Annotated in this window: 51 protein-coding genes and 1 riboswitch (2 of these 52 cut by a window edge); of the genes, 19 read left to right on the plus strand and 32 right to left on the minus strand. The window is 69.2% G+C overall.

Annotated features, from left to right (window positions below):
• From V5F84_RS03425 to V5F84_RS03485, 13 genes are all read right to left on the minus strand, one after another.
• Positions 1-1,750, minus strand: the 5' portion of a protein-coding gene (locus tag V5F84_RS03425) for a TIGR02302 family protein (protein WP_394043950.1). 944 nt of this gene lie to the left of the window's left edge; only the first 1,750 of its 2,694 coding nucleotides appear in the window; it begins with the start codon at positions 1,748-1,750; its stop codon lies beyond the left edge, outside the window.
• Positions 1,751-1,865: 115 nt separating this feature from the next.
• Entirely contained in the window at positions 1,866-2,081 is a 216-nt protein-coding gene (locus V5F84_RS03430) for a hypothetical protein (protein ID WP_394043951.1), read from the minus strand.
• A gap of 3 nt (positions 2,082-2,084) precedes the next feature.
• On the minus strand, positions 2,085-2,450 hold the full coding sequence (locus V5F84_RS03435; RefSeq protein WP_394043952.1) for a PRC-barrel domain-containing protein: 366 nt from the start codon (positions 2,448-2,450) through the stop codon (positions 2,085-2,087).
• Between the two features lie 148 nt (positions 2,451-2,598).
• Positions 2,599-2,976: a PRC-barrel domain-containing protein gene (locus V5F84_RS03440; RefSeq protein ID WP_394043953.1), complete on the minus strand. Its 378-nt coding sequence runs from the start codon at positions 2,974-2,976 to the stop codon at positions 2,599-2,601.
• A 65-nt stretch (positions 2,977-3,041) separates the two neighbouring features.
• On the minus strand, positions 3,042-4,142 hold the full coding sequence (locus V5F84_RS03445) for a DUF1513 domain-containing protein (protein ID WP_394043954.1): 1,101 nt from the start codon (positions 4,140-4,142) through the stop codon (positions 3,042-3,044).
• A gap of 3 nt (positions 4,143-4,145) precedes the next feature.
• Complete coding sequence (locus V5F84_RS03450; protein WP_394044055.1) at positions 4,146-5,198, minus strand: imelysin family protein; 1,053 nt, start codon at positions 5,196-5,198, stop codon at positions 4,146-4,148.
• A 136-nt stretch (positions 5,199-5,334) separates the two neighbouring features.
• Positions 5,335-6,558, minus strand: coding sequence for a di-heme oxidoredictase family protein (locus V5F84_RS03455; RefSeq protein ID WP_394043955.1), 1,224 nt, complete (start codon positions 6,556-6,558; stop codon positions 5,335-5,337).
• Entirely contained in the window at positions 6,558-7,997 is a 1,440-nt protein-coding gene (locus tag V5F84_RS03460) for a multicopper oxidase family protein (protein WP_394043956.1), read from the minus strand. Before V5F84_RS03460 ends, V5F84_RS03455 begins: the two co-directional genes overlap by 1 nt.
• A 5-nt stretch (positions 7,998-8,002) precedes the next feature.
• Positions 8,003-9,154 (minus strand): imelysin family protein, encoded by a 1,152-nt coding sequence (locus V5F84_RS03465; RefSeq protein ID WP_394043957.1) that lies wholly within the window; start codon positions 9,152-9,154, stop codon positions 8,003-8,005.
• Between the two features lie 287 nt (positions 9,155-9,441).
• On the minus strand, positions 9,442-9,807 hold the full coding sequence (locus V5F84_RS03470; protein ID WP_394043958.1) for a helix-turn-helix domain-containing protein: 366 nt from the start codon (positions 9,805-9,807) through the stop codon (positions 9,442-9,444).
• Between the two features lie 10 nt (positions 9,808-9,817).
• Positions 9,818-10,459 (minus strand): Smr/MutS family protein, encoded by a 642-nt coding sequence (locus tag V5F84_RS03475; RefSeq protein WP_394043959.1) that lies wholly within the window; start codon positions 10,457-10,459, stop codon positions 9,818-9,820.
• On the minus strand, positions 10,456-11,697 hold the full coding sequence (mltA, locus tag V5F84_RS03480; protein ID WP_394043960.1) for a murein transglycosylase A: 1,242 nt from the start codon (positions 11,695-11,697) through the stop codon (positions 10,456-10,458). Before mltA ends, V5F84_RS03475 begins: the two co-directional genes overlap by 4 nt.
• Before the next feature lie 174 nt (positions 11,698-11,871).
• Positions 11,872-12,588, minus strand: coding sequence for a Tim44/TimA family putative adaptor protein (locus V5F84_RS03485; protein WP_394043961.1), 717 nt, complete (start codon positions 12,586-12,588; stop codon positions 11,872-11,874).
• A gap of 472 nt (positions 12,589-13,060) precedes the next feature.
• Between V5F84_RS03485 and V5F84_RS03490 the strand changes: the two genes are divergently transcribed.
• The 4 genes from V5F84_RS03490 (at position 13,061) to V5F84_RS03505 (ending at position 17,334) form a co-directional block, all read left to right on the plus strand.
• Positions 13,061-14,029, plus strand: coding sequence for a Bug family tripartite tricarboxylate transporter substrate binding protein (locus tag V5F84_RS03490; protein ID WP_394043962.1), 969 nt, complete (start codon positions 13,061-13,063; stop codon positions 14,027-14,029).
• 272 nt (positions 14,030-14,301) lie between these two features.
• On the plus strand, positions 14,302-14,766 hold the full coding sequence (locus V5F84_RS03495; RefSeq protein ID WP_394043963.1) for a tripartite tricarboxylate transporter TctB family protein: 465 nt from the start codon (positions 14,302-14,304) through the stop codon (positions 14,764-14,766).
• On the plus strand, positions 14,766-16,262 hold the full coding sequence (locus V5F84_RS03500; protein ID WP_394043964.1) for a tripartite tricarboxylate transporter permease: 1,497 nt from the start codon (positions 14,766-14,768) through the stop codon (positions 16,260-16,262). Before V5F84_RS03495 ends, V5F84_RS03500 begins: the two co-directional genes overlap by 1 nt.
• A 121-nt stretch (positions 16,263-16,383) precedes the next feature.
• A complete protein-coding gene (locus V5F84_RS03505; protein ID WP_394043965.1) occupies positions 16,384-17,334 on the plus strand; it encodes a glucokinase in 951 nt (316 codons plus the stop codon).
• A gap of 28 nt (positions 17,335-17,362) precedes the next feature.
• On the opposite strand, the gene V5F84_RS03510 is transcribed toward V5F84_RS03505, so the two are convergent.
• The gene (locus tag V5F84_RS03510) at positions 17,363-18,241 is read right to left on the minus strand and encodes a LysR substrate-binding domain-containing protein (RefSeq protein ID WP_394043966.1); all 879 of its coding nucleotides are present in this window, start codon (positions 18,239-18,241) and stop codon (positions 17,363-17,365) included.
• 152 nt (positions 18,242-18,393) lie between these two features.
• Between V5F84_RS03510 and V5F84_RS03515 the strand changes: the two genes are divergently transcribed.
• From V5F84_RS03515 to V5F84_RS03540, 6 genes are read left to right on the plus strand one after another with little or no spacing between them, the layout of a single operon-like run.
• Positions 18,394-19,185, plus strand: a complete 792-nt coding sequence (locus tag V5F84_RS03515; protein WP_394044056.1) for a transporter substrate-binding domain-containing protein — start codon at positions 18,394-18,396, stop codon at positions 19,183-19,185.
• 40 nt (positions 19,186-19,225) lie between these two features.
• Entirely contained in the window at positions 19,226-19,888 is a 663-nt protein-coding gene (locus V5F84_RS03520) for an amino acid ABC transporter permease (protein ID WP_394043967.1), read from the plus strand.
• A 3-nt stretch (positions 19,889-19,891) separates the two neighbouring features.
• Positions 19,892-20,542 carry an amino acid ABC transporter permease gene (locus V5F84_RS03525; RefSeq protein WP_394043968.1) on the plus strand — a complete coding sequence of 217 codons (651 nt, stop codon included), beginning with the start codon at positions 19,892-19,894 and terminating at the stop codon, positions 20,540-20,542.
• A complete protein-coding gene (locus tag V5F84_RS03530) occupies positions 20,529-21,251 on the plus strand; it encodes an amino acid ABC transporter ATP-binding protein (protein ID WP_394043969.1) in 723 nt (240 codons plus the stop codon). The genes V5F84_RS03525 and V5F84_RS03530 overlap by 14 nt, the downstream gene beginning before the upstream one ends.
• Positions 21,252-21,295: 44 nt before the next feature.
• Entirely contained in the window at positions 21,296-22,567 is a 1,272-nt protein-coding gene (locus V5F84_RS03535; protein WP_394043970.1) for an allantoate amidohydrolase, read from the plus strand.
• Positions 22,564-23,808 (plus strand): M20/M25/M40 family metallo-hydrolase, encoded by a 1,245-nt coding sequence (locus tag V5F84_RS03540; protein ID WP_394043971.1) that lies wholly within the window; start codon positions 22,564-22,566, stop codon positions 23,806-23,808. The genes V5F84_RS03535 and V5F84_RS03540 overlap by 4 nt, the downstream gene beginning before the upstream one ends.
• Positions 23,809-23,843: 35 nt before the next feature.
• Here V5F84_RS03540 and V5F84_RS03545 read toward each other — a convergent pair whose 3' ends face one another.
• From V5F84_RS03545 to htpG, 4 genes are all read right to left on the minus strand, one after another.
• On the minus strand, positions 23,844-27,197 hold the full coding sequence (locus V5F84_RS03545; protein ID WP_394043972.1) for an EAL domain-containing protein: 3,354 nt from the start codon (positions 27,195-27,197) through the stop codon (positions 23,844-23,846).
• 1 nt (position 27,198) lies between these two features.
• Complete coding sequence (locus tag V5F84_RS03550) at positions 27,199-27,579, minus strand: response regulator (protein ID WP_394043973.1); 381 nt, start codon at positions 27,577-27,579, stop codon at positions 27,199-27,201.
• Positions 27,576-29,075, minus strand: coding sequence for a sensor histidine kinase (locus tag V5F84_RS03555; RefSeq protein ID WP_394043974.1), 1,500 nt, complete (start codon positions 29,073-29,075; stop codon positions 27,576-27,578). The genes V5F84_RS03550 and V5F84_RS03555 overlap by 4 nt, the downstream gene beginning before the upstream one ends.
• A 465-nt stretch (positions 29,076-29,540) precedes the next feature.
• Entirely contained in the window at positions 29,541-31,457 is a 1,917-nt protein-coding gene (gene htpG, locus V5F84_RS03560; RefSeq protein WP_394043975.1) for a molecular chaperone HtpG, read from the minus strand.
• A 324-nt stretch (positions 31,458-31,781) separates the two neighbouring features.
• On the opposite strand from htpG, the gene V5F84_RS03565 reads away from it, so the two are divergent.
• On the plus strand, positions 31,782-32,852 hold the full coding sequence (locus V5F84_RS03565) for a hypothetical protein (protein WP_394043976.1): 1,071 nt from the start codon (positions 31,782-31,784) through the stop codon (positions 32,850-32,852).
• 18 nt (positions 32,853-32,870) lie between these two features.
• Here V5F84_RS03565 and V5F84_RS03570 read toward each other — a convergent pair whose 3' ends face one another.
• Positions 32,871-33,884: an NAD-dependent epimerase/dehydratase family protein gene (locus V5F84_RS03570; protein ID WP_394043977.1), complete on the minus strand. Its 1,014-nt coding sequence runs from the start codon at positions 33,882-33,884 to the stop codon at positions 32,871-32,873.
• 78 nt (positions 33,885-33,962) lie between these two features.
• Here V5F84_RS03570 and V5F84_RS03575 point away from each other — a divergent pair, with 78 nt between their 5' ends.
• From V5F84_RS03575 to V5F84_RS03585, 3 genes are all read left to right on the plus strand, one after another.
• A complete protein-coding gene (locus V5F84_RS03575; protein WP_394043978.1) occupies positions 33,963-34,868 on the plus strand; it encodes a LysR family transcriptional regulator in 906 nt (301 codons plus the stop codon).
• A gap of 84 nt (positions 34,869-34,952) precedes the next feature.
• Positions 34,953-37,310 carry an Orn/Lys/Arg family decarboxylase gene (locus V5F84_RS03580; RefSeq protein WP_394043979.1) on the plus strand — a complete coding sequence of 786 codons (2,358 nt, stop codon included), beginning with the start codon at positions 34,953-34,955 and terminating at the stop codon, positions 37,308-37,310.
• Positions 37,311-37,333: 23 nt separating this feature from the next.
• The gene (locus V5F84_RS03585; RefSeq protein ID WP_394044057.1) at positions 37,334-37,894 is read left to right on the plus strand and encodes a GNAT family N-acetyltransferase; all 561 of its coding nucleotides are present in this window, start codon (positions 37,334-37,336) and stop codon (positions 37,892-37,894) included.
• A gap of 59 nt (positions 37,895-37,953) precedes the next feature.
• Here V5F84_RS03585 and V5F84_RS03590 read toward each other — a convergent pair whose 3' ends face one another.
• From V5F84_RS03590 to V5F84_RS03620, 7 genes are all read right to left on the minus strand, one after another.
• Positions 37,954-39,138: a TDT family transporter gene (locus V5F84_RS03590; protein WP_394043980.1), complete on the minus strand. Its 1,185-nt coding sequence runs from the start codon at positions 39,136-39,138 to the stop codon at positions 37,954-37,956.
• 223 nt (positions 39,139-39,361) lie between these two features.
• On the minus strand, positions 39,362-40,153 hold the full coding sequence (locus tag V5F84_RS03595; protein ID WP_394043981.1) for an ABC transporter ATP-binding protein: 792 nt from the start codon (positions 40,151-40,153) through the stop codon (positions 39,362-39,364).
• On the minus strand, positions 40,150-41,157 hold the full coding sequence (locus V5F84_RS03600; RefSeq protein WP_394043982.1) for a FecCD family ABC transporter permease: 1,008 nt from the start codon (positions 41,155-41,157) through the stop codon (positions 40,150-40,152). The genes V5F84_RS03595 and V5F84_RS03600 overlap by 4 nt, the downstream gene beginning before the upstream one ends.
• Positions 41,154-42,002 carry an ABC transporter substrate-binding protein gene (locus tag V5F84_RS03605; protein ID WP_394043983.1) on the minus strand — a complete coding sequence of 283 codons (849 nt, stop codon included), beginning with the start codon at positions 42,000-42,002 and terminating at the stop codon, positions 41,154-41,156. Before V5F84_RS03605 ends, V5F84_RS03600 begins: the two co-directional genes overlap by 4 nt.
• A gap of 10 nt (positions 42,003-42,012) precedes the next feature.
• On the minus strand, positions 42,013-44,013 hold the full coding sequence (locus tag V5F84_RS03610) for a TonB-dependent receptor plug domain-containing protein (protein ID WP_394043984.1): 2,001 nt from the start codon (positions 44,011-44,013) through the stop codon (positions 42,013-42,015).
• A gap of 107 nt (positions 44,014-44,120) precedes the next feature.
• Positions 44,121-44,330: riboswitch (cobalamin riboswitch) on the minus strand.
• A gap of 46 nt (positions 44,331-44,376) precedes the next feature.
• The gene (gene panE / locus V5F84_RS03615; RefSeq protein WP_394043985.1) at positions 44,377-45,297 is read right to left on the minus strand and encodes a 2-dehydropantoate 2-reductase; all 921 of its coding nucleotides are present in this window, start codon (positions 45,295-45,297) and stop codon (positions 44,377-44,379) included.
• A 63-nt stretch (positions 45,298-45,360) separates the two neighbouring features.
• Positions 45,361-46,770, minus strand: a complete 1,410-nt coding sequence (locus V5F84_RS03620; RefSeq protein WP_394043986.1) for an MATE family efflux transporter — start codon at positions 46,768-46,770, stop codon at positions 45,361-45,363.
• A 126-nt stretch (positions 46,771-46,896) separates the two neighbouring features.
• On the opposite strand from V5F84_RS03620, the gene V5F84_RS03625 reads away from it, so the two are divergent.
• Together V5F84_RS03625 and V5F84_RS03630 are read left to right on the plus strand one after the other, a co-directional pair.
• Positions 46,897-47,418 carry a MarR family winged helix-turn-helix transcriptional regulator gene (locus V5F84_RS03625; protein ID WP_394043987.1) on the plus strand — a complete coding sequence of 174 codons (522 nt, stop codon included), beginning with the start codon at positions 46,897-46,899 and terminating at the stop codon, positions 47,416-47,418.
• A 116-nt stretch (positions 47,419-47,534) separates the two neighbouring features.
• Positions 47,535-48,380 (plus strand): oxidoreductase, encoded by an 846-nt coding sequence (locus V5F84_RS03630; RefSeq protein ID WP_394043988.1) that lies wholly within the window; start codon positions 47,535-47,537, stop codon positions 48,378-48,380.
• A gap of 77 nt (positions 48,381-48,457) precedes the next feature.
• On the opposite strand, the gene V5F84_RS03635 is transcribed toward V5F84_RS03630, so the two are convergent.
• Both V5F84_RS03635 and ribA read right to left on the minus strand, forming a co-directional pair.
• Positions 48,458-49,207, minus strand: coding sequence for an SDR family oxidoreductase (locus V5F84_RS03635; RefSeq protein WP_394043989.1), 750 nt, complete (start codon positions 49,205-49,207; stop codon positions 48,458-48,460).
• Between the two features lie 176 nt (positions 49,208-49,383).
• Entirely contained in the window at positions 49,384-50,493 is a 1,110-nt protein-coding gene (ribA, locus tag V5F84_RS03640; protein ID WP_394043990.1) for a GTP cyclohydrolase II RibA, read from the minus strand.
• Positions 50,494-50,729: 236 nt separating this feature from the next.
• Here ribA and V5F84_RS03645 point away from each other — a divergent pair, with 236 nt between their 5' ends.
• Together V5F84_RS03645 and V5F84_RS03650 are read left to right on the plus strand one after the other, a co-directional pair.
• Positions 50,730-51,536, plus strand: coding sequence for a RibD family protein (locus tag V5F84_RS03645; protein WP_394043991.1), 807 nt, complete (start codon positions 50,730-50,732; stop codon positions 51,534-51,536).
• Positions 51,496-52,047, plus strand: a complete 552-nt coding sequence (locus tag V5F84_RS03650; protein ID WP_394043992.1) for a cytochrome b — start codon at positions 51,496-51,498, stop codon at positions 52,045-52,047. The genes V5F84_RS03645 and V5F84_RS03650 overlap by 41 nt, the downstream gene beginning before the upstream one ends.
• Here V5F84_RS03650 and V5F84_RS03655 read toward each other — a convergent pair.
• Genes V5F84_RS03655 through V5F84_RS03670 form a run of 4 tightly spaced genes read right to left on the minus strand, consistent with a single transcriptional unit; the run spans position 52,034 to position 55,430 of the window.
• A complete protein-coding gene (locus tag V5F84_RS03655) occupies positions 52,034-52,933 on the minus strand; it encodes an SAM-dependent methyltransferase (protein ID WP_394043993.1) in 900 nt (299 codons plus the stop codon). The genes V5F84_RS03650 and V5F84_RS03655 overlap by 14 nt on opposite strands.
• Entirely contained in the window at positions 52,930-53,991 is a 1,062-nt protein-coding gene (locus V5F84_RS03660; protein WP_394043994.1) for a glycosyltransferase family 4 protein, read from the minus strand. The genes V5F84_RS03655 and V5F84_RS03660 overlap by 4 nt, the downstream gene beginning before the upstream one ends.
• Positions 53,988-54,392 (minus strand): 6-pyruvoyl trahydropterin synthase family protein, encoded by a 405-nt coding sequence (locus V5F84_RS03665; protein WP_394043995.1) that lies wholly within the window; start codon positions 54,390-54,392, stop codon positions 53,988-53,990. The genes V5F84_RS03660 and V5F84_RS03665 overlap by 4 nt, the downstream gene beginning before the upstream one ends.
• 18 nt (positions 54,393-54,410) lie before the next feature.
• Positions 54,411-55,430 carry a zinc-dependent alcohol dehydrogenase gene (locus tag V5F84_RS03670; protein WP_394043996.1) on the minus strand — a complete coding sequence of 340 codons (1,020 nt, stop codon included), beginning with the start codon at positions 55,428-55,430 and terminating at the stop codon, positions 54,411-54,413.
• Between the two features lie 114 nt (positions 55,431-55,544).
• Between V5F84_RS03670 and mdoH the strand changes: the two genes are divergently transcribed.
• On the plus strand, positions 55,545-56,090 hold the beginning of the coding sequence (mdoH, locus tag V5F84_RS03675; RefSeq protein WP_394043997.1) for a glucans biosynthesis glucosyltransferase MdoH. It continues 1,245 nt past the right edge of the window; 546 of the gene's 1,791 nt are visible here — the first part of the coding sequence; it begins with the start codon at positions 55,545-55,547; its stop codon lies off the right edge, out of view.

A 56,090-nucleotide genomic window follows, 5' to 3' on the forward strand; every position in this document is an offset into this window, starting at 1 on the left:
CATTGCCGTTGCGCTGCGCTTCCTCGGCGAGCTGGCGCATCATCTTTTCCATCGCGGCGCGCAGATCCTGCGTGAGGCGCTTGATTTCCTCATCGCTGGCGCCGCGCTCCAGGGCATCGCGCAGGGCCTGCTGGGCGTCGCGCAATTCCTTCTGGGCGGCGCTGAGATCGCCGTCCTCGATGGCGAGCGCCATGTCCCACAGATAATCCACGACGCCGCGCAGATCGTCGTCCGAGCGGGCATTGTGGAGCCGCCAATAGGCGCTGCGCAGGCCGAGATAGGGCCCCGGCTCGATGCCGAACTGGTCCGGCGCCAGGGCCAGGGCCGACAGGACGTCCTGGACCCGCCGGCTCGCCCCGGCGTCGAGCGCGAGATGCTGGCGCTCCTCGATCAGCGCGCGGGCGAGCGGCTTGGTGAAGGCGCGGGCGGGCAGGCGGAAGGTCTTGGTCTCGCTCTCGCCGGTGTTGCCGGCCTCGTCTTCCACCTTCAGCGTCAGGCGCACCAGGGCGCCGGCCCAGGGATGGGCGACCAGATCCTTCTGGGTCTGCGCCGCGCCGGTCTTGCTGCCGGCGCCGGGCAAGGCGAGGCTGAAATCGGGCGCTTCCACCAGGGGCTTCGGCGCCACCGGGGCGGGTGCGCCGGGACGCGGGAAGAAGGGCGGGGGCGGCGGGGCGGCCTCGAACACCGCGCGTGCGGACTTGGCGCCGTAATCATCCTCGATGCGATAGGCGAGCACGAGCTGGTTGCGCTGGCCGCCCTGGGGATCCTTGGCGAAGGCGATGGTCGGCTTGGCGTCCGGCAAGGCCGTGAACTTCCAGGTCACGCTGCGCCGGTCCGGTCCGGCGAGGGAGACGGTGCCCGCCTGGCTGATCTCGAACCGCCGTTCCGGCGCCGGGGCGGCGGGCGCCGGCGGGTTCTGGGCGGTCTCCTCCTGCGGTTTCAGTTCGGCGATGCCGCCCTCGGTCTTGAGCGCGGAGGCATCCAGCCCCACGGCGCGCACCACCAGAACACTGCCGGCGGGCACCGACAGGGCCATGGCCTGCAAGGTGGTGGGATCGTCCGAGCGCAGGCCCGGCAGCACCACGGGCGGGCGGCCGGTATAGGCGGGCGGGTCCACCCAGGCGTCCAGGCGATAGGGGGTGCGGATGACCGCGCCGGACCAGTCGAACGCGCTCTCGATGCGGCTCCAGCGCTCGCCGCCGGCCAGGAAGAAGGTGGCGAACAGGGCCAGCACGGCGAGGGCACGGAAGGCGCGGGGGTCGCGGGCGGCGAGCCCCGGCGCCGGCAGGCCGGCCTTGAGATTGCGCGCTGCCGCCAGCGTCTTCGCCACATGGGCGCGCCACAGGGCGGCGCTGATGGGATCGTCGGCGCGGGTCGCCAGGGCGTCGGAGATGGCGGTCGCCGGGCGATGGGCGAGATGGCTTTCGCGGTCGAGGCGGGCGAGCGCCTCCTCCCGGCGCGGCCAGCGCATGCGGATCAGAGGATAAAGGCTGGCCAGGAAGGCAAGGGCGAACAGGCCGAAGCCCGCCAAGCGGCCGAGCGGCGGCAGCGCCATCCACAGGCCGGCCCAGGAGACGGCGAGAAAGGCGGCGACGACCACCAGGGCGGTGGCGAGCACGGGCCATGCCCGCTCCCACGCCAGCACCCTGCGGGCGCGCATCACCGCGCGATCAAGAAACGCCGTCGCGTTGCCGTCCGCCTCGGGTCGCGCGGGTCCGCGCGGCTTCTTCACTTCCGGTGTCCCGCTCACGCGACCTCCGAACACCAGCCCCAAAGAAGGGAGCTTAGCACGGCTGTCGGTCCTGGCCAGCGTGAGCGCCGCGCTCCGCGCTCACGTCTCGTTCAGATGGCGCGGCACGGACCGCTCAGAGCCCCCAGCCCTCGGGCCGGGACCGGCAGGCCGCGCGCTCGGCGGCGGCGATGTGGCGCACCGCCTGCGCCCGGTTCAGGAACGGGCCTTCCAGCGGCGCGCCCTCGGCGGAGACCACCCACCAGCCGGCATGCGCCGGGGGCGCGTGACGAAAGCGGGGATGGGAGAAGGCGAGGCGGCCGGCGGGCGGCTGCACGGGGCGGGGGCGCATGGTTCACATCCCCCAATAATAGGGCGCGCGATAATAATCGTGCACGCGGGTTTCATAATCGCGGTCCCAGGTCGGCTGGTCCTCGACGCCATAGGCGGGCGCACCCTCCAGCTGTGTGCGGCTGAGATTCACCACATAGCCGCCCTGCGCCGGGTCGTAATCCAGCGTGGACCAGGGCAGCGGGTGGTATTTCTCGCCGATGCCTAGGAATCCGCCGAACGACATCACCGCATAGGCCACCTTGCCGGAGCGCTTGTCGAGCATGAGATCGTGAATCGTGCCCAGATGTTCACCCGCCGGATTGTAGACCGCCGTGCCGGACACCTTGTCGCCGGCGATCAGGGAGGTGGTTTCATCGCGAATGTCCATGACATTCTCCTTGAAGACATTTCTCCTTTATGAAACGTCCTGCGCCCGCCAATGTTCCGCTGCGGCTTGCGCGCCTGCTGCAAGTCACAACAAGAAAAACCCGGCGTCGAGACGCCGGGTTCTGTATTGCGTGCGCAAAGAACGTGGATCAGCCGATCCAATAGCCTTGCAGGCCGTAATGCCCATGCAGCCGCTGTTCGGCGGCGCGGCGGTCGTCGAACTCCTGCGCGTCGGGCCAGGGCGGGGCGTCGCGCAACTGGTCGATGGTCACGCCGGTCACATAGCCGCGTTGCCGGGTGTCGTATTTCAACGCGGCCCAGGGCAGGGGCTGATGGTCGCCGCCCAGGCCCAGCACGGCACCGAAGGTGAGCACCGCATAGGCCACCCGGCCCGAGCGCTTGTCGAGCATCACATCGCTGATGAAGCCGATGTGCTCGCCTTCGGTATTATAGACGTCGGTGCCGCTGACCTTGCTGGTGGAGATCAGCGACGTGGTTTCTTCGACGGGCATCTGGCGCGTGTCCATGGGTGTCTCCTCGCGGATATCTTCTTAAGGAAACCCCCCAGCCGGCGGCGCGGTTCCGCGCGTCCTCACGCGATGCGCGAGACGTGATTGTCGAAGCGCGGGCCGCCGGTGTGGCGAGCGAGGATGCGCGGTTCGCGATCCTCCACCGCGACCAGGATCACCTCGCCATAGCCGCTGGTGGCCAGAAACCGCCCGGCTTCGGCCGTGGGAGCAAGGCCGCAGCCGTCCGCAAACGGCACGAAGCCGAGATAGCGCCCCGTGCGCTCGAAGAACGCCACCCGCCCGCCGCGCGGGCATGCCGCCGCCACGATCCGCCCCGAGGCGTCGAGCGCCACCGAGCCGATATAGCCGCGCAGGCCCATCCAGGCCTCGTCCGGCGCCTCATAGGCGGTGAGGCCGCGCGCTTCATCGATGGCGAAGAGGAGCGGCTTGCTGGAGGGCACGAGGGAGATTTCCTGCGCCGCCACCACCGCGCCCGCCCCGTCCCGCGCGAGGTGGCGCAGCGAGAGCGAGGCGAGATCGCCGCCGGGGGCGAATACCGCCCGCGTGCTGCCGTCCTTGCCGAGGACGGCGAGATTGGCGCCGGTCTCCTCGCAGCCGACGGCGGCCGGCGTGCCCGGCTCGACGCCGCCATTGGCGATGATCAGGCTGTCGCCCATGTGCAGCATGTCGTGCGGGCCGGGGCCGCGGGTGGGCCATTCGGCGACGATCTCGAACTGCCCCGCGATGCTGCGCAGGGCGAGCGTGCCCTGGTCGCTCGCGGGGTCGATTTCCACCGTGAGGAAGCCGGTCGCGTCGGGTGTGAAGCGGCCGTGGCCGGAGAACACGCGGTCCCCGCCGGGGGCGAAGCGCGCCACTTCCTTGCCGGCCGCGCGATCCAGCACCAGCGCCACCTTGCCCGGCCGCCGGCCCACCGCCACCGCCAATGGCCCGTGGGCGGCAGGCTCGATGGCATGCAGACGGGTGGGGCTGAGCGCGAGCGGATCGGCCTCGAACGCGCCGTCGAGGGCAAGCGGCGCGAAGCCGCCCTCCACCTGCCCGGTCGCGAGCCATCCCTGGATCAGCGTGTCCTGCGCGTGGGACATTTCGTGCGCGCGGGCCAGATCCAGGCGGGAAGCGGCGGCGAGGGCAGCGGCGCCCCGCAGCAGGGTGCGGCGGGAGATCATGGCTCAGTCCCCGTCCAGCGCATTGAAGCCGAGCGGCACGCCGAGCGTGGAGGCGAGGGGGGTCACCACCGCCTTCTGGGCCGCCTTCACCTCGCTGACGGCGGTTTCCAGCAGCTTGCGCCGCTTGGGATCGGCAGCGGCGGCGCCGAGATCGGCGGGCAGGGCATCCACCGCCTTCTGCGCCGCGGCGAAGCGGGCGAGCACCTGCCCCTTGGCGGGGTCCTGAAGGTCGGCGGCGAGCAGGGCGCCGAGCGCATTGGCGCTCTTCACCATCTGCTGGAGAATGGCGGCCTCGCGGCCGGAGCGGCGCCCCTCGCCCGCCTGGGGCTTGGCCTCTTCCAACGATTTGCCGAGCACGCCGATGAGCCCCTGGTCCACCACGCGCTGATAGGCGCCGGCGAGATCGGTGAGGATCAGGCTCGGCACCTGGGCGGGATCGGGCAGGAACACCTTGTCGCCGGTGCCGCTCTTCACCTCCGCCAGCAGACCGGAGGTCTCGGAGCCCCAGCCGGCGCGGATCTCCTTCGCGATGGTGGCGAGATTGAGCGCGATGGCCGCGCCCAACTGGCAGCGCCGGGCGGCCTGCGGCCCGCTCACCAGATCCTGCGCCGCATTGGGCTCGAACAGCACGCGCTCCAGCGCCGGCAGGCCCTGCACGGCGGCGGAGAGGCGCGGGAAGCGGTCCGCCTGGAGGCGGCTGTCGTCGGGGTCGGCCAGCAGTTCGGGAATCGAGCGGGAGACCGCGTTGCGCTTGTCCGGGAACAGGTTGAAGCGGTCCGCCCGCAGCGCCAGGATCACCGGGCCGAAGGTGACGAAGCTCACCTGCGCCCAGGCATCGCCGACAGCGCGGAAATCGCTCGTGAGTGTGGCGACGCCCTCCGCCGTGGGCTTGGCGCAGAAGGCGCGCCAATCCTCGTCCTGCCGGGCGGTTGAGGCGGCGAGCGCGTCATAGCGCGGCAGCAGCCAGGTTTCGATCACCGGCACCGCATTGGGTGCCGCGCGGGCGGGCTGGCTTGCGAGGGTGGCGCCAAACAGGACGATGCCGGACACGACCATGCCGGACACGAGCGCGCCGGATACAATCGCGCGAAGGCGGGACGGGGGGAGAATTCGGGGCATCGGCGCACCTTCGGGCGAGGAATCGGCGGAGCAAAAATCGTGCGGGCGAGGGTCTGTCCCGGCGCGGCGGGCTCTAGAGACCGGAAACATAACGGATCAGCGCATCGCGGTCGCGGGCCGGAAGCTTGCCATAGCGCGCGAGGGCGCTTGCGGCCTCCCCGCCATGCCAGGCGAGCGCGGCGTTCACATCGCTCGCGCGCCCGTCGTGCAGCAGGCCGGTGCCGCGCGCCAGCGCCTGCGAGAGGCCGGCCAGCGGCGCGGTGCGCCAGTTGCGGCCGGCGGCGCCGGGCGTGTCGAGGCCGTCGTCGAGGCCGGGGCCGAGATCGTGGAGCAGCACGTCGGTGAACAGGGCCGCCGTGCCGCCGCCCTCCAGCGGCAAGGTGGGGCGATGGCAGGCTGCGCAGCCGGTTTCCGCGAACAGGCGGGCGCCGGCGAGGTCGGCGCGCGCGCCGGGCACCGGAAGATCCGCCACATAGGCGACGAGGGCGTTGAACAAAGCGGGCGAAATCTCGCTCTCGCCCTCGTGCGTCACGCCATGGGGCGCGGCGCGGCAGAGCGTCTGGGCCGGCGTGCAATCGCCCCACGGCTCAAGCAGCAAAGGCGTGGAGAGGCCGAGATCCAGATGGAACGCCTCGGCGATCTGGCCGGAAAGGGTCGGCTGGGCCGCCTTCCAGCCGAACCGGCCCAGGCTTTCCCGCCCGTCCGCGCCGATGACGCGATGGGCACGGCCGCGCACGCCATCGCCGTCGCGATCCTGCGGGTCCTCCAGCGCCAGGATGGCGGCCTGCGGTACCCGCTCCAGCAGCCCGCGTCCGCGCAGGTCCGGCGCGAGGCGCAGGCGCGGCACCGTGTCGGCGGCGAGCGGGCCATAGGCGAGCGCGCTCAGCACCGGCGTGCGAACGGTGCGGCCGGCGCCATCGCGGCTTTCGCGGACGCGCACGATCGCCTCGGCATCGAGCCCCTGCACCGCTTCGGTCTGGAGGCGGGCGCCATAGACCGGGTCGGGCGCCCCGCCCGGCCGGGCAAGCGCCACCACCAGCCCGTGGCCGAGCGGCGCGCCGTCGGCGCCGAGACGCGCGGTGCCGCGCCCGTCCTTGGGATGGCAGGCGTTGCACGAGCGGGCGTCGAACAGCGGGCCGAGCCCGTCATTGCCGTGCGTCGAGGAAGGCGCCGGCACCCAGGGCCGGTCGAACACGGCTTTTCCCACCGCGATGTCGAGCCCGTCGGCAAGGCCGGTGCCGGCGCCGAGCAGGCAGAGCGCGGCCGCGAAGAGGAGCCGCGCCCGCGCCCGGCCCATCAGGCGATGCTCACATAGCCCATCATCCCCGTCTCCATATGGTCGAGGATGTGGCAATGGAGCACCCAGTTTCCCGGCGCCGCGACGAAGGCGATTTCCGCCGTTTCGCGCACCTGGAGCAGCACGGTGTCGGCGTAATGGCGCGGCCGCTTGGACTTGCTGGCGGAGATCACGTCGAACACATGCCCGTGCAGGTGCACCGGATGCAGGTGTTGGGTGGGATTGGTGAGGCTGATGACATAGGAGCGCCCCGCCACCAGCCGCGCCAGCGGCGCCGGCATGGGCCTGGTGCCGCCGGTGGGCCAGGAATTCTGGTTGATGGCCCAGAAGGTGCGCGGCCCGGTGCAATATTGATCCACCAGCGCCTTGGCGAGCGGATCGCCCGGCGGCAGGCCGTCGAGCACTTTCGCGGCATCGTCGGTGGCCTGCTGGAGGCTGAGCGAGAGCCGCTCGGCCTTGCGCAGGTCCGGCTTCGGCACGTTCGGCGCCGGCAGGGCGATGGGCTTGAACGGGCGCTTGCGGAACGACGAGGCGGTGGCCTCGATCCGCGCCAGCAGGAAGGGTTCGCCGCCGGTGCGGTAATCATAGATCGAGACGTTCTGCCCCTCGGCGGGCATGCGCACATGCAGGTCCAGCCGCTGGGAGGAGCCGAGGTCGCAGGTGTCGAAATCCGCTGGCGGGACGGCATGGCCGTCATAGGCGATGATATAGCCCTCGGCCTCGCCGGTGCCGACCTGAACGGTGCGGGTGGAATCCAGGTTGAGGATGCGCAGGCGCAGGTCCGCATGGGCGGGCGCGGACAGCCGCGCCGGCCCGACCCCGTTGACGCCGCGCACGGTGCCGAAGGTGCCGGCCTTCGAGGCGCCCTCCTCCGTGAGGAAGGGCAGGAAGGCGCCGTCCGGCGCCAGCCGCCAATCCTTGATGACCAGGATATGCTCGGCCTGGAAGGGAAGCTTCTCCTCCTCCTCCACGATCAGCACTCCGGCGAGCCCGCGTCCCACCTGGCCGGTCTCGTCGCAATGGGGGTGGAAGAAATAGGTGCCGGCGTCCGGCAATGGCACCTCATAGGTGAATTGTCCGCCGTTCGCGGGGATCAGCTCCTGCGTCAGCCCCGGCACGCCGTCCTGGGCATTGGGCAGGCGGATGCCGTGCCAATGCACGGTGGTGCCCACCGGCAGGCGATTGTCCACGGCGACCTTCAGCCGCGTGCCGCGCCGGGCGCGCACCACCGGGAAGATCGTGTCGTTGAAAAGATAGAGATCCTGCGCCTGCGTGCCCGGACCGAGCAGGGTGCGCGGGCTGATGCGCGGCGTCAGCGCGAGCGGCTGGATGGGCGCGCGCGGGTCGGTGGCCGCGGCGGCCTGCCCAAGGCGCTGCGGCAGGAACCCGCTGAGGGCTCCTGCCGCGAGGCCGGTCAGAAGGGTGCGCCGCGTGACCATCTCGCTCAGTGCGTCTTCACCTTCGAGGGATCGTCGAGGCTCTTGGAGCCCTCCACCTTGATCTTCACCCCGAGGGCGGCGACCGCCTGCTCCAGCGCGCGGGTCTGGGCCACCAGGGCGTCGATGCCGCGCTGGACGCGGGCGTTGCCTTCGGTATTCCCCTCGCCGATCATCTGGTCATAAGCTTCCTTGCCGCTATCGGCGGTGTCCTTGATGTCCTTCAGGGCGGCGAGCGCGGCGTCCATGCGCTCCTTCACCGTGGCGGCGACCTTCGGGTCCTTGGCGGCCACGAGATCGGCCACCGAGGGGCCCTGCACCACGCTGCCGTCGAGGCGGGTATAGCGGCCGGTATAGATGCCGGTGATGCCGACTTCGTCGTAATAATGGGAATTGTGGGTGTTGTCGGAGAAGCAGTCATGCTCCTCCTCGGGGTCGTGCAGGATCAGGCCGAGCTTCATCCGCTCGCCCGCCAGTTCGCCATAGGAGAGCGAGCCGAGGCCGGTGAGGATGATGCCGAGCCCGGCCTTGTCGGACTTGGTCAGCACGAAGGCGCGCGCCTTGCCCTTGGGCCCCCATTGCGTGACGATCTCCTGGAGGTCGCTCACCAGCAGGTCGGTGGCGGCCTTCAGATAGGCGGCGCGGCGGTCGCAATTGGCGTTGGTGCAATTCTTCAGGTCGTAGTCGCTGGCGGGGCGGTTTCCGGCGCCGGCCTTGGTGCCGTTGAGATCCTGGCCCCACAGCAGGAATTCGATGGCGTGATAGCCGGTGGTGACATTGGCTTCCACGCCCGCCGCCTCGGCCAGCGAGGCGATCAGCTTGGGCGTGATGGTCGAGGTGTCCACCATCTTCTTGCCGACCCGGATCTGCTTGTTGGCGATGATGTTCGCCTTGTAGAGCGGGTTCTCGTCGGAGGTGTCGCCATAGGAGGGCGCCACATAATCGATCAGGCCCTCGTCGAGCGGCCAGGCGTTCACCTTGCCCTCCCAGGCATCCACCACCGCATTGCCGAAGCGGAAGCCCTCGGTCTGCTGGTAGGGCACGCGCGCGGCCTTCCAGGCGTCGCGGGCCTTGGCGAGGGTGGCGTCGGTGGGGGCGGCGAGGAAGGCGTTCACCGCGCCCTGCAAGGTCTTCGCCGCGATCAGGCTGTCGCCATACATGGCCTCGGCCAGATTGGCGTAAGTGAAGAGAACGTCCTTAACATTGGGCGTCGGCGCGGGATCCGCTTTCGCAACAGTAATTGCGGACAGAGCCGCACATCCCAAGGCAAAGATGAAAGTCTTGGCGCGTATCACAGCAAATGCTCCCGCGTCGCCGGGCAGAAATCGCCGGGCCACCCCGCATCAGCCATAACCGAGGGTGAGATATCCCGCAAGTTGAGCGCGCAAACTTGGAATGACTACAGGCTGGATGCTTGGCGCGCAAAACCCGGACGCGAGGGAAGCGGTTACGCGCGACGGCGCAGGATTTTCAGACGCCCCAGCAGTTCCGCCACCGCCTCCGGCGGCAGCACGGCGATTTCCTTGGCCAGCAGATTGGCGAGTTCGGTCGCCTCCGGCGTCAGGCCGGCGGTGTCCACGGTGACGCGGGGGTGGGAGACCTCGGCGAGCCGCTGGAGGTCCTCCGCCTCGTCCCAGATCACGTTGAAATAGGCGATCACCCGCTGCACCAGCGGCCAGGTGGGGCGTCCGCGCTTGCCGTTCTCCAGCGCCGAGAGATAGGTCGGCGTCACGCCCACGGCATGGGCCATCTCGCTGAGGGTCACGCCCTTGCGGGCGCGCAATTCGCGCACCCGGCGCCCGAACGGGGTCATGCGGGCGCGCTCACGCCAGCGGCTCGCGCGCGCCGCGCCGCCGGCGGATGCGGATATAGAGCGCGCCGTCCCCACCATGGCGCCGCGCGGCACTCTCGAAACCCACCACATAAGGCCGCATGGCGGCGTCGGAGAGCCATTGCGGCACCGCCCGGCGCAGCACGCCGCGTTCGGGCGTGCCGGTCATGAACACGGTTTCCGGGTCCCCCTTGCCGGTGATCACCAGCACCAAGGCGTGGCCGGCGGCCTGCGCCTGCGCGACGAACAGCAGCAGCTGGCGATGGGCGGCCGCCTGGGTGAGGCCGTGCAGGTCGAGCCGGGCATCCACCTCGCCGCCCCGCGTCAGGCGGCGCCGCACCTTGGGTTCCAGCACCGACAGCGGCGGCGGGGCGGGGGCCTCCAGCGCGCGGCGCGCGGCGGCGCTGCCGGTGGGCTTGAGGATGCGCTTCTTCGCAACCGGTGCCTTGGGACCGGGCGCCGCCGGTTCGGCGGCGGGGATCTCCGGCTCCGGTGGCAGCGGGGCGCCGATCGCGGCGGGCGGCGGCGCAAGCGGACGGGGGGCGGCGCGCAGCGGGGCGACCGAGCGCACCACATGCTGCCACAGGGCGCGTTCCTCCTCGTTCAGCAGCCGCCTGCGGCCCCGCCGGCTCATGGCGCTTTCGCCTGCGTCGGCTCCAGGCGCGGCACCAGCACGGTGAAGGTGCCGGGATGGCGGATGCGCCCGGCCATTGCCGCCGCCGCGTCGCCCGCGCCGAAGAACAGATCCGCCCGCGCCGGCCCGACGATGGCGGAGCCGGTGTCCTGCGCGATCATCAGCCGGCGGAAGGGATCGGCGCTGCCGGCGGTCGCGAGGGGAAGCGCGGCGTCGATGAAGACCGGCGTGCCATAGGCATGCAGCGCGCGGTCGATGGCGATGGAGCGGCCGGCGGTCAGCGGCACGCCCTGGGCGCCGAGCGCCCCCGCGTCGGCGGCGAGCGGCACCGCCCGGAAGAAGACGAACGAGCGGTTCTCCCGCATGAGCTCCGCGCCCGCCTGCGGGTTCTGCTCGATAAAGCTGCGGATGGCGGCCATGGACATGGCCTCGCGCGCGACCAGCCCGCGCTGGATCAGCAGGCGGCCCACGGGCGTGTAGGGATAGCCGTTGTGACCGTCGTAATTGAGCCGGAGGGCCTTGCCGTCCGGCAGGCGGATGCGGGCCGAGCCCTGGATCTGCATGAAGAACAGGTCCACCGGATGGGCGATATAGGCGATTTCCAGCCCGCGCCCGGCGAGCGCGCCGTCCTCGATCTGCGCGCGGTCGTAATAGGGCACGAACCTGTCGCCGGCGCTGCGCACCGCGCCGCCCTTGTTGCTGCCCGCCGGGCCCGTGGGGATGAGATCCCCCGGCCGGGCGTAGACCGGCACCGGGAATGCGCCCGTCGGGGTGAGCGAGCCGTCCAGCTCGGGCTCGTAATAGCCGGTGAGGAAGCCGGGCGGGTTCTTGTCCGGCACGATCCTATAGGGGCGGAAATTGGCCTCGAAGAACAGCCGCGCCACGGCCGCCGATGCGGTCTCGGGCGCGAGCGTGCGCACCAGGCGGCGGGCATTCTCGCAGGCGACGCGCAGCCCCGGCACCAGCGCGGGATTGTCCGGCGGGCCGACTTCCGCGGGGCGGGCGCGCAAGGCGCCGCAGCTGGCGAGGAAGGTGGAGAAGGCGGCGCCCTGGTCGTCCTGCGCCCAGCCGGGCAAGGCGGCATAGGCCGCGCTCTCCAGCCGCGCGCCGGCGATCTGCGGACGGGCAACGGGCGCGAGGAGGGCGGACGGGCCGGTGCCGCCGCTCGCCGCCACGGGCGCGGTTCCGAGCAGGGCCGCAAGCAAAAAACCGGCGAGCAGGGGCATCCCGGCAAGCATGGCGCGCCTTCTGGGACGGAGCGCGCCCGCGGCGATGTCCTGCCGAGGGGGGCCGTCCCTTCGGGTTTCGCGCGCCCGCATGTCCGAGCGGCCCGGCGCCGCCGCCCCCGGGCGAGCGGGTGCGCGGCGCGGCGCGGCGGCGGGCGAGGGGCGCGCGGGCGCCATGGGTGGGCCTTACTGCGCCGCTTCGGTGGCGACCAGCTTCCAATTGGGGTCGCGGGTGCCGAGGTCGCGCGCGAAGGTCCACACGTCGGTCACGTCCGAGACGCTGTCGGGGCTGCCGTCCGCCACCGATCCGTCCTTGGCGCGGGTCACGGAAATCAGCTTGGAGACGAAGCGCACCGTGACCTGGGCCGTGCGGCCGCGCACGTTGGCGTCCAGCAGATCGGCGGTTTCGATGGAGACGAAGCGCGATTCCATGGTCTCGCCCCGGCTTTCGCGGTCGGCGATGGCGGCGATGAAGCCGTCATAGACGTCCTTGGCCAGCAGGTCCTTGAGCTGGCGGCGGTCGCCGTTGGCGAATGCGAGCACGATCAATTCATAGGCGCCCTTGGCACCGGCGAGGAATTGCTTGGCGTCGAAATCCGGCTCGATGGCGACGATCTGGTCGAGCGCCTGGGCGACCGGCGACCTTTCGGTCGTCACGCCCTGCCAGCGGAAGCCGCCGGGCGGGATGTCGTCGTTCACCGGCGCGCGGGCGGGCAGGTCTCCCGTGCGCTCCGGCAAGGTCACCACATTGTCGGCGGGCGCCGGTGGCGGGCGCGTGGCATCGCGCGAATAGGGGTCATAGGGCGGCCGCTCCTTGCCGGTGCGCTGGCCGAGCACGGCGCGCAGGCGGAAGAAGATGAAGACCGCGAGGGCCAGGAAGATGATCGTGTAAATGTCGAGCACTGCGCTTCGCCATGCCTCCGGCCGCGCGGACAAGCCGCCACCGCCTCTGTTGCCGCCGCTTGAGGCCCCTCGCCATCCCCAAGGACGCCAAGCGACCCCACCCCTGGGACACGACCGATCCTCGGTTCAGATGGATATCCTAACCGGCCGCATTCCGAAACCCGCCTCGTCGGCCAATGCCCCACCCCGCCCGGGCAATCGGCCGATATGCACCTTCATACCCCTATATGTACGTGGTCCGGGCGCTGCCGCCACCCCCCGCGGCGGCGCAGACCGCGAATAACCTTAGGGCAGGGGTTGCCGGAACGCCACATGCGCCACCGCGCCGCATGCTCCGTTGACCGCTGACCAAGGGTCACCTAAGTTGTTTCAAACGATTAAAACGATTTGCCGCTCCACCCAAAGGCCACGCCAATCAAGGCCGGGGGAGGAGGCAAAAGGGGCCGCCGGGGCCTCGCAACGGGAGGAACGCATGAAACGATTGCTCGTCGCCGGGCTCAGCCTCGCCATGTCCGCCTTGCTGCCGCTGGGCGCTGCGAAGGCGGCCTATCCCGAACGGCCCATCACGCTGATCGTGCCCTGGGGCGCGGGCGGCGGCACGGATGCGGTGGCGCGGATCATCGGTTCGCTGATGGAGCGCGATCTCGGCCAGCCGGTGGCCGTGGTGAACCGCACCGGCGGCCAGGGCGTGGTGGGCCACCAGGCGATCGCGGACGCGGCGCCGGACGGCTACACCATCGGCCTGCTGACGGTGGAAATCGCCATGATGCACTGGGCCGGCCTCACCAAGCTCGACCCCTCCTCCTACACCCCCATCGGCCTCGTGAACGAAGATGCCGCCGGCCTCCAGGTGCGCGCCGACGCGCCCTACAAGACCGCGCAGGAGGTGATCGACGACATCAAGAAGAACCCCGGCAAGTTCAAGGCCTCCGGCACCGGGCAGGGCGGCATCTGGCACCTGGCGGTGGCCGGCATGCTGTCCTCGCTGAAGGTGGACCCGGCGAGCGTGCCCTGGGTGCCGAGCGCGGGCGCCGCTCCCGGATTGCAGGACCTGATGGCCGGCGGCGTGCAGATCGTCACCTGCTCGCTGCCCGAGGCGCGCGCGCTGATCGAGGCCGGGCGCGTGAAGAGCCTCGCCATCATGGGCAAGGAGCGCTCCAAGCTGATGCCCGATATCCCGACCCTCAAGGAAGCCACCGGCAGCGACTGGACCATCGGCGCGTGGCGCGGCATCGCCGGGCCGAAGGGCCTGCCCAAGGAGGTCACCGACCGGCTCGCCGCCTCGGTGAAGAAAGCCTACGAGAGCAAGGAATACCAGGAATTCCTCACCAATCGCGGGTTCGGCGGGCGGTGGGCGGAAGGCGCCGCGTTCGGGGCCTTCATGGCGCAGAGCGACGCCGCCCTGGGCGCGGTGATGAAGGAAGTGGGGCTCTCGAAATAGCCTCCTCACCCCGGCCTCTCCCCGCCGGGGAGAGGCGGCACCGGAGGGCTCTCCTTCTCGTCATGCGGGAAGCGGGACGCATCTCTCCCCGTGGGGGAGAGGTCGGCCGGGCAGCGGACGGGTGAGGGGCGCCGGTGCTGCCGGAAGGCGCGGCCTCCCTCGCCCCGGCCTTCTCCCCGTCGCAGAGAGGGGTCGTCTCTTCCGCGCCGGGGGGCGGGCTTCCGGGATCGGAGCTTTCTTTCTTTGTTTCCTGTGCACCTAAGGACTGCACCATGCGCGTCAATGATTTGATCCTCGCCATCGCCGTGATGATCGGGGCCGCGGCGCTGGCCGCCGCCGCCTCCACGCTGCCGCCCATTCCGGGCCAGAAGTACGGGGCGGACGTGTTTCCGCTCGCCATATCCGCCGGCCTGTTCCTGTGCGGCCTCGTGCTGGCGGTGCAGAGCCTGCGGGCCGGCGCGGGGCCCGCGCTCATGCTCGGCTGGGCACGGGAGATGCCCGCTCTGCTGCGCGCCGCCGGCACGCTGGCGGCGGTGGCGCTCTACATGGTGCTGGCGCCGCTGACCGGCTTCATCATCGCCTCCACGGCGATGCTGATGGTGCTGTTCCTGATGCTGAAGGTGCGACCGCTCGCGGCCGTGCCGGTGGCGCTGATCGCGACGCTGTGCGTCTATTATTCCTTCGCCCACGGCCTGCGCGTTCCGCTGCCGCGCGGCCTCATCGAGGGCATGCTGTGATGGGCGCCATCGAAGCCGGCATCGGCCTCGTGCTGCATTGGCACGTCATCCTGACCATTTTCATCGCGGCGGCCTTCGGTCTGGTGGTGGGGGCGATTCCCGGCCTCACCGCCACAATGGCGATCGCGCTGCTGGTGCCCATCACCTTCTTCATGGATCCGATCTCGGCGGTGGGCGCCATGATCTCCTGCTCGGCCATGGCGATCTTCGCCGGCGACATTCCGAGTACGCTGATGCGCATGCCCGGCACGCCGGCTTCCGCCGCCTATACCGACGAATGCTATGCCATGACCCGCAAGGGGCAGGCCGAGGTGGCGCTCGGCGCCAATGTGCTGTTCTCGGCGCTGGGCGGGCTGTTCGGCACGGCGGTGCTGATCGTCTCGGCGCCGCTGCTGGCGGAGGTGGCGCTGGGCTTTTCCTCGTTCGAATATTTCTGGCTGGCGCTGCTGGGGCTGACCTGCGCCATCTTCATCGGCTCGGGCTCGCCGGTGAAGGGGCTGATCTCGCTGTTCCTCGGCCTGTTCGTGGCGTGCATCGGGCTCGACAATCCGGCCGGCATCCCGCGCTTCACCCTCGGCAATACCGACCTCATGAGCGGGGTGGATTTCATCCCCGCCATGATCGGCCTGTTCGCGGTGTCCGAGGTGATCCGCGCCATGGCCTCGGGGGCCAAGGACTGGGACGTGAAACAGACCTCGCTCGGCAATCCGCTGCGCGGCTGGGGCACCATGTTCGTCAAATACTGGCCGCAGCAGATCCGCGGCAACATCACCGGCACCGCCATCGGCATCCTGCCCGGCGCGGGGGCGGACATCGCGGCCTGGGTCTCCTATGCCATGAGCCGGAAATTCTCCAAGACGCCGGAGAAATTCGGCACCGGGCACGTGGAAGGCATCATCGAAAGCACCTCGTCCAACAACGCCGCGCTCGCCGGCGCCTGGGTGCCGGCGCTGGTGTTCGGCATCCCCGGCGACAGCATCACCGCCATCGTCATCGGCGTGCTCTATCTGAAGGGCCTCAATCCCGGGCCGACGCTGTTCCTGAACAATCCCGAATCCATCTATGCGGTGTTCTTCATCTTCATCGTCGCCAACCTCGCCATGATCCCGCTCGGGCTCGCGGCGCTGAAGGCGGGCACGGCGCTGCTGAAGGTGCCGCGCCGCATCCTGATGCCGGTGATCCTGCTGTTCTGCGTGGTCGGCGCGTTCGCGGTGAACAATTCGGTCTATGGCATCGTGGTGATGCTGGGCTTCGGGGTGCTCGGCTTCTTCATGGAGGAGCACGAGGTGCCGATCGCGCCCTGCGTGCTCGGCATCGTGCTCGGCAAGATGCTGGAGGAGAGCTTCGTCACCTCCATGATCAAGGCCGACGGCGACCTGCTGGGCTTCTTCTATCGGCCGATCTCGGCGGGGCTCGGCCTCGTCACGATCGCGGTGCTTCTGCTGCCGCTGTGGGGCGTGCTGCGCCGCCGCCTCGGCGCGCCCCGCCCGGCCTGAGGGCGCATCCCGCGGCCCGGAGGGGCGGCGCGGCCGCCGCCCTTCCGGCATCCTGCCTTGATTACACCGGAAACGCCGCCCAATTCTAAGCGCCCCGATGCCTTCCTGACATGGATGCCCGATGCCCGCGACGCTTCTCCTTGCCGATATCGGCGGCACCTCCACGCGCATCGCGCGCGCCGGCCGGGACGGCACCTTGTTCGATTTGCGGGTGGAGGCGAACGATTCCTATGCCAGCCTGGAAGACCTGTTCGGCGTCTATCTCGCCAATATCGGCGGCCCACGCCCGAGGGCCGGGGTGTTCGCGGTGGCGGGCCCGGTGGACGGCGACGAGGTGAAGCTGACCAACCGGGCCTGGCATTTCTCCCGCCCGGAGCTTGCCCGCACGCTGGGGCTGGACGCGCTGACCGTGCTGAACGATTTCGCGGCCCTGGCCCATGGCGTGGTCGGCCTCGGGCCGCAGAACCTCGTGACCGTGGGCACCGGCAAGGCGGTGGAGGGCGCGCCGATGCTGGTCTGCGGTCCCGGCACCGGGCTCGGCACCGCGCTCGTGCTACCGCGCGCCGACGGCTTCGAGGTGTTGCCGGGCGAGGGCGGCCACGTGCGGTTCGGCGCCGTCACCTCCGAGGAAGCGCGGGTGCTCGCCCATCTGGTGCAGGATCTCGGGCCGGTGAGCGTCGAACACGTGCTGTCCGGGGCCGGTCTGGTGCGGCTGCATCGCATTCTGAGCGGGGAGGTGGCGACCTCCCATTCGATCATCACCGCCGCGCTCTCGGGCCAGCGCAACGAGCGCGAGACCTGCCACGTGTTCCTGCGCCTGCTGGGCCGGGTGGTGGGGGATTTCACCCTGCTGACCCTGGCGCGGGGCGGCGTGTTCATCTCCGGCGGGGTCGGGGCGGCGATGGCGCATTTGTTCGCCGAATCCCCGTTCCGCGCGGCGTTCGAGGATCATCCGCCCTATCAGGCCCGCCTCGCCGCCATCCCGGTGCGGGTGGTGGTGCACCCCACGCCGGGCCTTGTCGGCGCGGCGGAAGTCGGCCGGCGCCTGCTGGCCGCCCTCGAACCCGTCTGAGCCCCGCCGGCACGGGCCGCCGGCTCGCTCAGGCGCGGCCCGCCATCTGCCGCCAACGCAGGAATTCGTGCACGGTCGGCGACTGCTCGCGCCGCCGGTAGATCATGTACACGTCCGCCACCAGGGCCGGGGCGATGGGTACGAACACCACGTCGTCGCTGGTGAAGGCGGCGGTGGAGGCCGGCACCAGCGACACCCCGAACCCCGCCGCGATCAGGCTCGGGATGGACTGGGAATCCACCACCTGCTGGGAGATGCGCGGCAGGAACCCCGCGTCCACGCAGCAGCGCTGGAGATAGCGGGCGAAGTGCGAGGAATCCGGATGCAGCATCACATGCTCGTCCGCGCTCAGTTCCGCGAGGCCCACATGGGGCCGCCCGACCAGGCGATGGCCGCGCGGCAGGATCACCGAAATGGTTTCCTGCCACGCCAGCGTGCTCGCCAGCTCCGCGCTGTCGGCCACCGAGCGGTTGAAGCTGATGTCCGTGCGCAGCTCCAGCACCGCCTTCACCTGGAGCGCGGGGGCCTGCTCGAAGATGACGGTGCGCACATCCGGGGCGTGGCGGCGATAGGCGGAAAGCCATTGGGCAAGCCCGCCGCGCAGGATGGTGCCGGTGGCACCGATGGCGATGGTGCCGCTGCGCCCGGCGCCGATGGCCTTCACATGCAGCCGGGTGCGCGCCGCCTGTTCCAGCAGGGCGCGGGCCTGCGCCTCCAGTTCCTTCCCTGCCGCGGTCAGCTCCACCCGCCGGCTGGTGCGGGTGAACAGCTTGGTGTCCAGCTCGGCCTCCAATTGGGCGATCTGCTGGGAGAGCGGCGGCTGGGAAATGTTCAGCCGCGCCGCCGCGCGCGTGAAGGACAGTTCCTCGGCCACCGCGAGGAAATAGCGGAGCTGACGCAGATCCATATTCAAAACATATCGATTAATCCCAACGATATATTGGACCTATGCCTGCTGCGGCGCAACACTGTCCGCAACAACCGGGGCAGGGCTGGGCGCGCTCAGGCCGAAGCCCCGGTGGGGAACAATCGCAAAACAGGACCTTCCAGATGACACGGGTGAAAAGCTTCCGTCTCGGGTGCGCCGTCGCGGCGCTTGTGGGTGTGTTCGCGGCGGGCGCCCTGCGCCCCGCTTCCGCGGACACTTTGGCCGATATCGAAAAGGCCAAGGTCATCAAGATCGCGGTGCCGCAGGATTTCGCGCCCTTCGGTTCGGCGGGGCTCGATCTCAAGCCCGTGGGCTATGATATCGACATGGCTAATTACATCGGCGCGCAGCTGGGCGTGAAGGTCGAGATCGTGCCGGTGACCAGCGCGAACCGCATCGCCTATCTTCAGACCAAGAAGGTGGACCTGGTCATTTCCAGCCTCGGCAAGAATCCCGAGCGCGAGAAGGTGATCGATTTCTCGGTGGCCTATGCGCCCTTCTTCTCCGGCGTCTATGGCCTGAAGGGCGAAACCTCGGCCAAGTTCGACGATCTCGCCGGCAAGACCGTGGGCGCAACGCGCGGCTCCATCGAGGAGCAGGAATTGACCAAGAGCGCCCCCGCCTCGGCGACCGTGAAGCGCTACGAGGATAATAACGCCACCATCTCCGCCTTCATCTCCGGCCAGGTGGACCTGATCGCCACCGGCAATACGGTCGCCGCCGCGATTGCCGAGAAGAGCCCGGCCCGCAAGCCGGAGCTGAAGTTCATCATCAAGAACAGCCCCTGCTATGTGGGCTTGAACAAGGATGAGCCGGCCCTGCTCGCCAAGGTGAACGAGATCATCGCCAAGGCCAAGGCCGACGGCACGCTCGCCAAGTTTTCGGAGAAGTGGCTGAAGGCGCCGCTGCCGGCCGAGTTCTGATCCCCGCCGCAGTCTCAACAGCCAGCGGGGGGCCGGTCGCATGACCTATCACATGAGCTTCGGCGACCTGCTGCCCTATTGGGACGTGCTGGCGCGCGGATTGCTCTACACCATCATCCTCACGGTCGTTTCGACCGTCACCGGCCTCGCCGTGGGAACGGCGGGCGCCTGGGCCCGGAGCTTCGGGCCGAAATGGGCGGGTTATGCGGTCGGCGCCTATGTGGAGCTGATCCGCAACACACCGTTCATCGTGCAGCTCTTCTTCGTTTTCTTCGGCCTGCCGGCGATCGGCGTGAAGATGACGGAATCAGAAGCCGCATTCCTGGCCATGGTGATCAATCTCGGCGCCTATTCCACCGAAATCATCCGCGCCGGCATCCAGGCGGTGCCGAAGGGCCATCTGGAGGCGGCGGCCTCGCTCGCCATGAGCCGCCTGGAGACGTTCCGCTACGTGGTGCTGAAACAGGCCTTCATGAAGGTCTATCCGGCGCTGTCCTCGCAGATCGTCATCGTCATGCTGGGGTCGGCGGTGGTGTCGCAGATTTCGGCCGAAGACCTGACCTATGCGGCGAATTTCGTGCAATCGCGGAATTTCCGGGCCTTCGAAGTCTATCTCGTCGCCGCCCTTCTCTACTTGCTGCTGGCCATCGCCATGCGCGCGATATTGCGTGGCATCGGCCGGGCCCTGTTCCCGAAGGCCTGAGCCATGATCGAATTCTCCTTCGCGATCATCCTTGAAAACCTGCTGCTGGCGACGCGCTGGACCATTCTCCTGTCGCTCATCGCCTTCGTCAGCGGCGGCCTGGTGGGACTGCTGGTCCTGTTCGGCCGCGTCTCCAAGCACGAAGTGCTGCGCCTGCTCACGGCGGGGTACATCGAATTCTTCCAGGGCACGCCGCTCTTGATGCAACTCTTCCTGCTGTTCTTCGGCATCGCCTTGTTCGGCGTCGAGGTCAGCCCCTGGGTTGCCGCCTGGCTGGCGCTGACCTTCTGGACCAGTGCGTTCCTCTCCGAGATCTGGCGCGGCTGCGTGGAATCGGTGCCGCGCGGCCAGTGGGAGGCCTCCGGCACGCTCGCAATGACCTATCTGGAGCAGATGCGCTACGTCATCCTGCCCCAGGCCATGCGCATCGCGGTGGCGCCCACCGTCGGCTTCTCGGTGCAGGTCATCAAGGGCACGGCGCTCGCCTCCATCATCGGCTTCGTCGAACTGACCAAGGCCGGAACCATGCTCAACAACGCCACCTTCCGCCCGTTCCTCGTCTATTCGCTGGTGGCGCTGATCTACTTCTGCCTCTGCTTCCCTCTGTCCTGGTGTTCCAAGCGCCTGGAGGCTCGTCTCAATGTCGCTCGTTGATATCCAAGATGTCCGCAAGAATTTCGGTCCGCTCGAAGTCTTGAAGGGCGTATCCATCGCGATCGACCGCGGCGATGTCGCGGCGATCATCGGCCGCTCGGGCAGCGGCAAGAGCACGCTCCTGCGCTGCATCAACGGGCTGGAGGAATTCCAGGCCGGCGCCATCTCGGTGGACGGGATGCCGGTGGGCAAGACCGATCTGCGCACCCTGCGCCGCCATGTCGGCATGGTGTTCCAGCAGTTCAACCTGTTCCCCCATCTCACTGCGGGCGAGAACGTGATGCTGGCGCCCACCGTGGTGGCGAAGCTCCAGAAGGGCGAGGCGCGCGAGCGCGCCGCCGCCTTGCTGGAGAAGGTCGGGCTCGCCGGCAAGTTCGATGCCTATCCAAGCCAGCTCTCGGGCGGCCAGCAGCAGCGCGTCGCCATCGCGCGGGCGCTGGCCATGGAGCCGACCGTCCTGCTGTGCGACGAGATCACCTCCGCCCTCGACCCCGAGTTGGTGAACGAGGTGCTGCGCGTGGTGGAGCAGCTCGCCAGCGAGGGCATGACGCTGATCCTGGTGACCCATGAAATGCGCTTTGCCCGCGACGTCGGCACAAAGCTCATCTTCATGCACCAGGGCCGCGTCCACGAGGAGGGGGCGCCGAAGGCGCTGTTCGCCAATCCGCAGACGCCCGAACTCGCGCAATTCGTGACCGGCGCGCACTGAAGATCATGCGTCCGCACAAGGTCACAAAACGAGAGGCCGCCCTCATGGAGCCTGCGCGCGAGGCGCTGCCCGAAGCGTTGCCCGAAGCCATGGCGACCCGCATCGTCGCGCGGATCGACGAACTCGCCGCCATCTCGCAGGATGACGGCGCCATCACCCGCGTCTGCTTCTCGCCCGAGCACCGGCGCGCCGCCGACCTCATCCTCGGCTGGATGCGGGAGGCCGGCATGACCGCCCGCATGGACGAGATCGGCAATGTGGTCGGCCGTTATGAAGGCACCTCGCAGGGCCTGCCCTGCCTGATGGTGGGCTCGCATTACGACACCGTGCGCGATGCCGGGCGCTGGGACGGGCCGCTCGGCCTCATCACCGCGATCGAATGCGTTGCGCGCATCGCGCAGGCGGGAACGCGCCGGCCTTACGCGCTGGAGGTGATCGGCTTCGCGGACGAGGAGGGCGTGCGCTTCTCCTCCACCCTGCTGGGCAGCCGCGCGGTCGCCGGCACGTTCGACGAGGGCGTGCTGGAGACGCGCGACGCGTCCGGGATGAAGGCGCGCGACGCCATCGCCGCGTTCGGGCTCGATCCCGCCCGCATCCGCCGCGCCGCCCGCCGCCGCGCCGATATTCTCGCCTATCTGGAACTGCATATCGAGCAGGGTCCGGTGCTGGAGGCGCAGGATTTGCCGGTGGGCGTCGTCACCGCCATCAGCGGCGCGAGCCGGTTCGCGGTGGACCTCACGGGCATGGCCGGCCATGCGGGCACCGTGCCCATGGGCCTGCGGCGCGACGCGCTCGCCGGCGCGGCCGAATGCATCCTCGCCATCGAGGCCCTGTGCCGCGACGCCGGCGCGGGCGTGGTGGGAACGGTGGGCCAGATCCAGGCCGCGCCGGGGGCGACGAACGTCATTCCCGGCGACGTGCGCTTCACCATCGACCTGCGCGCGGCCACCGACGCCCAGCGGCGCGCCACCGTCTCCGCTGTGGTGGAGGCCATCGACGAGATCGGTGCGCGCCGCCAGCTGAAGGCGCGCATCACCAAGACCCACGACAATTCAACGGCGCTGTGCGCCCCCTGGCTGTGCGCGCAGCTCGCAGATGCCATCGCGGCGTCGGGCTATCGCGTGCATGCGCTCCCGAGCGGGGCGGGGCATGACGGCATGGCGATGATCGACATCACCGACATCGCCATGCTGTTCGTGCGCTGCCGCGGCGGCGTCAGCCATCATCCGAGCGAGCATGTGGAGGCGCGCGACGTCGCCGCCGGCGCCAAGGTGCTGCTGCATGCCATGGAACACTTCACCCCAAGGGCGTCATGACCGAAGATTTCAAGACCGCAATCGCCGAAAGCCTCGCCGCCCGAAAGGAAGCCGAGATCCAATTCCTGGCCGAGCTGGTGCGCATGCCGTCCGACAATCCGCCGGGCGATTGCGCGCCCCATGCGGCGGTGGCCGCGCGGCTGCTGGAGGATCTGGGCTTCGCCGTCGAGCGCCATGCGGTGCCGCAGCAGGCGGTGCAGGACGGCGGCATGGTGAGCATCACCAATCTCGTGGTGCGCGAGCGGTTCGGCGAGGGGCCGACCATCGCCCTCAACGCCCATGGCGACGTGGTGCCGCCGGGTCTCTGCTGGACGTTCGATCCCTATGGCGCGGAGATTGCCGACGGCTTCATGTATGGGCGCGGGGTGGCGGTCTCCAAGTCGGATTTCGCCACCTATGCCTTCGCCCTGCTTGCGTTGCGCGATGCCGCGCGGGCCGGCGCGCGCTTTTCCGGCACGGTGGAGCTGCACTTCACCTATGACGAGGAAATGGGCGGCCTGCTCGGCCCCGGCTGGCTGCTGGCGCAAGGCATTTCCAAGCCGGATTACGCGCTCTCGGCGGGTTTTTCCTATGACATCGTCACCGCCCACAACGGCTGCCTGCACCTGGAGGCGGAGATCGTCGGCCGCTCGGCCCATGCCGCCATGCCGGAAACCGGCGTCGACGCGCTGGAGGCGGCGACCGGCGTGCTGGCCGCGCTCTATCGCCTGCGGCACCAATTGCGCGCACAGGTCTCGCCCCTTCCGGGCATCGGCGCCCCGGGGCTGACGGTGGGGCTGATTTCTGGCGGCATCAACACCAATGTGGTGCCGGACAAGGTCACCCTGCGCATCGACCGCCGCATCACCCCGCAGGAGGACGCGGCGGCGGCCGAAGCGGACCTCAGGGCGCTGATCGAACGGGAAGCCGCCGCCTTCCCCGGCATCTCCTGCCGGTTCCGCCGCCTTCTGCTGGCGGAACCCTTCGTGCCCATGCCGGGCCAGGACCGCCTGGTGGCGGCGATCCAGCGCGCGGCGCTGGGGGTGATCGACCAGCCGGTGGGCACGAAGGGCGTGCCGATCTACACCGACGCGCGGCTCTATTCGGCGGCGGGCATTCCCACCGTGCTCTACGGCGCGGGGCCGCGCACGATCCTGGAGGCGAACGGCCACCGGGCCGATGAGAAGCTCTCGCTGGCCGATCTGGAGCGCGCGACCCACGTCGTCGCCCTGGCGCTGGCGGACCTGCTCGCCGGGGAATGAGTGCCCCGCCGGGCTCGCCCTGAGACGGTTTCCCGCTATCGCCGGTAGTCGGCGAGGAAATTTGTCAGGCTCTTGGCATCCAGCGGCCGGCTGAACAGATAGCCCTGGATCTCGTCGCAGCGCAGCTTGCTTAGCAGATCCATCTGCTGGCGGGTCTCCACCCCTTCGGCGATCACCTTCAGCCCGAGCGAATGGGCGAGCGAGATGATGGCATCCACGATCATCATGGTATCGCGCCGGGGCGTCATGCCGGAGACGAAGGAGCGGTCGATCTTCAGCGCCGAAACCGGCAGCTGCGCCAGATATCCCAGCGAGGAATGGCCGGTGCCGAAATCATCGATGGCCACCTGCACGTCGTGGGCGCGCAATTGCTGGAGCTGGACCACGGTGCGGTCGATATCCTCCATGGCGGCGCTTTCCGTCAGCTCGATCTCGAGCCACGGCGCGGGCCACCCGGAACCGGGCGGCGGCGCCATCTTGTCCAATATGGCGAGCACGTCCTCGACGAAATTCGGCTCGCGCATCTGCACCGCCGAGACGTTCACCGCAATCGGAAGATAAGGCAGCCCCGCCGCGAGCCAGGACGATTGGTCCTCCATGGCGCGGCGGATCACCCACAGGCCGACATCCACGATCATGCCGTTTTCTTCCAGCAGCGGCACGAACTGGCTTGGCTGCACCATGGTGGTCTCGCTGTCCTGCCAGCGCAGCAGGGCTTCCAGGCCGATGATGTTGCCGGTGGAGATTTCCAGCTTCGGTTGATAATGGAGCTGGAATTCGTGGCCCGAAATGGCCTGGGCGAGGCGCATTTCCACTTCCATGCGGCGCGCCATCTCCTCGTGCATGCGCGGCTCGAAGAAGGAGATGCGCGCCCCCGAATTGCGCGCCCGGCGCAAGGCGGTCTCCGCATTGGCCAGCAGGGCGTCGGCGTCGTCCGCATCGTCGGGATAGATGGCGACGCCGGTCTGTATGGTCAGGGTGACCTCGTGCGTGCCCACCTTGAACGGCTTGGAGAAGGCTTCGTCCAGCGAATGGTCCATGCGCAAGGTCGGCTCGCTCGGGTCGGCCTTGTTGGGCAGGAAGGTCGCGAACAGATTGCCGGAGATGCGTGCCACCCGGTCGGGAAAGCGGGACGCGGCCTTCAGCCGGTGCGCCACCTGGCGCAGCACGTCGTCGCCGGCGGCGCGGCCGAGCGTGGTGTTGATCGAGACGAAATTGCGCAGGTTGCCCAGCACGACGAGAAGCTGTTCCCCGTCTTCCTGCGCATTGTGCATCGCCTGGCGCAGGCGTTCGAGGAACAGGGCGCGATTGGGCAGCCCGGTGAGGCCGTCATATTGGCTCAGTTGCGCGAGCCGGTTCTGGGTCGAGAGATGGGTCAGCGCGAAGGAGATGTCCGCCACCAATTGCTTGAGCAGCAGCATTTCCTCGGCCGTGAAGAAGCCGCTGGCGCGCGCGCGGAGCACCAGCACGGCGATCAGGCGGGCGCCCTCGGCCAAAGGCAGCGCGACGCAGGAGGCCTTGCCCGACAGCGCGTCATTGTCGATGGCGGGGGCGCCGGTGGCGATCGCTTCCGCGATCAGCTGGGTGGTATCGATCGGCGCGAGGCTTGGCGCTTCGCTCGGGCCGGGATGCGCCTGCAGCACACCCTCGGCGCTGGCGGCGACCCGGCGCACCGGCAAGCCGCCGTCTGCCGCCCTGACATCGAGCAGCACCACCTCGGCCTTGGCGAACTGGCCCTCCTCGACCGCGATCTGGCACGCGCCCTCCAGCAGGGCGGTGCGATCGGCCACCCGGACGATCAGGGAATTGATGCCGCTGAGCACGGCGCGGATGCGGGAGAGCCGCACGAGACGCAGTTCCTGCCGGCGCCGGTCGATGAACTGGCCGACCTGGCTGCCGAGGGCGGTGAACAGGGTGCCGAGGGCTGGATTGGAGGCGCGGGACGCCTGGCCGAAGAAGCCGAGCACGCCGATCACCTGGCCGCCGGTGACGACGGGAAACGCCAGCGCCGACGTCATGCCGAGCGCGCGCACCACGCTCGCGCGGCGGCACACCCGGTCGAGCTCGGCCTCGTCCAGCCAGACCGGGGCGCCGCTCTCCCAGGCCTGCCCCAGCAGGCCCGCGTTCTTGGGAAAGTCGAACTGGCGGGTTTGGGCGAGAAAGTCGTCGGCCGCCGCGCTGTCCGCGTGCCAGGTGGCGACATGGCGCAGGCGGTCCGCGTCCGCGTCCATCTCCCACAATTCGCCCAGCTGGAAATCGGCGAGGGCGCAGATGGTGCGCAGGATTTCCGGCGCCGCCTGATCGATGGAGGAGGTTTCCGCCAGCACGCCGGCGAGGGCATACTGGATCTCCAGCCGCCATTGCGCCGCGGCGCGCTCGGCCACCTCCCCCTCAAGCTGGCCCGAGCGTTCGGCGAGCTCGCTGAACAGGCAATGATTCTCGAAAATGCGGCCGACATAGGAGGCGAAGATGGAGAGCAGGCGCTCGTCGTCCGGCGAGAAGCCGTTCCGGCCGATCTTGTTCGAAGCGCAGACCCAGCCGAACGCGCGCGTGGTCGAGCGCACCGGCACGAACAGAAGCGAGCGCACCCTCGGAAACGCCACCGGCAGGCCGAGGTTGACCGCGTCCGTGGCATCGGCGAGATGGCGCGCCGCGCCGTTGGTGCCGAGCGGGATCGGCTGCGGCCCGTTCCGCAGAAGCTGGCTCTCCACCTCGCCGATCAGCTCCTCCGGCAGCCCGCTCGCGGCCGCATAGCCGACGCCGGGCGGGTCCGGCTCCCAAAGCCCCACCACCGCATGGCGCGCGGCGACGAGATCGCGGGTCCACCGGCAGAACACCCGGGCGATCTGCAAGGGCTCGCGCTCGGCGGCGATCTGGAGGCTCATCTCGATCAGCGCCATGAGCCGGCTGGTGGTCCATTCCAGCTCCTCGGTGGCCTGGACCAGCTTGTTGGAGACCAGCCGCAGGTGCTTGCGGTCGAAGCCGTGGTTATTGGGAGCGTCGGAGGGAACGATGGTGCGCTTGTGCGTCAGCACGTCGTTGACCACTTCCAGGATCAGCGCCGGGTCGGCCGGCTTGGTCAGCACATATTGGACGCCGCAGGCCTGGGCGAGGGTGAGCGCCTCGCGCTCGTTGTAATGGGCCGTGTAGAAGATGACCGGAATATCGGCGAGGCCGCCGGCCTGCCGCAGGGCGCGCACCAACTCGTAGCCATCGCCCGACGGCATCAGGATGTCGGAGATGACAAGGTCGGGAAATTCCTCATGGGCGATCGCCAGCGCGGTCGTGCCGTCGGCCGCCTCGATCAGCCGATGATCGCCATACTTGAGCAGCGTGACCAGGAACTCACGGTTGATCGCATGGTCATCGACGATGAGGATGGTCGCCATGTCATTGGCTCGATCGCTGTGGCGGCAGGTGACGGGCGATCTGATGGGCGAAGATTTCCGGATCGATCGGCTTGGACAGATAGTCGTCGAACCCCGCGGCGATGATGTTCTCGCGATCGCCCGACATGGCCGAGGCGGTCACCGCCACCACCGGGATCGCGGCAAGCTCGGGATCCCGCTTGATGGCGGCGACGATCTCGAACCCGTTCATGCCCGGCAGCTGCACGTCGCTGATGACGAGATCCGGCCGGTGCGCGCGGGCAAGATCGAGCCCCGCGCGGCCATCGCCGGTCTCGATCACCTCGTGGCCCGTGCACCGCAGAATGTAGGTCATGAGCTCGCGGCTGGTGGGATGGTCTTCGATGACCAGGATCTTGGTCATGATCCGGCCTCCGCCGGCAGGATCAAGGTGAAGGTCGAGCCCTTGCCATATTCGCTTTCCAGCTCGATGCGCCCCCCGAGATGTTCCGCCAGCCGGCGGCTGATGTGCAGGCCGAGGCCGCTGCCCTCGCGCGGCCCGGTTTCGGATTCGAAGCGGGCGAAGGCGTCGAACACGGTCGGCAGGTGCTCGGCGCGAATGCCCATGCCCGTGTCGGTCACGCTGAACCGAACCTCGCCGCTCGCGCCTTCGGCCGCCGGGCGCAGGCCGACATGGATGCTGCCCCGGTCGCAGAACTTGACCGCATTGGCGCTGAGATTGGTGAGGATCTGGATCAGCGCGCGCCGGTCGGTGCGGGCGATCAGGTTTGCCTCCGGCATGTCGAGGCTGAACTGAAGCCCTTTCTGCTCCACTTGATGCTGAAGGGCGCCGAACACGCCGCTCAGCACCTCCTGGCACACCACCGGCTCCATCCGCAGCTCGAATTTGTCGGCCTCGATGCGGGCGAGGTCCAGCAGGTCGTTGATCAGGGACAGCAGGTGGCGCCCGCTGCTCTGCACGGTCTTGAGCTGCCGTTCCTGGTCGTCGTTGAGAGGACCGGGCAGGCGCATCAGCAAGGTGCCCGTGAAGCCGATGACGGCATTCAGAGGGGTGCGCAGTTCATGGCTCATGGTCGCCAGAAAACGATCCTTGGCTTGCATGGCGCTGGCAAGCTGCTCGTTCTTCTCGCGCAGCGCGGCTTCGAAGCGCTTGCGCTCGGTGGCGTCGCGGATGGCGCTCAGCACCAGCGTGCCTTCCGGCGTCTGCAGCGGGCTGAGGCTGATGTCGACGGGGAATTCCGATCCGTCCGCGCGCAGGCCGTGCAGTTCGAGGCCCACCCCCATGGCGCGGACGCGCGGCTGCGCCACATAGCCTGCCCGGTGGTGGAGATGGGCCTTGCGCAGGCGCTCCGGCAGGAGGCGTTCCACCGGATCGCCGATCAGGCTGCCCGCGGGATAACCGAACAGCGCCTCGGCCTGGCTGTTGATCAGCACGATGCGGCCGGTGGCGTTGAGCACGACGATGGCGTCCGGCATCAGCTCGAACAGGTCGCGGAAACGGGTTTCCAGCAGCTTGGCGTCGCGCTGCACCCGCAATTGCGTCACATCCTTCTCGCCCAGCACGATCAGCGGGGCGGCGCCGCTGCCGTTGGTGTGGGTGATGCGCTTGGCGGTGACGTCCACATACATCAGCACCCCGTCCTTACGCCGCCGCAGCGCCTCGTATGTGCTGGGGCCGGCGGGGGGCAGGGTGTTGAGCGGGTCGGCCGTGCCATCGGGCGCGTCGCGGGGCTGGACCAGTTCGCGCAGGCGCTCGCCGAGGGCTTCGGGCTGCGTATAGCCATACAGGCGCTCGGCGCCGCGATTCCACACCAGGACCCGGTGCTCGGCATCGATGGCGATCACCGCGTCGGGTGCCTCTTCCAGGATCAAGGCATCGTAGGCGCGGTCGCTGTCCATGATCCGTTGCTCTCTGCTCTGGCGCGGATACGATCCGAAGCTTGCGTGCAGCTGACGCGCGAAATCTTTTCACCTGCCCTGGGCCCACGTCCTCATTTCAGCGGGGGGCCACTTTCATTGTTATAATTATGCGACGCAACTTGCGATAGATGTTCCGTGCGAAAACGGCCGTCTATTTGTGGCGTCGCCGCGCGCTTATTGTGCAAATGCGGGAAGCATTTGCGGAAAAATGGTAAAATCGTCCGAATTTCGTGCCGCGCCGGAAGTGGCGCCGCAGCAAATCCTATCGAATAGTGTGAGGAAGGGGCTGGCGCCGCACGAAAGCGCCCGGGGGGGGGCGAGGCCGCGGAGCGCGGGACGGCGTGCGATTCGTCGGCCGCGTGCGGGCGGCTTCGTCATGCACGGGTCAAGCCCATGCATGACGATCTCTCCTGAACGGCGTCAATCCACGACTGTCGATCGACCCTAGCGCAGCGCGCGGGCGATCAGGCGGCCGAGCCGGGCGGAAAAGGCGCGGGGATCGCTCGGGCGCTCGCCGTCGGCGATCTGCGCCTCGTCGAGCAGAAGGCGCGCCGCATCCTCGCGGAACGCGGCCTCGTCCTCGCCCAGCTCCGCGAGCTTCACCACCAGATCGTGACGCGGGTTGATCTCCAGCACCGGCTTGGCACCGAGGCCGGCGCGCCCGGCGCTGGCCAGCAGCTTTTCCAATTCCCGGTCCATCCCGGTGTCGGCGGCCACCAAGCACACCGGGCTTTCCGTGAGCCGGTCGGACGCGCGCACGTCGGAGACCGCCTCGTCCAGCGCCGTCTTGAGATAGGCGATGAAGGCGGAAACCGCTTCGCTGGCCTCGGCGGCGGGCTGGTCCGCGCCTTCCAGCAGCGGAATCAGCTTCAGGTCCGCCGAGCCCTGGGTGACGGATTTGAACGGCTTGCCCTCGAAATCCAGGCCCGCCGTGACCCAGAAGCTGTCCACCTGATCCGGCAGCAGCAGCACTTCGATGCCGCGGGCGCGGAAGCCCTCCAATTGCGGCGAGGCGGCGATGCGCTCCAGATCGCTGCCGGTGGCATAATAAATCGCGGTCTGGTTCTCCCGCAGCGCCGCGACATAATCCTTTAGCGAGCGCCATGCACCGCCGGAGGCCGAGGTCTTGAAGCGGGCGAGGTTCAGAAGCGCGGCACGGCGCTCGTAATCCTCATAGAGACCTTCCTTGAGGACCGGTCCGAAATTCTCCCAGATGCCCGCATAGGCCTCGGCATCGTTGGTGGCGAGCTTCTCCAGTTCGCCGAGAATGCGGTTCGACACGCCTTTCTTGATGGCGGCGAGGATCGGGCTTTCCTGGATCATCTCGCGCGACATGTTCAGCGGCAGGTCGGCGGAATCCACGAGCCCGCGCACGAAGCGCAGATAGCGCGGCAGCAATTCCGCCTCGTCGGTGATGAACACCCGCTTCACATAGAGCTTCATGCGCCCGTGGCGGTCGGGGTCGAACAGGTCGAAGGGCTTGGCGCCGGGCACGAAGGCCAGCACCGCATATTCGTGCCGCCCTTCCGCGCGATAATGGAGCGTCAGCGCCGGGCGATCGAACTGGCCGGCGACGCTGCGATAGAAGTCGGCATATTCGTCTTCGCTGATCTCGGACCTGGGCTTGGTCCAGAGCGCGGCGCCGTCGGCGATTTCGGAGGGCTCCTCCTCGTCCGTGCCGATCAGGACGATCGGCACCGGCACATGGCCGGACTGGGCCTTGACGATGCGCTCCAGATTATGGCGCTCGCAATAGGCGAGGGCGTCCTCCATCAGGTGCAGCACCACGCGGGTGCCGCGCGCGGGCGCCTCGGCCAGATCGATCGGGGCGATGGTGTAGGTGCCCTTGCCGTCGGAGGACCAGAGCGAAGCCTGCTCGGTGCCGGCACGGCGCGAGATCACGTCCACCTTCTCCGCCACCATGAAGGCGGAATAGAAGCCGACGCCGAACTGGCCGATGAGCTGGGTGCCTTCCCCGCCCGCATTGGCGGCGATGCGGTCCATGAACGCCTTGGTGCCGGAACGGGCGATGGTGCCCAGCGCTTCCGCCATGTCGAGCGCGCTCATGCCGATGCCATTGTCCTCGATGACGAGGCGGCGCGCCGCCGCGTCGGGATGCAGCGTAATCCGCAGCTTCGGGTCGTCGCCGAGAAGGGCAGGGTCGCTGATCGACTCGTAGCGCAGCTTCTCGCAGGCATCGGCGGCATTGGAGATCAGCTCGCGCAGGAACACGTCCTTGTCCGAATAGACCGCGTGCACCATCAGGTGCAGCAGCTTGGCCACATCGGCCTCGAAGGCGTGGGTCTCGGCGGCGGGGGCGCTTGGGGCGGCGCTCTTGGTGGCGGCGCTCTCGGGGGTCATGGCGGCAGCTCTCCGGTTGAAGGCGACGACCAGATGGCGGATGCCCCCGCCGATTTCAAGGGGCGGCGTGGGCGCAAACCGGCCCTCACGACCCATCGGGGAACGGCAAAGGCGCGCATCTCCTCCGGCATCGGATTCACTAACCCCAGGCTGCGTGGGGCACGCTTTCATCTTTAGCCATCTTCTTTATTTTTGCGGGGTTGTGGCGCCTGAAGATGAGGGAGGGTGGAGAAATTATGCACCAATTGGATGCGAAAATGTCTTCTTCAACCGCAAAATGAGTCTTAGTCTTCGGCGGTCGAAGTGCCGCTGGGGGAGGGGATCATGGCCGTTTATCGGATCATCGGGGATCACGTCATTGCCGAAGAGGATTTGCGCGCCAATCCATCCATGATTGGCAAATTCCTGCCAAACCCCGAGCTGCCGCCGGCGCTCGGCGGGCAGATCAAGCCGCTGGGCGCCACGACCCCCTTCGTGCCGATCGGCAAGGGCCTGCCGCTGACCGTGCTGATCCGCCACGTCTATACCGGCCAGTATCCGGACCCGAATGTCTTTGGCCGTAACGGCGATATCGCCGTGGTGTCGGGCGTGCGGGACTTCGACGTGTTCAACGCCGCGTCGCGCGCCCTCAATTTCATTCAGCAATCGGTGCCGCCCTGTTCGCATTTGACGACGCCCAGCGCCTTCACCGACGGCACGCCGCTGGTCGCCTATTCGCCCGCGGTGCTCGCCGACTCCATCACGCTGACCATCGAACTTGCGGCCGCGCGGTTTCCGCAGGGCTTCGTCAAATCCTTGTCCGGCGCCTTCACCGCGCTCGCGGGGATTCCGATGCTGATGCCCTATGCGGGCTGGCTCCTCGGCAGCGGGCAGATCACGAAGCTGGCCGGCGACATCGGCCACGCGCTGATGGACGGGCCGGTGTTCACGAAGACCGAACAGCTCGATTTCGAGTGGCCCGGGACCGAACAGGCGGTCGCGGATTTTCGCGTGATCTCCCGCCCGGAGTTCCGCGCGGATCTGTTCAAATACAAGGACGGCCGGGGCCTCGTCGATCTCGACGACCAAGCCTATCGGGGCGAGCAGCCTTATGTGATCGTGAGCCTCGACGGGCGCAGGAACGACAAATACGCGAAGTTCGCCCCGACGCTCGCCAGCGCCGCCGTGCTGGAGCGCTTCTTCCAGGTGAAGGAGGGGCAGCAGGCCGCCATCGATACGCTGATCGAGGGCATGCGGCTCGCCTCCGATCTGAAATATCGGCAGCTGGCCGAAGGGCTGGCCCAGGAGATCGCCGCCGCCGCGGGCGATGCGGAGACGATCAAGTCCCTCACCCAGCAATTGAAGGCGGTGCGCGACAACATCCAGACCCCGGCGCTCCGCCCGCCCATGCCCTGAGCGGGGCGCCGCGCCCCCTCACGTCGCCGGTCGGCGTTCAGGGACGCCCGCCGGATCGGGCAGGCAGCCGAGCCCCGCGAGGGTCTCGGCCATGGCGTCGGCCAGCGGCGTGTGGGGCTCCGCGCCGAGGAAGGCCACGAGGCGGGCATTGTTCATGCGCAGCGGCACCCGCCAGAGATAGCGCATCTCGCCCATCTCCCGGAACGTGGTCACGAACGGCGCGGCGAGCGTGACCAGCCACCAGGGAAAGCGCCGCACCTTGAGATCCGGCCGGCCCGTTGCCGCGCGGATCGCCGCACTCATCTCGGTTCCGTCGGCATCCCAATGGCCGTCCATGTGGAACACCGCGAAAGCGTCGAGGGCATCGCCGCGTTCCACCAATTGCACCATGGTCCGCGCCACGTCCGGCAGATAGGCCCATTGGTGGCCGATGCCGGGCGCCCCCGGCACGCTGATGGCGCGCACCGGCCGGCCGGGCCGCACCAGGCCCTGCGAGAACCAGTTGTTGCCGGCATGGGGGCCGAAGAAATCGCCCGCCCGCACGATCAGCGATCGCACCCCTTCCGCCGCGACCGCGCGCAGCCGGCGTTCCATCGCGACGCGGATCGCGCCCTTGCGGGTGGTCGGGTTCTGCGGGGCGTTCTCGCCGGGCGCGGCGAAAGCGTCCGGGCCGAAATTATAGACCGTGCCCGGCAGCAGGAGGCGCGCGCCGCTCGCCCGCGCCGCGGCGATGGAATTCTCCAGCATGGGCAGCACGAGCCTGTCCCAGTCGCGATAGCCGGGCGGATTGACGGCATGGACGATCAACGTCGCCCCTTTCGCCGCCGCCACCACCGCGCCGGCATCCATCGCATCCCCCTTGAGCCAATCGACGCCACGCTCCGGCCGGCGCCATCGCGCAGCGGCGGCTTGCGGATCGCGCGCGAGGGCATTCACCCTCCACCCCCGCCGCAGCAGCTCGGCCGCGACCTCGCCGCCGACGCCGCCCGTCGCGCCCAGCACCAGCGCCGTCTTTTCCGTTGTGTCCGTCATGTCCGTCTCCCGTTCTCGCCGGGATACGACGGCATTTCGCGCTCATATGGAATTGTCAAAGCTGGAGCATCAGCTAGTATGAAATATATGAGCCTGACCGCCGCCGACTGGGAAAATCAGCGCGCTTTTCTCGCGGTGCTGGAGCATGGCAGCCTGTCCGCCGCCGCGCGCGAACTGGCCGTGGCGCAGGCCACCGTCCGGCGGCGGCTGGAGGCGCTCGAACGCGGGCTCGGACAGGCGCTGTTCACCCGCTCGCCCTCGGGCCTTGCGCCCACCGCGGCAGCGCGCGCGCTCGGTCCCCATGCGCGGGCCATGGCGGCGGCCGCCGCCGCCTTTGCCCGCACCGCATCGGCGGACGCGGGCGCGATCGCCGGCACGGTGCGCGTCACCGCCAGCGACATGGTGGGCGCTCATGTGCTGCCCGCCATCCTGGCCGAACTGCTCGAGCGCCATCCGCGCCTGCGGTTCGAAACCCATCTCAGCAACCGCACGCAGGATCTGTTGCATCAGGAAGCGGACATCGCCGTGCGCATGGTGCGGCCGGTGCAGAGCGCGCTGGTGGTGAAGCCCGTGGGTTCGGTGAAGCTGGGCTTGTTCGCGGCGCCGGCCTATGTTGCGCGGGCCGGCCTGCCGCGCGATCTGGCCGACCTCGCCCGCTTCGCCATCGTCGGCCCGGATCGCGACGGGGAGTTCCTGCGCGCCCTCGCCGCCCTGTGTGAGGGCGCGGTGACGGACGCTCTGGCCTATCGCACCGACAGCCATCTCGCGCAGCTGGAGGCGATCCGCGCCGGCGCCGGCATCGGCGTCTGCCAGGTGGCGCTCGCGGCGCGCGCGCCGGTGCTGACGCACGTTCTGCCGGGCCTGTTCGCGCTGCCGCTGGAAACCTTCGTGGTCATGCACGAGGACCTGCGGCAGGTGCGGCGGGTGCGGGCCACGTTCGATCATCTGGTGTCCCGCCTGCGGGCCTATTGCGCTTTGGCCTGAGGCCGGAAGATCGTGAGCCGCGCTGTCACGGCGCTGTCATGAAACGCGTCGACACCTCCGGTTCGGATCAGAGCGGGTGCCCAGATGGACTATTTCAAGCGCTTCAACTTCCTGTTCGCGACCCCGGTCTTCGACGCGGAGGATCTGGAGGGCGCCCGCTACAACCAGATCGTCGCGGAGATCGAGCGCTCCGGCTTCGAGGTGGTGAAGGCGCGCAACCTGGAAGACGCCGAAATCGCCGTGCAGACCGACGCCGCCATCGGCTGCATGCTGGTGGACTGGGGCAAGAAGGGCCTTGAGGGCAAGACCGCTTCCCTCATCAACCTCATGCGCCGGCGCGGCCTGGATTTCCCGATCATCCTGCTGATCCGCCGCAAGCGCTTCGAGGATGTGCCGGTGGAGGTGCTGGACTTCATCGACGGCTATGTCTTCCTCTCCGAGGAGACCCCCGCCTTCATCGCCAAGAATCTCATCAGCCGGCTGAAGCAATATGCCGAGACGCTGAAGACCCCGTTCTTCGGCGCCCTGGTGGATTATGCGGAAGAGGGCAACCAGCTCTGGACCTGCCCGGGGCACAACGGCGGCGTGTTCTATTCCCGCAGCCCCATCGGCCGGGTGTTCATGGAGCATCTGGGCGAAGCGGTGTTCCGCGACGACCTCGACAATTCCGTCCTCGACCTCGGCGACCTGCTGACCCACGAAGGCCCCGCGCTCCAGGCGCAGAAGGAAGCGGCCAAGATCTTCGGCGCCGAGAAAACCTATTTCGTGCTGAACGGCACCTCCACCTCCAACAAGGTGGCGCTCACCGCCCTCGTCACCGACGGCGATCTCGTCCTGTTCGACCGTAACAACCACAAGGCGGCCCATCACGGCGCCCTGCTGATCGCCGGCGGCATTCCCGTCTATGTGCCCACCGTGCGCAATGCCTTCGGCCTGATCGGCCCGATGGATTTCGCGGCGCTGGACGAAGAGGCCCTGCGCGAGCGCATCCGCACCCATCCTTTGGTGAAGGACCCCGAGGCGTGGAAGAAGCCGCGCCCGTTCCGCGTCGCGGTGGTGGAGCAATGCACCTATGACGGGACGATCCACAATGCCGAAATGATCCTGAAGGCGATCGGCCATCTGTGCGACTACATCCTGTTCGACGAGGCGTGGGCGGGCTTCATGAAGTTCCACCCGCTCTATGCCGGGCGCTTCGCCATGGGGCTCGCGGACCTCGGCCCGGACGCGCCGGGCATCATCGCCACCCAATCCACCCACAAGCAGCTCGCGAGCTTCTCGCAGGCCTCGCAGATCCACATGAAGGACCGGCACATCACCGGCCAGAAGCGGCGCGTGGAGCACCGGCGCTTCAACGAGAGCTTCATGCAGCACGCCTCCACCTCGCCCTTCTATCCCTTGTTCGCCTCCCTCGACGTGGGCGCGCAGATGATGAAGGGCCGCTCCGGCGAAGTGCTGTGGGACGATACGATCCGCCTCGGCATCGAGCTGCGGAAGAAGATCCGCGCGGTGCGGCGCGAGTTCGAGGAGAAGGAGCAGCGCCCCGAGCGGCGCTGGTTCTTCGAGCCGTTCGTGCCCGACCGCGTGGCGATCCCCGACGTGTCGAGCCCCGGCGCGGTGCATGACGTGCCGTGGGAGAGCGTCGCCACCGACCAGCTCGCCACCAACCCGGCCTTCTGGCACCTCACCCCCGGCGCCGCCTGGCACGGCTTCGCCGGCATGGCGGCGGGCTTCGCCATGACCGACCCCAACAAGCTCACCCTCCTTACCCCCGGCTTCGACCGCGCCACCGGCGCCTATGCCGAGCACGGCATTCCCGCCCCGGTGGTGGCGCAATATCTGCGCGAGAACCGCATCGTCGCCGAGAAGAACGATTTGAACTCGCTGCTCTTCCTGCTGACGCCCGGAGTGGAGGCCAGCAAGGCCGGCACGCTGATCAGCGGCCTCGTCGCCTTCAAGAAGCTGCACGACGACAATGCGCTGCTGGAGGAGGCGATCCCGGAATTCTTCCGTCGCCGGCCCGTGCGCTATGTCGGGGTGCGACTGCGCGACCTGTGCGGGGACATGCATCGCTTCTTCCGCACCGCGAATGTCAGCGCGCTCCAGGCCATGCAGTTTTCCGCCGCCCACCTGCCGCAGATCGCCATGTCGCCCCATGACGCGGCGCGCGCCCTGGTGCGCAACGACGTGGATTATCTGCCCATCGACGCCATTGCCGGGCGGATCGCCACGACGCCGTTCGTGGTCTATCCGCCGGGCATCGCCACCATCGTGCCGGGCGAGCGGCTCACCGAACGGGCGCAGCCGATGATCGATTATCTGAAAATGTTCGAAGCCTGCTTCAACACCTTCCCCGGCTTTGACGTGGAGATCCAGGGCGTCTATCGCGAGAACGATGCATCGGGCCGCGTGCGGCTCCATACTTATGTTGTCGCCGAATAGGGCGGGGAATGTCGGGTTTATCCATGGAGCAGGAGCAAGCTGTCGTCATCCGCCCGTCGCGGGATTCGGACGTGGATGCCATGCTGGCCATCTATCGCCGCCACATCCGCCGCGGCGTCGAGGAAGGGGTGGATGACGGCGAGATGCCGCAGCCGGACGATCTGCGGGAGCGGCGCAAGAACCTGAAGAGCCGCCGCTTTCCCCACATCGTCGCGGTGCAGGGCGGGGAGGTGCTGGGCTATGCCTATGTGGTGCTGTTCCGCAAGCGGCCGGCCTATCGCTACACCGTGAAGCACTCGATCTATGTGCACCACGAGCATCTCGGCCAGGGCATCGGCCGCATGCTCATGCGCGGGCTGATCGACGCCTGCGCGGCCGCCGGCTTCCGCCAGATGATCGGCTATATCGATGCCGACAACAGCGCCTCGCTCACCCTGCACGAGCGGTTCGGCTTCGTGCGCGTGGGCCTGCTGCCGGGGGTGGCCTATCGCTACGGCCGGTGGTCGGACAGCGTGATGGTGCAGCGCTCGCTGGGCGCGGGCGGCACCGCCCCGCCGCCGCCTTTGCCGCTTTCCACCCGCTGAGAGGCGCGACCCGGCCTCTCACATCCGGTGCGCGCCGGGCGCGATCGTCCCGCGGCGTGTCACACCGCGTCGGCCTCGAAATCGGCGGGGATGGCGCCGGACAGCAGGCAGGGCGAGAAGAACAGGCTGCGGTCGATGGCGCCGCGCAACGTGCGATAGGCGATGATCGCCCACAGGACCACGAGACAGATCACCAGCGCCCCGCCGATCACGAGCAGGAAGCTTAAATGCGTCTGCCGGGCCAGCGCCAGGGTCGCGACCGCATAGACGCCGAGCGGGAAGGTGAAGCCCCACCAGCCGATGTTGAACGGCAGGCCCTGGGCGAGATAGCGCATCGTCGTCAGCACCGCGAGCAGGAACCACCACGCCCCATAGCCCCACAGGATCGCTCCGCCGACGAGGCCGATGCCGGCCGCCACATTGCCCATGCCGGCAAGGCCGGCGGCGGCGAACACTTGCGGCGCGGCCGCGCCCAGCAGCAGGAGCCCGAGCGCGCCGGTGCCGATCGGGCCGAGCGACAGCCAGCCGGAGGCCGCCATGTCCTTGGGCGGCAGCTTGTGGAGCACCAGGCGCAGCACCAGGATGACGAGAATGCTCATGGCCAGCGGCACGGAATAGGCCCAAAGCGCATAGGCCAGGATCAGCAGGCGCCAGGCCGCATCGGGATCCGAAATCTGGGGCACGATCAGGCCGGCGGTCGCAGCGGCGACTTCGGCGGCGACGATCGGCAGCAGCCAGACCGCGGTCATCTTCTCGATGCTGTGGTTCTGCCAGGTGAACATCAGGAACGGGATCAGCACGCCGCAGGCGATCGCGATCGCGGCATCGACCCACCACAGCGCCAGCGCGATATCGATCGCGACCGGCCCCCACAGCGGCAGCCCGAAGGCCACGAAGCCGTTGATGATGGTGGCAAGCCCCATGGGGATGGCGCCGAAGAACATGGACATCACCGAATGGCCGAAGATGCGCCGGGCCTCGGCCGGAAACAGCAGCCAGCGCGCCGTGTAAAGCGCGGTGAAGACGGCGAACAGCACGATGTTCGCCAGCCAGATGCCGGTGGCGAGTTCATGCTGTCCGGGAAAGGAAACGGGGAACTGATTGACCGCGATCGCCAGGATGCCGGTGCCCATGGTGGCGGTGAACCAATTGGGGGTGAACTGGCGCACCACCTCCCGGAGCGTGCCGGGCGTCTGCTTCGGGTCGTGGCCGGCCAGGGCGGCGGGGGAAGGAGAATGGGCCAATTCCGACTCCGAATCGCGTTCGTGCTACAGGGATTGGGCACCTGCCAAGCCCGCGCGGGGGATGCACCGCGCAGCCGCCGGGAAGCCTCACCCGGGAAGCCCCACAAGGCCTTGATATTCATACCATGCCTAGCGCCGTGTCCGTAACGGGAGAATGACCGTTGGCGTACGAGCCGGCGCCGGCCCCGGCGGCGAACGGGGGTGCGGGGCGAGCAGGGCGCGGTCAGCCGCGCGGGCGTGCCTGTGGATCCGTCCGCGGGGCATCGCAGCGTCGCCAGGGCAGGAGGAAGAGTTCGCCTTCGCGCCGGCCGGTTTCCACCGTGACGCCATAGGCCTGCGCCACCCGTTCGGGCGTGAGCACGTCGGTCGGCGACCCGGCGGCCAGCAGGGTGCCGTCCCTCATCAGCGCCAGGCGATCGCAGAAGCGAGCGGCCAGCGTCAGGTCGTGCAGCACCACGACCACCGTGGTGCCGGCGCGGGCCAGGTCGCGCAGCAGCTCCATGGTCTGGAGCTGGTGATAGGGGTCGAGCGCGGCGACCGGCTCGTCCGCCAGCAGTACCGGCGCTTCGACCGCCAGGGCGCGCGCCAGCAGCACGCGGGCGCGCTCGCCGCCGGAGAGCGAGCCGGCCGTCCGGTCCCGCAGGTGCATCACGTCCGCCGCCGCCATGGCGCGCAGCGTGGCGGCATCCACCTGCGCCGCGCCGTGCGGCAGGCGCCCCAGCGCCACCACCTGATCCACCCGCAGCGGCCAGTGGATGCGCCCGCCCTGCGCGAGATAGGCGAGGGTGCGGCCGGTGGCGCGCCGGCCGATCTCGGCCAGGGTGCGTCCCCCATAGGCGACACGGCCCGAGGCGAGCGGCTCAAGCCCGCACAGCGCCCGCAGCAGCGAGGTCTTTCCGGCGCCGTTGGGGCCGATGAGCCCGAGGAGCTCGCCCGGCTGCGCCTGCAGGGAGAGATCGCGCACCACGCGGGCCGTGCCGCGCGCGACGCTGACCTGGAGCACGTCGAGGATCATTCCGCCTCCACCTTCAGGCGCCGCAGCATGGCAAGAAAGAAGGGCGCGCCGATAATGGCGGTGATCACGCCGAGCTTCAGTTCGGGCCGGCTCGGAATGAGCCGCACGGCGATGTCGGCACCGAGGGTCAGCGCCGCGCCCGCAAGGCCGCTGAGCAGCAGCAGGCGGCCGGGCCGGTTTCCCGCCAACGGCCGCATGAGATGGGGCACCACGAGCCCGACGAAGCCGATCGCCCCCGCCACCGCCACGCTCGCGCCCACCGCCGCCGCGGCGCCCCCCACCACCAGCAGCCGCGTGCGCGTCAGGGAAAAGCCGAGGCTGGCGGCCGTGTCCTCGCCCAGGGTCAGCGCATCCAGCGCGGGACCGGCGGCGAGCACGAGACCCCAGCCGACCATCATGAAAGGCAGCGCCAGCGTCACATGGACAAGGCTGCGGTCCGACACGGAGCCCATCAGCCAGAACACCACCTCCAGCGCCGCATAGGGGCTGGGCGCGAGATTGAGGGCGAGCGCCGTGAGCGCGCCGGCGAGGCTGTTCAGGGCGACCCCGGCGAGGATCAGGGTCGCCGTGGCAACGCCCTGGCGCGCCAGCATCAGCAGGAATGCGGTGGCCATGCCCGCGCCGATGAGGCCGCCAAGCGGAAGCGCGAGGGCGAAGCTGGCCGACAGGCCGAAGTAGAAGGCCACCACCGCCCCGAGCGCCGCCGCGCCGGACACGCCGATCACGCCGGGATCCGCCAAGGGATTGCGCATCAGTCCCTGGAGCGCGGCACCGGTGATGCCGAGGCTGAATCCCACGGTGGCGCCGAGGATGGCGCGCGGCAAGCGCAGTTCCGACAGCACCAGCGCCGGCAGGCTGGCGCGCCCGGCGACCAGGTCGGCCAGGGCGGCGGGCATGTCGAGCGTCGCATAGCCGATGGCCGTCGAGCCCAGGAACAGGACAAAGACGAGGACCGCGAGGGCGACGACAAGCGCACTCTGGCCCGGATGCGCGGGCGCCCTCATCGCGCCATCCCGAGGCGCGCGCCGGCGAGGCGCTTTGCCGCCAGGCGCTGCGCGGCCAGCGCGAGTTCGGGACCCGCACAGGTCCACAGGCGGGTGGGGAGGGACAGGGCGCGTCCCTGGGCCGAAAACGGCGCGAGGGCGGGATGGTGCAGGAGGTCGTCGGCCAGGGAGGGCGCGGCATCCGCGTCGCCGCCGTTGATCACCAGCAGGTCCGGCTGGGCCTCGACGATCTCTTCCAGATTGAGCTGGCCGAGGCGGTCGGTGGAGAGCTGCGCGGCGAGATTCTCGTAGCCCGCGCGCCCGAGGATCTCGTCGACGATGGAGCCGCGCCCGGCGGTGAAGCCGTTCGGCCGCAGCACGATGGCGGCGCCCGGGTGCGCGGGCACGGGCGGCAGGCTCGCGAAGTCCCGTTGCATGGCGGCGATCATCGCCTCGCCGCGCGCCGGTTCCCCGATGCGCGCCGCGACCGTGCGGATCTGGGCATAGGCCTCCGCCAGGCTGGCCGGCAGGCCCAGTTCCAGGATCGGCATGCCGAGATGTTTCAGCATGGCGGCGGTGGTGCGGGTGGTGAAGGCGCCGACGATGACGAGATCGGGCGCCAGCGGCACGATTTCCTCGGCGATGCCGCGGTTCACCGGCACCCGTCGCGCGAGATCCGCGACATTGGAGCTGCGCGGATCCCGGGCGAGATAAGTCACCGAGGCGACCTTGTCCGGATCGGCGAGCCGCAGCACCAATTCGTCGGCGCATAGATTGAGCGACGCGATGCGAGCCGGCTTCTGCGCTCCCGCGGCGGCGGGAGCACAGAGCAGCAGAAAAGCGAGCAGGCCCGCAGCGCGTTTCATTCCGTCCGCCTCAATAGGTGAACTTGAGGCCGCCATAGGCCCCGAAGCCGGGGGCAAGGAAGCCGTTCGGGTTCTGGTAGGTCTGGTCGAACAGATTGTCGATGCGCCCGAACAGGGTGGCCTGCTTTGTCAGGGCGTAATTGGCCGCGACGTTCACCACGGTGTAGCCCGGCTGGTCGATATAATCGCTGGTGAGGCGCACGATGTCCCACCAGGCGGAGGCATAGATCAGCGTGGCGGAAAGATTGAGCTGGTCCGTGGGGTTCCAGTCCGCGCTGACGCTGACCTTGTTGTTCGGCCGCCGCAACGGGGTGCAGGAGGTGTCCGTCAGCGGCGCGCAGGCGGCACCGAAGGAGGTGTCGGGCGGCATGTAGCCCACCGCCTCGGTATAGGTGTAGTCCACCCTCAGCTTCAGCCGGTCGGTGACCGCGAAGGCGACGAAGGTTTCCGCGCCCTGCGTCGTCGCGCTGGAGATGTTGACGTTCTGGTACGAGACCGGGTCGTAACTGATGAGGTTGGTGATGTCGTTGTGGAAATAGGTGGCGCCGAAGGTCACCCGCCCGCCGAACGCCTCCTGCTCGAAGCCGGCGTCATAGCCCGTGCTTTCCTCCGGCTTCAGCCCCGCATTGCCGTAGACGGGAGCGTAGAGCTGATACAGCGAGGGCGCCTTGAAGCCGGTGCCGTAGCTGGCTTTCAGCTTGGTCCCCGTCTCGGGAATGAGAATGCCCGGCGCGAGGCGGTAGGTGGAATGGTCGCCGAACGTATCGTCGCTGTCGAAGCGGATGTTGGCGGCGCCGAAGAACCGATCCCCCAGCTTCCCCTGGAGTTCCGCATAGGCGCCGGTGTCGCCGGTGCTGGCGGAAAGGTCGGTGTATTGGGTCGACGAGGTCATCGCCTCGTTGCGCCGCTCCACGCCCACCAGAAGGTTCTGTCCGGGGGCGAAGGCGAGGTTCGAGCGCAGATAATAGGTCTGCCGGTCGCCCTCATATTGGCCGTTCACATCGGCATTCGGCCCGGTGGTGGGGTTTGAGGTGGTCATGGCGCTGACGCCGAAGGTGGTGTTCAGCGCGCCGTCGAGGGCGGTCCACACCCCTTCCCCCTTGGTGAAGAACATGCTGGCAAGGCTCGTGGAGCGCTCGGCCGCGGGAAGGCCCTCGTACAGCGGCGGGGGATAGACATCCGGCGTGTAGGCGAGCCGGCTGTCGATGTAGCGGGCGATAAAATTGACTGCGAACGCATCGCTCATCTGGAAATCGAGGCGGGTCGAATAGGTCCAGTTGTCATAGGCGTTCGGGTTGATCGGATAACCGGGCGGCACGATGCCGGGCGGCGTCACCGGGATTTCCGTCGAGGAAAAATGGGTGACGTTGAAGGAATAGCCGACCTTTTCCGTCGAGCCGCTGAGGGCCGCAGCCTGGTTGAAGGTGCCGAGCGCGCCGCCTTCCACATAGCCGAACACCTTCGCCGGCCCCTCGCCCTTCTTGGTGGTGATCGAGATCACGCCGCCGATGGCGTCCGAGCCGTAGAGGCCGCTCTGGGGGCCGCGCAGCACCTCGATGCGGGCAAGGTCGGTGGCGAGCAATTGGCCGAAATCGAAGGCGCCGTTGGGGGTCGAGGGATTGCCCGCGTCGATGCCGTCCACCAGCACCTTCACATGGTTGGAATTGGTGCCGCGGATAAACACCGAGGTCTGCCCGCCGGGGCCGCCGGTCTGCACCACATTCAGCCCCGGAAGCGACTGGAGCACTTGGGGAACCGTGCGCAATTGCTGGCGGTCGATATCCTCGGCGGTGACCACGCTGACGGAGGAGGCCACCTGGTCCGCCGGCGTCGGCAGGCCGGTGGCGCTCACCACCACCTCGGGCAGGTCGATGGATTGCGGGGCGCCGCCGCCGGGCATCGATTGGGCGCAGGCCCATTCGGAGGCCGATGAAAGCAGCAGCGCTGCGACGACGGATCGGCCGGCGGCGCGCGCGGCGCCGCGTGGAAGGAAAACAGGAACGGAAAGCATAAATGCCTCAGCGGGACGAGTGGTCCGTCACCGCGAACGAGGCCTCCGCGCGACGCAAGCGCCGCAGGGAACAACCACCATCAGGACACCCCGCCCAATGTGCTCGCGCGTGACCACGGCTGACGGCAGGTCTCCTGGCTCGCGGGTCAGCGTCCGTATCGTCGCCTTCCCAGGCCAAAGGCCCAGTGGCTGATGACGATGGACTCGCCGCTTACAGTTGCGGGGGCAGCCGCGGCTTCGACCAGCGCTTGTTTCCAGGCGCCGACTCACCGCGTTCCCTTTTGATCCCCAAGGGGAACCGTCGCCGTAACCGTAGACGCAGGGCGCTCGGACCGTCAAGCGGCATGGGCCGGGCTGTGCGCCTCAGCCCGGCGCGCGCCGGTTCTCGTACAGCTTCAGCGCAACGCCAACCGCCTCCAGCAGCGGCACCGGAAGCGCGAACGCCCGGGCGCGCGCGGCGAGGTCGCCGATGATCTGGTCGGCTTCCACCGGATAGCCCTGGCTCAGGTCGCGATACAGGGAGGAGGTCATGGGCGAGCCGTCCGCCGTCAGCTGCGCCTGTGTCCAGGCGAGGAAGGCGGGACGCGGGCCGTATCCCGCCGCCTGCGCGATGGCGGCGCATTCGCCGACGATGGCGAGCGCGACGGCCTTGCCGCCCGCGGCGGCCACGTCCCCGATGCTGCCGCGCATCAGGCAGGTGGTGGCGCCGAGGCTCGCGAGGAAGACCCATTTCTCCCACATGTCGAGCAGGATGGTGTCCGAGAGGCGGGCGTCGAAGCCGGCGCCCTGCATCACTGCGTCCAGGGCGGTGATGCGCGGCGAGCGCGTGCCGTCGGTTTCGCCATAGGTCAGTTCGTGCAGCGGGCTCATCTGCACGATGCGCCCCTCCTCATCGATCCGGCCCATGATCTTGCAGACGCCGCCGAGCAGCCGTTCCGCCCCGAAGCGCGCGGCGAGCACATCCAGGTGCCTCATGCCGTTGAGCACCGGCAGGATCATGGTATCGGGTCCGATGGCCGGAGCGACGTCGGCCAGCGCCGCATCGAGGGCGAACGCCTTCACCGAGAGCAGGACGAGGTCATAGGGCCGGGCGATCTCATCGGCAGTCACGATGGCGGGGTGAAGCGTCGCACCGCCGTGAGGGCTGACGATCTCAAGCCCGCGCTCGCGCAGGCGCGCCGCGCGGCTCGGGCGGACCAGGAAGGTCACGTCCCGTCCCGCCTGCGCGAGGCGACCGCCGAAATAGCCGCCGGTCGCGCCGGCACCAACCACGAGAATGCGCATCATGTGCTCCGATGAACCGGCCCGGTGGGGCGCGATCAGGGTGAAACCGTGAAAATAATGCCTTCAGCGAAACCAGGAACCCGAGGCGACGGAGACGCCGACCACGGCACCATAGGCTAACAGCCCGAAGGCATAGACCGCGAACAGCCAGAGCAGGGAGCCGGTGGCCGCAAGCACCAGCGCGCCGCCGACGGTCGCGATGATCATCCGCAGCAGGCTGGCGAGGAGCGGCCAGCCGAGCCGGCCCGCGCCCTGGGACGCGAAATAAAGGGTCATGCCGAGCCCGAAGAAGCCGAAGAACGGCCCGACGATGCGCAGATACACCGTTCCCACCGCCAGCATTTCCGGCGTCGCGTCGAACAGGCGCAGCCATGCCTCCGGCCAGATCGCGGCGGCGATCCCCACGGCTTCCGTCAGCGCAAAGGCGAAGCCGCCGCCGATCAGGGCGATGCGCAGCGCCCGCCGGTTCTGTCCGGCGCCGATATTGGTGCCCACCAGTGCCACCAGCGGCGCGCCGAGGCCGAAGGCGAGGGGCGGCAGCAGATATTCGAGTCGGGTGCCGGTGCCGAAGCCGGCCACCGCGCCCGGCCCCGCATGGGCCGCGACCAGGGCCATGGTGACGGCGATCGTCACGTTCAGCTGGACCGTGTTCACCGCCGCCACCGCGCCCACTTTCAGGATGTTCCAGGCATAGGGCAGGTGCAGGCGGGTCCAGGCGAAGCGCGCCACATTGCGGCCGCTGGCGACGTACCAGCCCAGGATCGCGGTGCCGATGGCATAATAAAGCACCATGGCGATCGCCCCGCCGGCGATGCCGAAAGCGGGAATCGGGCCTGATCCGAGGATCAGCACATAGGAGAGCGGCGCCAACAGGATAGCGCCGCCGCAGATGACGATCCCGGGCACCAGCATGTTGCCGGTGCCGCGGATGATGCTCGCCAGCGCATTGAACACCCAGAGCAGCACCATGCCGGCGAACAGGATGCGCGAATAGGTGATCGCCGCCTCCAGGGACGGGCCGCTGCCGCCGAGCAGGGCAAACAGATGGTGGCCGAACAGAAGGACGAGCGCGGAGAAGGTCAGGCCGAATCCGGCATTGATCAGCAGCGCGTGCAGCACCAGGCTGTCGGCTTCGGCCCGGCGCTGGCCGCCGAGGGCGCGGGCGATGGCGGAGGAGATGCCCCCGCCCATGGCGCCCTGGGACATGTTCTGCATCAGGATCAAGACCGGAAGCACCAGCGCCATGCCGGTGAGCGCGTCGATGCCGAGCCGGGCGATGAACGCCATTTCGATCAGGCCGGTGCTCGATTGGGCGAGCATGACCAGGATGTTGGGCCACGCCAGCCGCGCGAGCAGCGGCACCACCGGGGCCTCCAGGAGCGCGCGGGTGCGCGCCGACATGGCGGGCGGAGCGGCAATCGGGGCCGGCGCGGGGAACGCGGCGCGGGTCGGAGGTGACAAGGTTTTCAGCATGTCGGGTTCCCGTGCGCCGGGCGAAGGGGCGCGCGTCGCCTTGATTTATGGGCATATGCCCATAAATTTGAAAATAGTGGCATATGCGAGTATTCGTCAATTGACGGCCCCGTGAGGAGCTCAGGAATGGCAGGGCGCAAGACGTCGTCGGCACAGACAGGATGCGCGCCAAACCCCGCGCCGACCGGGGCTTATCCCAATGCCGGGCGCTGCAACGGCACGGCCTTGCGCAAGGCCACGCGGCGCGTGTCGCAGCTCTATGATTCCGTCCTGGCGCCGTGCGGCCTGAAGGGGACCCAGCGCTCGGTGCTCATCCATGTGGCGCGGGCGGGAACGCCCACCATGGGCGAACTGTCCGCCGCCCTGGTGCTCGACCGCTCGGCGCTCGGGCACAATCTCAAGCCGCTGGAACGCGACGGCCTGATCGCCCTGGTGCCGGATGAACAGGACAAGCGCAGCCGCCGGGTGGCCCTGACGCCGCTCGGCAAGGCGAAGCTCGATGCCTCCATGGCATTGTGGGCACAGGCGCAGGCGCGCTTCGAGGCAGTGTTCGGGGCCGCCGAGGCGGCGGCGCTGCGCGCGTCGCTGGAGCGCATCGCCTCGCCGGAATTCGCCGCCGCATTCGCCGGCCGCGAACCCCGCGAATAGGCGTCCGTGCGGGCCGCATCGGGTTCGTCCGGGGGCCGACATGGCAACGTGATTTGACGCGGCGGTGCGCGCGTACTTCTAAGGGAGCCGTTCCCGCCCGAACCGAGACTGCGCCCATGACGAAATCCCCCTTCCGGACCTGGCTCATCACCGGCTGCTCCGCCGGTTTCGGCCGCGTGCTCGCGGAAGCCGCCCTCGCGCGCGGCGACCGCGTGATGCTGACGGCGCGCGATCCCGGAAAGCTCGCGGACCTCGCCGCCCGCTATCCGGAAACCGCGCGCACGGCGAAGCTCGACGTCACCCATGCCGGCGATGCGGCGGCGGCGGTGGCGGCCACGCAGGCGGCCTTCGGTGCGCTGGACGTGCTGGTGAACAACGCCGGCTATGGCTTTCTCGGCGCGGTGGAGGAGGCGGCGCCGGAGGAATATCGCGCGCTGTTCGATGCCAATGTGTTCGGCCTCATCGAGATGACGCGCGCTGCACTGCCGCTGATGCGCCAGGGCACGGGGGGACGCATCGTGCAGTTCTCGTCGAACCTCGGGCTCCAGTCGCGCGCCGGCTATGGCTATTACAGCGCCACCAAATTTGCCGTGGAGGGCCTCTCCGAGGCGCTCGCCGCCGAGCTGGAGCCGCTTGGCATCTGCGTGATCCTGGTGGAGCCCGGCGCCTTCCGTACCGATTTCCTCGGCCGCTCCATCGCGTTCGCGGCGGACCGGATTGACGCCTATGAGGCGACGGTGGGCGCGGTGCGCACGGCGGTTCCCACCCGCGCCGGCGCGCAGCCGGGCGATCCGCGTCGGGGCGTCGCCGTCATTCTCCAGGCGGTCGATGCACAGAAGCCGCCGTTGCGCCTCGCCCTCGGGCCGGATGCCCACCGCAACATCCGCGCCAAGCTCGCCCGCGTGGCGACCGACCTCGATGCCTGGGAGCACGTGGCGGCCGATACGGATTTCCGGGAGTAAGCAAGCGGGCCCTGCGGTCCGTCCCCTCCTCGCCTTCGAAGTAGGGGACGGGGCCGCCTGGTGGTCTGTGTCGGGGCTCAGCCGCGCCCGACGAACGGCATCTTGGTGGCCATCACGGTGATGGTCTGCACGTTCGCGCTCAGCGGCAGGCTCGCCATGTAGACCACCGCGTCCGCCACATGCTTGGCGTCGATCATCGGCTCCGGCTTCATGGAGCCGTCCGCCTGGATGATGCCGTTCTTGATGCGCTGGGCCATTTCGGTGTCGGCATTGCCGATGTCGATCTGGCCGCAGGCGATGTCAAAGGCGCGGCCATCCAGCGAGGTGGATTTCGTGAGCCCGGCGATGGCGTGCTTGGTGGAGGTGTAGGGCGCAGAATTGGGCCGGGGCGTGTGGGCCGAGATCGATCCATTGTTGATGATCCGCCCGCCCATGGGAGTCTGCGCCTTCATGATGCGGATCGCCTGCTGGGTGCACAGGAACGGGCCGGTGAGGTTGGTATCCACCACCGTGCGCCATTGCTCGTAGGTGAGATCCTCCATCGGCACGCCGGGAGCGCCGGTGCCGGCATTGTTGAACAGCAGGTCGAGCCGGCCATAGGCCTCCTTCACCGCCGCGAACAAGGCGGCGACGGAGGCAGGGTCGGTCACGTCCGTCGGCACCACCAGCGAGGGCGCGTCGCCGAGCGCGGAGGCGGTGGCCTCCAACGCCTCGCGGCGCCGGCCGGCGAGCGCGAGGCTATAGCCCGCGGCGGCCAGGGCAAGCGCGACGGCGCGGCCGACGCCGGAGCCGGCGCCGGTGACAAGGGCGATCTTGGTGGCGGTCATGAAGTCTCTCTCCCGAGTGTTCTCTATTCTCTTCCCGCCGTCCCTGGGGCGGGCCCAGGGTGCGCCGGCGCGCGGACCTTATGCCGTGCGAAGAGTGGCCCGCCATGGAAAGCCCAAGCGGGAGGAGATTTCAATCGTTTTGATTTGACCTGCCGCGCGGTACCCCGCGCCCGCGCTCAATCGGGCGCGCGGGCGGCGAGCACTTCGAAATCGATATAATGGCCGGCGCGGTCGCGTTTGGAGGCGAGGTAGCGCACATTCTCCAGCGTCGGGCGCCCGAGCACCCGCTGTTCCGCCACCACGTCCAGCCCGGCGGCCTTCAAGGCGGCGATCTTCTGCGGATTGTTGGTGATGAGCTGCACCGCCGTCACCCCGAGCTGCCGCAGCATCTCGGCGGCAAAGTCGAAGCGCCGCTGGTCGAGCCCGAAGCCGAGCACGGCGTCGGCGTCATAGGTGTCGTAGCCCTCGGACTGGAGCTTGTAGGCGCGCATCTTGTTGGCGATGCCGTTGCCGCGCCCTTCCTGGTCGAGATAGAGCAACACGCCGCCCGCCCCGCGCGCCATGCGCTGGACCGTATCGCGCAACTGGTCGCCGCAATCGCATTTCAGGCTGCCGAACAGGTCGCCCGTGAGGCAGGCCGAATGCAGGCGCACCGGCACCGCCTGGGAGAGGTCCGGCTTGCCGACGATGATCGCCACCTGGTCGCGCAGGCCCTCGCCGCCGCGAAACACCACGAATTCCGTTTCCGGCGCGCCTTCCAGGGGCACCGGCGCGCGGCCGACGATGGTGAGGCGCGCGGCCTGGTCGGCACGAAAGGCGGCGATATCGGCACCGTCCACCCGCAGCACCTGTTCGAGCCCGGCCCCGTCGCTGGGCGCGACCACCGCCGCCGGCAGCACCAGGGCAAGGCCGAGCAGATCGAGCGCGGCAAGGTCGAGCGCGGTCGCCGGCGCCACCGGGGCATCGACGCGCGCATCCACCTTGAGCGTGAGCAAGCCGACCCGCTCCGGGTCCATCTGCGGCAGGGCGATCGACCCGTCCTCATCGCGCGGGCAGCCCAGGCGGGAGAGGCGCGGACCGGGCAGCACGAGGCGCCCGATGCCGTTGACGTGTTCGGCGAAAGCGGCGGCCAGGGACGCGTCGAAGGCTTCGGCACCGATCACAAGCGCGCGATCCCCGCCCTGCGACAACAGGACCGGACGACCGGACCGCAGTTCGGAGATTGCGCGTTCCACGGCGGTGATACGCGGATCGGCGCGACCGAGAATATTCAGACTAGGGGACATTACAGCCTCTTCACCCACTAACATGTGCCACGGCCGCGTTTCTGCAAGCCCCGTCGTGCCATCAGGCCCCGCGCACCTCGCCGCATCCGTTCCATGCGGACGCCCGTGCGTGGCCTTCGTCACCAAACGGTGCCGCTGCCGTTGCGTTCCCAGCCCACCCCCACCCGGCGTGATCGTGCCGTGCGCCGCGCCGGCCCCTGCATCCGGCGGCGCCCGTTTATGCTAAGTCGAGGGCGATGCAGAACTATGACCCATTCCTGAGCCTGAGCGCGAGCGCGCAATGCGCGGATCGCTCCCTCGTGATCGGCCAGCTCGGCCAATCGCTGGACGGGCGTATCGCCACGGTTTCAGGCGAATCCAAATACATCAGCGGCGGGTATGCGCTGGACCATCTGCACCGGCTGCGGGCGAGCGCCGACGCGGTGCTGGTGGGGGTCGGCACGATAGCCGCCGACGACCCGCTGCTGAACGTGCGCCGCGTGCCGGGCAAGAACCCCGCCCGCGTGATCATCGATCCCTCGGGCCGGCTCGATCCCGCCGCCCGGTGTCTCGGCGCCGACGGGGCGCGCCGGCTGGTGTTGCGGCGCCCGGGCGTGACCGGCGCGCTTCCTCCCGGCGTCGAAGCGGTGGCGGTGGCCGCCGACGCGGCGGGGCGCATGACGCCGGAGGCGATCCTGGAGGCGTTGCGGGGTCAGGGCCTGTTCCGCGTGCTGGTGGAAGGGGGCACGCGCACATTGTCGTCATTTCTCGATGCGGGCTGCATGGACGGCTTCCATGTGCTGGTGTCTGCGGTCATTCTCGGGTCCGGCCGTGCGGGCCTCGAGCTGGCGCCCATCGCCGCGCTGAAGGATGCGCTGCGACCGGCGAGCCGGGTCGAGGTTTTTCCCGACGGCGACGTGCTGTTTGCGTGCGATCTGCGCCTGCCAGCGGCCGGGGGCGCCCGAGATGTGGAAACCGGCACGGGGGATGGCCGCTCCCCCCATGAGGACGGGACGCGCGACCATGAGCGAGCCGCAGGTCATTCCTTATTCTCCGCCGGCTAGGTGGATACACTGGCTCACCGCGGCGGCGGTGCTGCTGGTCATTCCGTTCGGCTTCATCATGCTGCGCCTGCCGGACGGACCGGCGCAGGACCGCCTGTTCGACCTGCACCGCTCCATCGGCTTCACCATCCTGTGCCTCGCGGTGCTGCGGGTGGCCGTGCGGGTGGCGAACGGCAAGCCGCCGCGCCCGCCCGGCCTGCCGGATTGGCAATGGGCGGCCTCCAACGGCGTGCATCACCTGCTCTATGTGCTGATCTTCGTGATGCCGCTGCTCGGCTGGGCGGGTTCGTCCGCCTATGGTTCGGCGGTGAGCGTGTTCGGCCTGTTCACGCTGCCGGCCATCGCGCCGAAGAATGACGGCCTGTCCGACCTGTTGAACAGCGCGCACCAATATCTCGGCTATGCCACCGCCGCGCTTGTGGCGCTCCACATTCTCGCCGGCCTTTACCACGGCATCATCCGGCGCGACGGGGTGCTCTCGCGCATGCTGCCGCAGCTCAGCCGGAGCTGAGCGGGCGCGCCTCAAGCGGCCAGGCGAGCAGGTCGGCATGGCCGATCTCGCAATTCGCGTGCCGGCGCGCGTTCAACCAGGCGGAGACGGTCTCCTCCGCCAGCAGCCCGGTCTGCGCCGCCGCACCGGCCGTGCCCTCCGCAAGGGCGGCGATCAGCTGAAGCTCGCCCGGGCCGAGCCGCCAGGGGCTGCTTTCCTCCCGCGTCCCATAGCCCTGCGCCCGGAAGGCTTGGGCCAGCAAAGCGCTGGCCTGCGGACCCGCGGCCGGGCCGAAGCCCTTGTCGCGCGCCTGATGGGCCTGGAAGGCGCGGGCGATCTCGCCATCGGCCGCATGGCCGGGATGCCAGGCATCGCGGCCATCGCAGGTGAGCACCGTGTAGAACAGCGCGTCCCGTTGCGCGACCTGCCCGGCGAACCGTTGAATCCACGCGGCGGAGACGAGGTCGAAGAAGGCCGAGGCCGTCACGAGATGCGGCGCGTCCTCCCCGATGGAATCGAGGCCGACCGCGGGATCCGCGGCGAGGTCGGCCTCGGCGAAGGCGATGGCGATGTGCCGCTGCGGTCCTTCCAGAACCAGCCGGTCGCCCGCCACATGTGCGGACATGCCCCGTTCTGCACCCCAGGCCGCCAGGGCGGCGCGGGCTTCGTCGAGCAAGGCGGGGTCGTGGTCCAGCAGGCGCCAGCTCTGGCGCGGGCCGAGCAGGGGCGCCGTCGCGCGCAGATTGGAGCCGGTGCCGGCACCGAGATCGACGATGCGCTGCTCGCGATCCGCGCCGCCCGCCTGCCGGGCCAGGCGCAACGCGAGGTCGGCGGCCAGCGCGACATGCCGCGCGGCGATGTCCGCAGGCTCGCGCAAGGCGAGCCATTGGGCGGAAAATCCTGTCATGGCAAGGTCTCCAGCGCTGCGGCACGTACGAGTGCGCCGGCGATGAGATGCGCGGTGTCGTCCCAGCCGGGCAGCTTCTGCCCGGCGGCGAAGGCGGCATCGGCGAGGCGCCGGCGCTCCTTCGGAGACAGCAGGCAGATGCGCAGGGCGCCGGCGAGGGACTCCGCGTCCCCCGGTGGCACCTTCAGCGCGGCGCGATCCGGCACGGTCTCGTTCGCCGCGCCGCCGGTGGTGCAGATCATGGGCAGGCCATGGCGCATCGCTTCCGCCAGCACCATGCCGTAGCCCTCGTACAGCGAGGGGTGGACGAACAGGTCGCAGCCGGCAAACGCCTGCGCTAGATCTTCCGCCGGCCGGGCCCCGGCAAGGGTGATGCGCGCGTCCAGGCCATGGGCGGCGATGAGCGCGCGCACCTGGGCCGCCGTCGCGGGGTGCAGGTCGAGGCTGCCGATGATGGTGAGGCTCCAGGCGAAGCTCTTCAACTGGCCAAGCGCCGCGATCAGCACGTCGTATCCCTTGCGCGGGATGAGCGAGCCCACGGCCAGGAGGCGCGCCGGGCTCCCGTCCGCCGGGGCTCGCGCGACCGGCGCGGAGCCAGGCGGCGCGATGGTCAGGCGCGCGGGATCGACGCCGAAATCGCGGATCAGGGTACGGCCAGTGGCGGGGCTGGTCGCCACCACGTGGACGCATCGAGCGAGGGCCGCGCGTTCGCTGGCCGCAAGACGCGCGCGCTCTTCGGCCGAAAGGCCGGCCTCCAGGGAGAACGGATGGTGGATCAGGGCGACGATGCGCCGGTCGAGCGCCGCGAGCCCCTCCGCCGGCAGGGCGCCGAGGGCGAGGCCATCGATCAGCAGCAGGGTCTGCGGCGCGGTGGCGGCGAGGGCGGCCAGCGCCTCGCGGACCTGCGCTTCGCTCGGCGCGGGAAAGCCGGCCGGCAGGGCGAGATGCGCGAGGGACAGGCCGTCCATCGGAAAGCGGCTCAGCACCGCGCGGTCATAGGCATAGCCGCCGGTCGGCAGATCGAGGGCGCCGGGGATCGCGAAGGCGGCCGCAATCATGCGGCGATATCGCCCTCGAACCAGGCCCGGGCCACATGGGATTCATGCAGCGTCACCCGCAGCTTGGCCAGCGCATCGCCGCCCGTGCCCAGGGCGCCGGTGCGCGCCGCGTCCGCCATGCGGTCGAAGATGTGGCGGCACAGCACCTCGGTCGTGGTGTTGCGCCCGGCGAAGTCCGGCAGGTCGTCGAGATTGCGATAGGTGAGGGGGCCGAGCACCGCTTTGAGCGCATCGAGGGCGCGGCCGATGTCGACCACGACGCCCTCCGCCGTCAGCTCGCGGCTGAAGAAGGCGACATCCACCACGAAGGTGGCGCCGTGCAGCGCCTGGGCCGGGCCGAACAGGTCGCCCTTGAAACTATGGGCGATCATGATGTGATCGCGCACTTCCACTGCATACATGGGAAAATTCCTAGCCGTTCAGGCGCTATAGCGCACCACGGTCGCCACCGCATCGGGGCGGGCGCCGAGGATGCGGTCGAGGGATTGGGGCAGGTCGGCGAAGGCCACCTCGTCGGTGATCAGCGCGTCCAGCCGGGGGTCGGCGAGCAGATCCAGGGCCTTGGCGAGGCGCCGCTTCAAGGTCCAGCGCGGCTGGCGCTCCGGCGGCACCGCGCCCACCTGCGAGGAGAGCAGCCGCAGCCGCTTGGCATGGAACGGCCCGCCCAGTTCCACGGTCACCGGCTTGTCGCCATACCAGCTCACTTCCACGAGGGTGGCCGAATGGCCGCAGCAGCCGATGGCGGCGGCGAGCCCTTCGGACGTGGCGCTGGCATGGAACACCACGTCCGCCTCGGCAATGGGGGCGGGAGAGGCGGAAAACCGCGCCCCGAAGGATTCGACGATCGCGCGGCGCTGTTCGCACGGGTCGAGGGCGGTGACGTCCGCGCCCGGAAGCCGGGCGGCGAGATAGACGATCAGCAATCCCACGAGGCCCGCGCCCACCACCACGATGCGGTCGCCCGCGCCGGCGCCGCTGTCCCACAGGGCGTTCAGCGCGGTTTCCATATTGGCGGCGAGGGTGGCGCGGCGGGCGGGCACATCGCGCGGCACCAGCATCGCCTTGTCGGCGGCGATCAGGAACCGGTCCTGGTGGGGATGCAGGGCGAATATGTCGCGGCCGAGCAAGGGGGCCGGGCCGGCGGCGACGCGGCCGACCGCGCAATAGCCGTATTTGACCGGGAAAGGAAATTCGCCGGCCTGCATGGGGGCGCGCATGCAGCCGCGATGCACCGGATCGGTCAGGCCGTCATAGATCAGGCGCTCGGTGCCCCGGCTCACGGCGCTCCAGGAGGTGGTGATGAGAAGCTCGTCCCGTTCGCGCGGGCGCAAGGCTTCGCTCCTGAGGCGCGCGCAGCGCGGAGCGACGTACCACAGCGCCTGGGCCTCGGCTTCGGGAGGGGCCGTCTTTTCGGTGTGATCGACAGGGTCCACGCCCATGATATCTCCGGCCCGCTCGCGAGCTTGTTCCTGGCTTTGGTGCGCAGCTCGTTGTTTCCTCATCGCAATCCCGCCGACTCCCCGCCTTGATCCATTCCATCCACCGGAGCCTTCATGAACGTCCGGCCAGAGCCTTCCGCCTTGTGCGCCGACCTCCCGGCCGTCACCTCCGCGCACCCGCGGGCGATGCGTCGCCGCCGCCTGACCATGCTGGCCCTCAATCTCGCCACCCTGGCGCTTGTCGCCCTGCTGGCGGGCCGGCTCGCGGCGCAGAACGGCTGGCGGGCGGTCGATCTGGTGCTGCTGGCCTGCGTCCTGGTCGCAACGCCCTGGAATGCGATTGGTTTCTGGAATGCGGCGGTCGGTCTTTTCCTTCTGCACGCGCGCCGTGACGGCGTGATGCAGGCGGCGCCGTTTCTGGGCCGCATGCGCGATGCCCCCGTCTCCACGCGCACCGCCATTCTTATGACGCTCCGCAACGAAGATCCCGAACGGGCTCTTTCACGTTTGCGTGCGGTGAAAACCGGGCTCGACGCCACCGGCTTCGGCGGCCAGTTCGGTTATTTCCTGCTGAGCGACACCAATCGCGCCGACGTGGCGCGGGCGGAGGAAGAGGCGGTGGCCCGCTGGCAGGCGGAAGAGGGCGGCGGCATCCTCTAT

Source organism: Roseixanthobacter liquoris, assembly GCF_043195135.2.
Classification (GTDB): Bacteria; Pseudomonadota; Alphaproteobacteria; order Rhizobiales; family Xanthobacteraceae; genus NCEH01.

Coding starts and splice junctions, on each gene's coding strand:
- V5F84_RS03620 (WP_394043986.1), bottom strand. CDS start 46,770: ATGCTGAAAACCTTGTCACCTCCGACCCGCGCCGCGTTCCCCGCGCCG.
- V5F84_RS03495 (WP_394043963.1), top strand. CDS start 14,302: ATGCGCGTCAATGATTTGATCCTCGCCATCGCCGTGATGATCGGGGCC.
- V5F84_RS03440 (WP_394043953.1), bottom strand. CDS start 2,976: ATGGACACGCGCCAGATGCCCGTCGAAGAAACCACGTCGCTGATCTCC.
- V5F84_RS03600 (WP_394043982.1), bottom strand. CDS start 41,157: ATGAGGGCGCCCGCGCATCCGGGCCAGAGTGCGCTTGTCGTCGCCCTC.
- V5F84_RS03510 (WP_394043966.1), bottom strand. CDS start 18,241: ATGGATCTGCGTCAGCTCCGCTATTTCCTCGCGGTGGCCGAGGAACTG.
- V5F84_RS03450 (WP_394044055.1), bottom strand. CDS start 5,198: ATGGTCGTGTCCGGCATCGTCCTGTTTGGCGCCACCCTCGCAAGCCAG.
- V5F84_RS03595 (WP_394043981.1), bottom strand. CDS start 40,153: ATGATCCTCGACGTGCTCCAGGTCAGCGTCGCGCGCGGCACGGCCCGC.
- V5F84_RS03475 (WP_394043959.1), bottom strand. CDS start 10,459: ATGAGCCGGCGGGGCCGCAGGCGGCTGCTGAACGAGGAGGAACGCGCC.
- V5F84_RS03435 (WP_394043952.1), bottom strand. CDS start 2,450: ATGGACATTCGCGATGAAACCACCTCCCTGATCGCCGGCGACAAGGTG.
- V5F84_RS03655 (WP_394043993.1), bottom strand. CDS start 52,933: ATGACAGGATTTTCCGCCCAATGGCTCGCCTTGCGCGAGCCTGCGGAC.
- V5F84_RS03605 (WP_394043983.1), bottom strand. CDS start 42,002: ATGAAACGCGCTGCGGGCCTGCTCGCTTTTCTGCTGCTCTGTGCTCCC.
- V5F84_RS03630 (WP_394043988.1), top strand. CDS start 47,535: ATGACGAAATCCCCCTTCCGGACCTGGCTCATCACCGGCTGCTCCGCC.
- V5F84_RS03445 (WP_394043954.1), bottom strand. CDS start 4,142: ATGATCTCCCGCCGCACCCTGCTGCGGGGCGCCGCTGCCCTCGCCGCC.
- V5F84_RS03635 (WP_394043989.1), bottom strand. CDS start 49,207: ATGACCGCCACCAAGATCGCCCTTGTCACCGGCGCCGGCTCCGGCGTC.
- V5F84_RS03465 (WP_394043957.1), bottom strand. CDS start 9,154: ATGTATGGCGACAGCCTGATCGCGGCGAAGACCTTGCAGGGCGCGGTG.
- V5F84_RS03505 (WP_394043965.1), top strand. CDS start 16,384: ATGCCCGCGACGCTTCTCCTTGCCGATATCGGCGGCACCTCCACGCGC.
- htpG (WP_394043975.1), bottom strand. CDS start 31,457: ATGACCCCCGAGAGCGCCGCCACCAAGAGCGCCGCCCCAAGCGCCCCC.
- V5F84_RS03670 (WP_394043996.1), bottom strand. CDS start 55,430: ATGGGCGTGGACCCTGTCGATCACACCGAAAAGACGGCCCCTCCCGAA.
- V5F84_RS03455 (WP_394043955.1), bottom strand. CDS start 6,558: ATGGGCCGGGCGCGGGCGCGGCTCCTCTTCGCGGCCGCGCTCTGCCTG.
- V5F84_RS03545 (WP_394043972.1), bottom strand. CDS start 27,197: ATGGCGACCATCCTCATCGTCGATGACCATGCGATCAACCGTGAGTTC.
- V5F84_RS03565 (WP_394043976.1), top strand. CDS start 31,782: ATGGCCGTTTATCGGATCATCGGGGATCACGTCATTGCCGAAGAGGAT.
- V5F84_RS03645 (WP_394043991.1), top strand. CDS start 50,730: ATGCAGAACTATGACCCATTCCTGAGCCTGAGCGCGAGCGCGCAATGC.
- V5F84_RS03660 (WP_394043994.1), bottom strand. CDS start 53,991: ATGATTGCGGCCGCCTTCGCGATCCCCGGCGCCCTCGATCTGCCGACC.
- V5F84_RS03570 (WP_394043977.1), bottom strand. CDS start 33,884: ATGACGGACACAACGGAAAAGACGGCGCTGGTGCTGGGCGCGACGGGC.
- V5F84_RS03550 (WP_394043973.1), bottom strand. CDS start 27,579: ATGACCAAGATCCTGGTCATCGAAGACCATCCCACCAGCCGCGAGCTC.
- V5F84_RS03665 (WP_394043995.1), bottom strand. CDS start 54,392: ATGTATGCAGTGGAAGTGCGCGATCACATCATGATCGCCCATAGTTTC.
- V5F84_RS03530 (WP_394043969.1), top strand. CDS start 20,529: ATGTCGCTCGTTGATATCCAAGATGTCCGCAAGAATTTCGGTCCGCTC.
- V5F84_RS03540 (WP_394043971.1), top strand. CDS start 22,564: ATGACCGAAGATTTCAAGACCGCAATCGCCGAAAGCCTCGCCGCCCGA.
- V5F84_RS03555 (WP_394043974.1), bottom strand. CDS start 29,075: ATGGACAGCGACCGCGCCTACGATGCCTTGATCCTGGAAGAGGCACCC.
- V5F84_RS03470 (WP_394043958.1), bottom strand. CDS start 9,807: ATGACCCCGTTCGGGCGCCGGGTGCGCGAATTGCGCGCCCGCAAGGGC.
- V5F84_RS03460 (WP_394043956.1), bottom strand. CDS start 7,997: ATGGTCACGCGGCGCACCCTTCTGACCGGCCTCGCGGCAGGAGCCCTC.
- V5F84_RS03520 (WP_394043967.1), top strand. CDS start 19,226: ATGACCTATCACATGAGCTTCGGCGACCTGCTGCCCTATTGGGACGTG.
- V5F84_RS03625 (WP_394043987.1), top strand. CDS start 46,897: ATGGCAGGGCGCAAGACGTCGTCGGCACAGACAGGATGCGCGCCAAAC.
- V5F84_RS03525 (WP_394043968.1), top strand. CDS start 19,892: ATGATCGAATTCTCCTTCGCGATCATCCTTGAAAACCTGCTGCTGGCG.
- V5F84_RS03490 (WP_394043962.1), top strand. CDS start 13,061: ATGAAACGATTGCTCGTCGCCGGGCTCAGCCTCGCCATGTCCGCCTTG.
- ribA (WP_394043990.1), bottom strand. CDS start 50,493: ATGTCCCCTAGTCTGAATATTCTCGGTCGCGCCGATCCGCGTATCACC.
- V5F84_RS03650 (WP_394043992.1), top strand. CDS start 51,496: ATGAGCGAGCCGCAGGTCATTCCTTATTCTCCGCCGGCTAGGTGGATA.
- V5F84_RS03585 (WP_394044057.1), top strand. CDS start 37,334: ATGGAGCAGGAGCAAGCTGTCGTCATCCGCCCGTCGCGGGATTCGGAC.
- V5F84_RS03535 (WP_394043970.1), top strand. CDS start 21,296: ATGGAGCCTGCGCGCGAGGCGCTGCCCGAAGCGTTGCCCGAAGCCATG.
- panE (WP_394043985.1), bottom strand. CDS start 45,297: ATGCGCATTCTCGTGGTTGGTGCCGGCGCGACCGGCGGCTATTTCGGC.
- V5F84_RS03500 (WP_394043964.1), top strand. CDS start 14,766: ATGGGCGCCATCGAAGCCGGCATCGGCCTCGTGCTGCATTGGCACGTC.
- V5F84_RS03580 (WP_394043979.1), top strand. CDS start 34,953: ATGGACTATTTCAAGCGCTTCAACTTCCTGTTCGCGACCCCGGTCTTC.
- V5F84_RS03430 (WP_394043951.1), bottom strand. CDS start 2,081: ATGCGCCCCCGCCCCGTGCAGCCGCCCGCCGGCCGCCTCGCCTTCTCC.
- mltA (WP_394043960.1), bottom strand. CDS start 11,697: ATGCTTGCCGGGATGCCCCTGCTCGCCGGTTTTTTGCTTGCGGCCCTG.
- V5F84_RS03575 (WP_394043978.1), top strand. CDS start 33,963: ATGAAATATATGAGCCTGACCGCCGCCGACTGGGAAAATCAGCGCGCT.
- V5F84_RS03610 (WP_394043984.1), bottom strand. CDS start 44,013: ATGCTTTCCGTTCCTGTTTTCCTTCCACGCGGCGCCGCGCGCGCCGCC.